The following is a 56867-nucleotide window of genomic DNA, read 5'->3' as shown; positions in this document are numbered from 1 at the left end:
ATCCATGTGGTCCTGAGCGACCGCTCGCGCGGGCTGGTGGACGCGGCCGATCTCGCGCGGATGAAGCCTTCGGCATATCTGGTCAACACCGCGCGCGGCCCGATCGTCGACGAGGCGGCGCTGCTGGAAGCCTTGCGCGCGCGCAAGATCGCAGGCGCCGGCATCGACGTGTTCTCGGTCGAGCCGCTGCCGACGGATCATCCGTTCCGCAAGCTCGACAATCTCGTGCTGACGCCGCATCTCGGCTACGCCACCGAGGATGGCTTGCGCACCCATTACGGCCAGATGGTCGACACCATCGACGCCTGGTTCAAGGGCGAGCCGCCGCGACGGCTGGCGTAACGCAAACGAAAAGGGCGCGCCACAGGCACGCCCTCTTTGCAATCTGAATTCGGTTCGGGCGCCTAGCGCACCGTGACGGGGGCCGGCAGCGGCGGCACCACGGTCGGCTGCGTGCCGGGCACCGGGCCGTTCGACGCTTGGGCCGCCACCGGCGCAGGGGCCGCACCGGGCGCGGGCTGCGCCGAAGCCGTCGCCGTTCCCGGCGGCGGGCCGCCCGGCATCACCACCACGCGAGTGCCGACCTTTACGCGGTCGAACAGGTCCGAGACGTCCTCGTTCAGCATGCCGATACAGCCTGACGAGACGAACTTGCCGATCGTCGAGGGCTGGTTGGTGCCGTGGATGCGGTAGACGGTGGAGCCGAGATACATCGCGCGCGCGCCGAGCGGATTGCCAGGACCGCCGGCCATGAAGCGCGGCAGATAGGGCTGGCGCTCGATCATTTCCGTGGGCGGATGCCAATCCGGCCACTCCGCCTTGCGGGTGATCTTCTGCACGCCGGTCCAGGTGAAACCGTCGCGGCCGACGCGCACGCCGTAGCGGATCGCGCGACCGCCTCCGAGCACGTAATAGAGATAGGTGTTGGGCGTATCGACCACGAGCGTGCCGGCGGGCTCCTTGGTCTGGAACGCGACTTCCTGGCGGCGCAGGTTCGGCGGCAACTGCACGGGCGCAGCGTCCGGCTGCTCCTCGGGCGGAAGCGCCGCGATCGACATCGGCTTGCCGTCGGCGCCGACGGCGGGCTGTTGCTGCTGCTGAGGCACCGCGCCGGTCGCGGTCGGACCGCCGATCGCCTCGGGCGGACGCAGGCCGTCGTTGACGCCCTGCTGCTGCTGCGGACGGTCGGCATAGATCACAGCCGGCGGGCCAGCGGGACGACCATAGCGCGGGTCGTCCGGCGACATCACCGGACCCTGCGGCGCATTGGAATAGACCGGCGCGCCCGCGGGGCGGCCATAACGGGGATCGTCGGGCGACACCACCGGGCCCTGCGGCGCGTTGGAGTACACCGGCGCGCCGGCCGGACGGCCGTAGCGCGGATCGTCGGGCGACATGATGGGGCCGCCTGGGCCGGGCGGCGGCAGCCCGGCGGAATTGCGCGGCTGCTGTTGCGGCGGCATCGCGTCGTCATCGTCGTCAAGCGCGTCGAAATTCGGCACGCGATCGCCGGGACGATATTCGGACGGATAGCCCTGCTGCTGAGGATACGGCGTCGCATAGCCGGGCGCCTGCTGCACCGGGTAGCTTTGCTGAGCCTGCACGAGCGAGGTTCCCGCCGCAGCGGCTGTCGCGGCAGCGCAAATCGTCAGAAAATGCTTGATCATCATCGCTCTTGTATAGACCCCAGGCACGACCGGACCGTTAACGGCAAATGACCGAAGATCACGGCGCATTCAAGACAATTCAGGCCCATTTGTGCCCGATTTGCCGATTTGTGATCCGCCGATCACCGTTGCTCCGGAGCATCACGGCGCAGAAATCGCATTCTGCCTGATATCACCCGTCACCAACACCCCGATTTTTGCGAAACGCGAGCGAGAGCCTTGCGGTATCCTCGAATCGGCCTGATTCGCCGCCGCTTTGAGCTCTTTTCTGCGCGGTGAACGCGGCAACCAGTACCGTCACCGCGTTCAGATGGCTCAAGGGCCTTCGGCAGGCACCTGCCAAGGCGGAAATTCGCGCCACAAGATGCTTCCCGGCGTTCGCTTCCTGTTTGCGGCGATCCTGATCTCAACCTCGCTTTTGGTGTTCGCCCTCGGCGCCGCCGCGCTGTTGCGGGCGACCCATGAGCAGTTCGTCAGCAATCCCTCGTGGCGCTCCGGCCCGCAGGAGCAGGTCTTTGCACAGGCCTCCGAACCGGTCCGGCCGGTGCTGGCGGCGCTGCGCGTGGAGCCGATGGCCTCGGGGGCCGAGCCCTCGGTGCGGGACCAGATCCCGACCATCGCCTTGCCCGTGACTGACGCCGCGCCCGAACAGACCGCGGCACTTGCGCCGGAGGCGGCCCTCCCCGCGGTCGAGGCGCGAGCGAGCGAGCCCGCGCCGCCGGAGGCCACCACATCCAGTCCGACTGACGAGCCGACCACGCCGGAGACGACCGGGCAGGTCTCCGAATCCAAAGGCTCCGAACGCAAAGACTCCGAACCCAACGGCTCCGAAGCGAAGGCTGAAGAAAGCAAGGTCACCGCCGAGACCGCCCCCGCTGCCTCGTCCGCCGCGACGAGCGAGCCCGCTCAGCTCGAGGCGCCCGCGAGCACCCTGTCCGAGGCCGACATGGCCGTCGCCAGGATGGCCGCGCTGAACGCCCCCTCCGTCACGGCCGAGCAGGAGCCCGCGGCGAATATCAAGGTGGACAGCGGCGCGACGGAGAAGAAGGCCACCAAGCGGCGCGCGCATCGCGCCAAGAAGCGCCGGATCGTGCTCCGACCGCCTCCGCCAGCGCAGGTTCAGCAGACCTTCGATCCCTTCGGACGGCAGCCGATGGCCACCGCATCCACCATGCGCACGCGCTGAGGCGTCCGATCAGGCGGGTCCCGTCGCGATCGGCGGACCGCTCGCCTGCCCCCATTCCGACCACGAGCCGTCATAGAGCGCGGAGTCTGTGACGCCTAACCGATAGAGCGCGAGCGTCAGCACGCCGGCCGAGACGCCGGAGCCGCAACTCGTGACGATCGGCGCATCGAGTTTGACGCCGGCACCGGTGAAGGCGGCGCGCAGCTCGTCGAGCGGCTTCATCGTGCCGGTCGCGGCATCGAACAGCAGATTGTAGGGCACGTTGCGGGCGCCGGGAATGTGACCCGAACGGATGCCCGGCCGCGGCTCGGGCGCACGGCCCTCGAAGCGCTCGGCGGCGCGCGCGTCGATCACCTGCTCGGCTCTGGTGCCGACATTCGCAATCATCTGCTCGATGCTGCGCACGCGCTTCGCATCATAGCTCGCCTTGAAGGCCGCAGGTTTTGGCTTGACCTCGCCGCTCTCGACCGCGCGTCCCTCGGCGCGCCACTTCTTTAAGCCGCCATTGAGAATCCGCACATTGCCGTGGCCGTAGGACAAAAACATCCACCAGGCGCGCGGGGCAGCGACCCAGCCGCCGGCGTCATAGAGCACGACGGTGTCGGCATTGGAGATGCCGAGATTGCCGACGTCGCGCCCGAACTGCTCGGCGCTGGGGAACATATGCGGCAGCGGATTGGAGTGATCCGAGACGGCATCGACGTCGAAGAACACCGCGCCCGGCAGGTGCGCGGCGAGATAGTCGTCCTTCGGCAAGGGCAAGACGCCCGGCAGCTTGAAGCTGGCGTCGACGACTTTCACGTTGGCGTCGTTGATGTGCGCGGCGAGCCATTCGGTGGAGACGAGGGGATCGGTGGGGGTCTCAGTCATGGAAGCAGTCTCCGGCAATTGTCACGGTCGTCATGGCCGGGCTTGTCCCGGCCATCCACGCGCCTCCGCCGATGCGGCTCGACGTGGATGCCCGGGTCAAGCCCGGGCACGACGGAGTGTGTGGTGCATTCGTCGCCCACCTCACCCCTTCTTCGGCTCCCACTTCTCGGTCGCGCCGCCGGCATCGCGCCAGGCGGCGTAGCCGCCAGCGATGTGGGCCACGGGCTTCAGACCCATGTCCTGCGCGGTCTTTGCCGCAAGCGCGGAGCGCAAGCCGCCGGCGCAGTGGAAGACGAACTTCTTGTCTTCCTGGAAGATCGGCTTTGCGTAGGGGCTCTGCGGATCGATCCAGAATTCGAGCATGCCGCGCGTGCAGGCAAACGCGCCGGGGATGCGGCCGTCGCGCTCGATCTCTCTGGGATCGCGGATATCGACGATGACGACGTCGCCGTTCTTGGCGATCTCGATCGCCTGTGCAGCGGACAGGGTTTCGATCTCGGCATTGGCTTCGTCGATCAGCGCCTTGATGCCGCGGGTGATGTTTTGGGGCATGTTGTTTCTCCCTTCTCGTTGTCATTCCGGGGCGATGCGCAGCATCGAGCCCGGAATCCATTTATCTACAAACACTGCGGCCCGATGGATTCCGGGTTCGCGCTTCGCGCGCCCCGGAATGACGGGAAGCTAGTGCGTCAATTCCTTCATCGCGCCTTCCAGCCCCTCGATGGTGATCGGGAACATGCGGTTGGCGAAGATGCGGCGGATGATCGTGGTCGATTCCGAATAATCCCAGTGCTTCTGCTGCACCGGATTGAGCCACACCGCATGCGGATAGGTGCGAATGATGCGATCGAGCCAGACCGAGCCCGGCTCCTCGTTGACGTGCTCGACCGAGCCACCCGGCACCATGATCTCGTAGGGCGACATCGAGGCGTCGCCGACGAACACGACCTTGTAGTCGTGCGGATATTTGTGCAGCACGTCCCAGGTCGGCGTGCGATCGGTGAAGCGCCGCTTGTTCTGCTTCCACACGCCTTCGTAGAGGCAGTTGTGGAAGTAGAAATACTCCATGTGCTTGAACTCGCTCTTCGCCGCCGAGAACAATTCCTCGACCTGCTCGATATGCGAATCCATCGAGCCGCCGATGTCGAAGAACACCAGAAGCTTGACCGCGTTGCGCCGCTCGGGGCGCATGACCACGTCGAGATAGCCGTGGTTGGCGGTCTGGCGGATCGTATTGTCGAGATCGAGCTCGTCGGGCGCACCGGTGCGCGCGAACTTGCGCAGGCGGCGCAGCGCGACCTTGATGTTGCGGATGCCGAGCTCGACATTGCCGTCGAGATCCTTGAACTCGCGCTTGTCCCAGACTTTTACGGCGCGGTTGTTGCGGTTCTTCTCCTGGCCGATGCGCACGCCTTCCGGGTTATAGCCGTGGGCGCCGAACGGCGAGGTGCCCGCCGTGCCGATCCACTTCGAGCCGCCCTGGTGCCGGCCCTTCTGCTCCTCGAGGCGCTTCTTCAAGGTCTCCATAAGCTTGTCCCAGCCCATGGCCTCGATCTGCTTCTTTTCTTCCTCGGTGAGGTATTTTTCGGCCAGTTTCTTCAGCCACTCCTCGGGGATCTCGGCCTTCTCCATCGCGTCGAGCAGGCTTTCCAGCCCCTTGAACACCGAGCCGAAGACACGGTCGAACTTGTCGAGGTTGCGCTCGTCCTTCACGAGCGAGGCGCGCGACAGATAGTAGAAGTTCTCGACCGTGTAGTCCGCGAGGTCGGCGTCGAGCGCCTCCATCAGCGTGAGGTATTCGCGCAGCGTCACGGGGACCTGCGCATCGCGCAATGAGGTGAAGAATTGCAGGAACATGGGTGACAGATTGCCTTTCGGCCGGCGAACGTCAAGGCCCGGAGGCGTTCGCCGAGCCCTAGACCGGGAGGGTTTTTCCTCTAGAATTGCGCCCGCCTGTACCGTTTTTGGAGGGGGTTTCAATGGGAATCATCGCAGCACTCGTCATCGGCGCGATCGCTGGCTGGCTTGCCGGACAAATTGTCCGCGGCGCGGGATTTGGCCTGATCGGCAACATCGTGATCGGCATCATCGGCGCGCTGGTCGCGAGCTGGCTGCTGCCCCAACTGGGCATCAGCCTCGGCAGCGGCACATTCCGCGACATCATCAACGGGACCATCGGCGCGGTGATTGTGCTGGTCGTACTTTCGCTGATAAAACGGGCCTAACAGCCTGGACCTGACCTGTGACGGCCGCAGCTTGAGCGGCCGTTTCCATGTTTCGGCTGAGGCGCTCGCGCCTCGCCCAAGGAAAAAACAAGTAAAAAACAAGCAATGAACAACAAGGACGTTCGATGAAGTTTACCGGTACCAAGGATTACGTTGCGACCGACGACCTCAAGGTCGCCGTCAATGCCTCGATCGTGCTGGAGCGCCCGCTCCTCATCAAGGGCGAGCCCGGCACCGGCAAGACGGTGCTGGCCGAGGAAGTCGCCAAGGCGCTGAACGCCCCGCTCCTGACCTGGCACATCAAGTCCACCACCAAGGCGCAACAGGGCCTCTACGAGTACGACGCGGTATCGCGCCTGCGCGACAGCCAGCTCGGCGACGCGCGCGTGTCCGACATCAAGAACTACATCAAGCGCGGCAAGCTGTGGGACGCCTTCACCTCGGATCAACGTCCGGTGCTGCTGATCGACGAGATCGACAAGGCCGACATCGAGTTTCCGAACGACCTGCTGCTCGAGCTCGATCGCATGGAATTCCATGTCTACGAGACCGGCGAGACGATCAAGGCCAGGCAGCGCCCGATCATGATGATCACCTCCAACAACGAGAAGGAGCTGCCGGACGCCTTCCTGCGCCGCTGCTTCTTCCACTACATCAAATTTCCCGACGCCGACACCATGGGCCGGATCGTCGACGTCCACTTTCCCGGCATCAAGAAGCGCCTGGTGGAAGAGGCGCTGCGCATCTTCTTCGAGGTGCGCGAGGTGCCCGGCCTGAAGAAAAAACCGTCAACCTCCGAACTGCTCGACTGGCTAAAACTCCTGCTCAACGAGGAGATGACACCGGAGCAGCTCCGCGAGCGCGACCCGCGCAAACTGATCCCGCCGCTGCACGGCGCGCTGCTCAAGAACGAGCAGGACGTGCACCTGTTCGAGCGGCTGGCGTTCTTGAGCCGGCGCGAGGTTTAAGCCACGGTGTCGTCCTGGCGAAAGCCAGGACGACCTTCGGGGATTGGCACACCTTCTCACCCTCCGTCATTGCGAGCGTAGCGAAGCAATCCAGGCCATGCTTGCCATGAACCGGCGCGCTGGATCGCACGACAAATTCGATAGGTCTCTCACTTCCAGAGGTCCATGATGCGCTTTGTCGTTTTGCTCCTGGCTTTGCTCACGAGCGCAGCTGCAGCCGCAGAGCCCGTCGACTGCAACGCCATCGAGACCACGATGGCGCCAGTGGAATTGACCTATCACGACGGCGACAACTCGTCTGTCGCTCAAGTCTACAGGGACCAATCGGGGAATTCCGTCGTCTGGATCAAGACCCTGAACGGCAAGTTGGTCGCCAAGGGGGATTTTACTGCCGGCGTCCTGGCATCGGCCGAGACCACATCGGCCTTCGCCGGCAAGCTCAAATCCTCAAAGGTCAAGTACAACGTCGAAGGCATGCCAAGGCTGTTCGATCGTCGATCGGATCTCAAGTACAACATCACGCATTCAAGCGTCTATGGGGACGGCAGCACCGGCGTGTCTACCACATTCTATAACTATAAGTTCAAATCGGCAGGTAAAGAGGCCGTGGGTCCATGCATTCTGGACGTCGTTCGCGGTGAAAGCGACGCCGCGAGCGAAAAGACCGGCAAGACGTCCCACTCATATACCGTGTACTTCCCGCAACTCATGGCGCAGATAACCGGCAAGACGGCAGAGCCGGTTATCGACGACATCAAGACCAAATTCGATCCGATGACGCCGATCCCGTAAAATCGTAGGGTGGGTTAGCGCCGCGGCTCCGCGAAGCGCAGTCCGCTTGGCGTAACCCACCTCTTCTGTCTCAGCCTTGAGAGAAGTGGTGGGTTACGCCGGCGCGAACCCACCCTCCGAAGAGGCGCTTACGCCACCGCGCTTTCCGGAACGTTCGCGGCTTCCATCGGCTTCTTTCCCCGGATCAAATCCGACGCGCGGTCCGCGATCATCATCGCTGACGCGTTGAGGTTCGCCGAGATCATGCGCGGCATGACGGAGGCGTCGACGACGCGCAAGCCTTCCATCCCATGGACACGGAGCTGGTCGTCGACGACCGCCCATGTGCTCTCCGCCGGGCCCATGCGGCAGGTGCAGCCGGGGTGGAAGGTGGTGGTGCCGCGCTCGGTGACGGCCTTCAGGAATTCGTCGTCGGTGTTAACGTCGGGGCCGGGGAAATCTTCGTAGGCATAGTACGGGCTGAGCGGGGCCGACTTGAGCAGCCGCCGCGCGAGCTTCATGCCGCCGACGACGACGCGGCGGTCGAGTTCGGCGTCGAGATAGTTGGTCTGGATGATCGGGGCTGCGAACGGATCCTTGGAGCGGATGCGCACATAGCCGCGGCTTTCGGGGCGCTGCTGCCAGGAGGCAACCGTCATGCCGGGCTCGTCCTCGAGCTGGCCCTGCACGCCCTCCTTGTAGCTCGCCGGTGTGAAGGTGAGCTGCAGGTCGGAGCGATCGGGGCTCTCGCCGGAGTACCAGAAGCAATAGACCATGGTCGGCGACAACGACAGCAGGCCGCGCCGCTGCGTGGCCCATTTCAGCGCCTCGATCCAGAGCGAGAAGCCGCGCCTGAGCTCGTTGATGGTCTTGATGTTCTTCACCCGCCCCACAGTGCGCGGGGCATAATGGTCCTGAAGGCCCTCGCCGACCGGCAGCGCGTGGCGCACAGCGATACCGTGGGACTGGAGCAGGTCCGGCGAGCCGACGCCGGAGAGCTGAAGGAGTTGCGGCGAGTTGTAGGTGCCGCCCGCCAGGATGACTTCCTTGTTGGCCCGCACCTCGACCGGCGTGCCGTTGCGGCCGCCCTTCATGTAGCGCACGCCGACCGCGCGCTTGCCCTCGAAGATGATCTCGGTCGCGTGCGCATGCGTCTGCACATGCACGTTCGGCCGCTTCATGGCCGGCCGCAGGAACGCGGTCGCGCCGGAAACGCGCAGGCCGTTCTCGATGGTGCGCTGGCAGTAGGAGACGCCCTCCTGCTTCGCGCCGTTGTAATCGGGGTTGCGGGGAATGCCGAGCGAGACCGCGCCTTCCATGAAAGCTTCGCAGAGCGGATCGCGCCAATCCATGGTGGTGACGGTGAGGTTGCCGTCGCGGCCGCGATAGGTGTCCTCGCCCTCGCCGACCCGCCTCTCCAGCCGTTTGAAGTAGGGCAGCACGTCGGCATAGCTCCAGCCGCGATTGCCCATCTGCGCCCAGGTGTCGAAGTCGAGATTCTGGCCGCGATTGTAGATGTGGCCGTTGATCGAGGACGATCCACCGAGCGTCTTGCCGCGTGGCGCATAGATGCTGCGTCCGCCGGTCCAGGGCCCGACCTCCTGCTGGTAGGCCCAGTTGATGCTCTTCATGTGGAAGGTCTTGATGAACCCCGCCGGCAGATGGATGTAGGGGTGCCAGTCGCTAGGACCGGCTTCCAGCACGCAGACGCTCGTATTCGGGTCCTCGCTCAGCCGGTAGGTCAGCACGCAGCCGGCCGAGCCGGCGCCGACGATCACGTAGTCAAATCTATCCATCTTGCCTCAAGCCCCCTCAACGCGGCTTGTCGTTGAGCTGATAGGTCAAATGCGCCTTCACCGTCGGCCATTCGGCCGCGGTGATGCTGTAGACGACGGTATCACGCAGCGAGCCGTTCGGCGCGACCTGGTGGCTGCGCAAGATTCCGTCCTGCTTCGCCCCTAACCGTTCGATCGCGCGGCGGCTCTGGTGGTTGAAGAAATGCGTGCGGAATTCGACCGCGATGCAATTCAGCGTCTCGAAGGCGTGCGTGAGCAAGAGCAGCTTGCACTGCGTGTTGAGCGGCGAGCGCTGCACGCGTTTCGCATACCAGGTCGAGCCGATCTCGACCCGGCGGTTGCCGGCGTCGATATTCATGTAGGTGGTCATGCCCGCGATCTTGCCGTCGGCGTCGAACACGGTGAAGGGCAGCATGGAGCCTGCGGCCTGCAGGCCGAGACGGCGGTCGATCTCCTTCGGCATGTTTTCGGCGGTCGGGATGGCGGTGTACCAGAGCTTGTGAAGCTCGCCGTCCCTCACGGCCTCCATCAGCCCGTTCAGATGCTGATGCGACAGCGGCTCCAGACGCGCATGTTGTCCCCGCAGGGTGACGGGATCGGGCCAGGGCATTCGACATTCTCTCCTTTGGTCATTCCGGGACGGTGCGACAGCACCAGACCCGGAATCTCGAGATCCCGCAATTCGCAATTGCGAATTGGGGTGCGATGCTTCGCATCGACCCGGGATAACAATCGCGTTTTACGCGATTGTCACTTGTTCAAAAAGTTCAACGGCAATCCGCCGCGCGGCCAGTCCATGGCGATCAGCTCACCCTTGCCCGACAGCGTGATGTAGGCGGTCTTCAGCTCGGGGCCGCCGAAGGCGATATTGGTGGTGACGCGGTCGCCGGTCGGCACCTGCTCCACCAGGGTGCCGTCAGGCGCGATCACCGAGATGCAGCCGGTGACGAGGGTGGCGACGCAGACATTGCCGCCTGCCTCGACCGCGAGCGAGTCGAACATCTGGTAGCCGCCGAGGCCCGCGACCGGTTTGCCCCGCTCACCGCGATAGATCACCTCGCGCGGCTTCAACGTGCCGGGCGCGGAGAGCTCGTAGGCCCACAGGCGCGCGGTCGGCGTCTCGCCGACATAGACGATGGACTCGTCCGGCGACAGGCCGATGCCGTTCGCCGGCAGCACGCCGTGCACGACTTCGACGATCTCCTGCATGCCGGGCTTGAGATAGTAGATGCCGCCCACGTCCATCTCGCGGGCACGGCGCTTGCCGAGGTCGGAGAACCAGAGGCCGCCGTGCTTGTCGAACACCAGGTCGTTCGGGCCACGCAGCGCATGCTCGCCGCATTTGGTGACGATGGTCTCGATCTTGCCCGATTGCAGATCGACGCGCTGGATCGAGCCGCCGAGGTAATCGTCGGGCTGCGGCCCCGGCATGATCATCTTGCCGGTCGGGATCCAGGAAAATCCACCATTGTTGCAGACATACATCTTGCCGTCGGGGCCGAGCGCCGCGCCGTTCGGGCCACCTGGCACCTTGGCCACAATTTCCTTGCGGCCGTCGGGATGGACGCGCGTGAGGCGCTGGCCGCGGATTTCCACCAGCACGACCGAGCCGTCCGGCATCACCACGGGGCCTTCGGGAAACTCGAGGTCGGTGGCGAGAACGCGGACGTTGGACATTTGGACCTCCCGGCTGCTTGTTATGCCTTGCACGGGAAGTCCGGCGCCGGCCCCGCACGCAAGATTTGCGTTTGGTTATGGCAAAGTAGGCCCCGCTTGCCAAGCAAACGGGCGCAATGCTGTGTTGCGCGCTATTCCTTCACCGGCACCCAGATTTCGAAACCGCCATTGCCGGTCCGGGGATCAAACTTTTCGTCGTAGCGCTCGAAGTTGGGCGCGTCCGCCGCCTTCAGACCGGAGGCCGGCAGCCAGTGATTCCAGATCGTGCTGACGGTGCGGCGGATCGAGGCGACGTGGTCGCAGTGGGTGAACACCGCATAGCGCTGCTCGGGGATGCGGACGCGGGCGAAGCGGCGCGGCAGGTCGGAATAGTCGGCGACCTCGACGCCGGCGATGTAGTCGAAATTGCCGGCATCGTCGCCGTTACAGCAGACACCGTAGGCGACACCGCCGATGCGCGCGGGAATGTCGGCGACCTCCTGGTGGAAGCGCTGCCACAGACCCGGAATAGCCGCGCCGTTGTCGCAGGAGATGCGCTCGCCGAGGCCTGCAACGAGAAGAGCCTTCGCCGTTTCGAAACGCGGTGCCGCAAGATCGTCAGTCGTGGTGGAGTCCATGAGGATCGGCTCCTGAAGCTTGAGTTTGCTGGCGCACGTTGCCGCCCTCACCGCTTCGGGCGTCATGCCGAAATGGTCGCGGAACGCGCGGGTGAATGCTTCGTGGGAGCCGTAGTCCGCATCCAGCGCCAACTTGAGGATGTCTGGCGCGCCGGCTGCGAGCGCGCGCGCCGACTCAGTCAGCCGCCGCGCGCGCACGTAGCGCATGACAGGAAGTCCGATCGCCGCGGCGAAAGCACGCACCATGTGAAAGCGCGAGACGCCGGCAATCTCGGCGATCTCGTCGAGCGTCATCGGCTCGGCGAGATGGCTTTCGATATACCAGAGCGCTTTCTGGGCCGGATTCATGATTCCTTGGTCTCAGGTCTTGAGCTCTCATGTCGAAGCGCGGCAATGATGGACCATCGTCCGAGGCCGCACTTGATCGGCGTTGCTGTTCAGTCTCGTGCCCCGAGAACGCGTAGGGTGGGCAAAGCGATGCGTGCCCACCACTTCGTTGCGATGCCCAAAGGTGGTGGGCACGGCGCTTCGTGCCTTTGCCCACCCTACTTGTCCTACTTCGTCTGTTCCTTCGGCGGCGGCGGCGCATCCTGCTTCTTCTTCACATCCTCCGCCGTCTTCGCTTGCGACGCCTGGAGATCGGCGGCCACCTTCTGCAATCCGGCCACGGCCACCTTCAACGCCTCGATCTGGCGATTTGCCGCATCGAGCTTCTGCTGATGGTCGATGCTGAGCTTGGTGATCGTCTTCTGGAGGAAGTCGACATTGCTCTGCAGGCAGCTTGTGCGCCGCTCCCAGGTCTTCTCGACGATGCAGATCTCGATGCCGGGAACGTCCTGCGCGAGCAGCGGCGCGGTTGAAAAAGTTCCAGTGAGAAAAGTCGCGAAACAAATGGCGGCAATGGTCCGGCCCGGCATGCAGGTTCCCTCGACAACCAATCACGGCAAATTGCGCTGATGCCGCGTATCGCACCGACGATACCATACTGACACCGCATTCTCGCGGTGTGCTCGGCGTGTTCCCTGGGACGGGAACGATGACCATGATCTGAGACTTGACGCGGAGAATTGGGCACTCGCCGCGATTTTTTAGGGGAGACTTTTGGAATGGCAACGCGCGAGAGACGTCTGGCGGAATTCAATGGCGAAGGAGAACCACCGCCCGGCCTGCCAGTCGAGGTGCTTTGCGAAGATCACAGCGGGACATATCAATTGCCGTTTGCCTGCCGATATGTCGCAGGCCGCTGGCAAAACAGCGAAGCGGGCATTGCGGTCGAGGCGACCGTGATCGGCTGGCGGTTGCCGCGCGTGAAGCAGGGCGTAGCCTGACAGGGCCCATGACCTGTCTCAAAATGCGACGGCGACAAACGCGCTCTTAAGATTCGGAACGCGGCTCGAACGAATCGCGTCCGAATCAGCGGTGAGGCTCCGTACTCACCTGTTCACGGCTAGATATCGGCATTGCGCGGATTGCGCGTACCATATCAAGGAACAGGGCGAGCGGACGCAGCCTGCGGCCGACGACAAAAGTTAATTCTTCCGGGGGGATATCCGCCCTCACCTCGCCGGCGGCATGTCGACGTGGGAGCAATTTTGGACGTCAGCGTGCTGGTTCATGACGGTTCTCCGCTCCCTAAGCTTCCAGCGATCCGCGAGCGTCGGCGTCCAAACTTTCGGCAGCGTCCGTCATCGCATTCGCAGCCAATTGTGCAATGCGAGAACCGCGCCATAGCGCTGCAACGCAGCGAACACGCGCGAGATGGGCGGCGAAGCCGCTGACATGACGATGGAATCCCGCGATGGCGCGATGCATCATCGCCGCGGCGCAGACGGAGGCGATCACAGCTCCGGCGTTGCGACTGGCCGCGAGTTGGGCAAAGGCTGCTCGCGGGCCTCGCCGCCGAAACGGGCAGGCCCTTGCGAGCACTGCCTAATATTCGACCTCGAGCTCCTCGATCTCGGCAGGCTCCGCCTTGGCCGCCTCGATCCATTCGCGCATCTCGGCCATGCCCATGATGGTGTCGGCATAGGCCTTCAGCCGCGGCTCGAGCTTGACGTCATAAGTCACGAAGCGCGTGACGACGGGCGCATACATCGCATCCGCCATGGTGCGCTGGGCGCCGAACAGGAAGGGACCGCCGGATTTTTCCAGGCAGTCGCGCCAGATGGCCCAGACCCGGTCGATGTCGGCCTGGGCGCGCGACCAGATCTTGAAACCGGGGAAGTGACCCCTGAGGTTGACCGGCAGCGAGGCGCGCAGCGTGGTGAAGCCGGAATGGATTTCGCCGCAGATCGAGCGACAATGCGCGCGCTGGATGCGATCGGTCGGCAGAAGGCCGGCCTCCGGCATCACCTCGTTGAGATATTCGGCGATCGCCAGCGTATCCCAGACCGTCGCGCCGTCGTGCCGTAAGCATGGCACCAGGATCGACGACGACAGCAGGAGGATTTCCGCGCGCGCGGACGCGTCGTCCGGCGCGGTCACGACCTCGTCGAATTCGAGCCCGGAAAACTTCGTCAGCAGCCAGCCACGCAGCGACCAGGACGAGTAGTTCTTGCTGCTGATGGTCAGTGTCGCTTTCGCCATATGGCCTTTCCCTCGCGCCTGAATTCCTGACGCCGCCGTCCCGTTATGCGCGGTGCCCAAAGTTCGTGCTTCCCCGTATTCCACAGCAAGCGACATGCCAGTTTTCAGGGCGAATTGACTCGAGTCTGGCGTCGATATTGCATGATGGTCTGGGGTCAGGGTGGGCGTTTCAGTAATGATGTCGATGTACTATCAGGCCTTTCAGAACCACATGGATCTGACGGAGCCATGGCGGGCGGGGGCTTCGTCTGCCCTCAGATACCTCAATCTGGTGCCCCAGGGGACGTCGCATGCTCTCGTCGGGCGGCTGTCGGCTGCGCTAGAGCTGATCTCGCGCTCCACCATCACCTATGACCGCCCGGCCTACGGCATCGACAGCGTCAGGGTCGGTAACCGCGAAGTCGCGGTCAAGGAAGAGATCACCTACGCGACGCCGTTCGGCTCGCTGCTGCATTTCAAAAAGGACGACGCGGCCGAGCAGCCGCGCATGCTGCTGGTCGCGCCGATGTCCGGCCATTTCGCGACGCTCTTGCGCGGCACGGTGAAGACGCTGCTCCAGGACCACGACGTCTACATCACCGACTGGCACAATCCGCGCGACATTCCGCGCAGCGAAGGCCGCTTCGGGCTCGACGACTACACCGACCACCTCATCGACTTCCTCGGGCAGCTCGGACCGCGCCCGCACATGGTCGCGATCTGCCAGCCGTCAGTCTCGGCGCTCGCCGCCGCCGCGATCATGTGCGAGGACAACCATCCCTCGCGCCCCGCCACGCTGACGCTGATGGCGGGACCGATCGACACGCGGGTGCAGCCGACAAAAGTGAACGACTTCGCCAAGAGCAAGCCGATCGAATGGTTCGAGCGCAATCTGATCAACTACGTGCCGGTGCAGTGCCGCGGCGCGTTCCGGAAGGTGTATCCGGGCTTCGTGCAGCTCACCGCCTTCGTGTCGATGAACCTCGAGCGGCACATCAAGCAGCACCTCGATCTCGCCAACCACATCGCCAAGGGCGAGAAGGAGAAGGCCGCGACCATCAAGAATTTCTACGACGAATATTTTGCGGTGATGGACCTGCCCGCAGAATTCTACATCGAGACCGTGCGCGACGTGTTCCAGGAGCATCTCTTGCCACAGGGCAAGCTGATGCATCGCGGACGTCCGGTGAACACCCGCGCCGTCAGCCGCATGGGACTGATGACGGTCGAGGGCGAGAAGGACGACATCTGCTCGATCGGCCAGACGCTCGCAGCGCAAGACCTCTGCACCGGCGTGCGTGCCTATCGCAGGGTGCACCACATGCAGGCCGGCGTCGGCCATTACGGCGTGTTCTCGGGCAAGCGCTGGAGTAACGAGATCTATCCGCTGCTGCGCGATTTCGTGCACGTCAATTCCTGAACGGCTTCTCGGGCCCTGCGCCCGCGTGCACGGCGGGGGCTTCTCGCCATGCCCGGGAGAGAACAAATGCGAAACTGCCTTGTATTTGTAATGCCAGAGGAAGTGCGATAGACACGGCGCTCCCTGCCGCACGGGCTAATCCCCGTCAGACCTAGCGAAAGAGAGAGCATGGCGCGCAACATTCTGATCCTTGGGGCCTCCTACGGCTCCTTGCTGGGGACCAAGCTTTTGATGGCGGGTCACAACGTGACCCTGGTCTGCCGTGCCAAGACCGCCGAGCTCATCAACCGCGACGGCACCGAGGTACGCATCAAGCTGCGCGACGAGGCGGTGCACCGGGCGATTTTTTCGCGCGGCCTGCCCGGCAAGCTGGATGCGACCACGCCCGGCGAGGTCGACATCTCCCGCTACGACATGGTGGCGCTCGCCATGCAGGAGCCGCAATACACCAACCACACGGTCCGTGTGCTGATGGTGAAGATCGCGGCCGCCGGCCTGCCGTGCCTGTCCATCATGAACATGCCGCCCCTGCCCTATCTCAAGCGCATCGCAGCGCTGAAGGAGATGGACCTGGAGGAGGCTTACACCAACGCGCAGGTGTGGGAGCGCTTCAAGCCGGGCCTGGTGACGCTGTGCTCGCCCGATCCGCAGGCCTTCCGTCCCCCGGAGGAAGCTGCGAACGTGCTCCACGTCGGCCTGCCCACCAACTTCAAGGCCGCGATCTTCGAGGACGAGACGCACAACAAGGTGCTGCGCGAGCTGGAAGCGGACATCGACGCGGTGACGCTGGACGGCCAGGACGTCCCGGTGAAGCTGAAGGTGTTCGACTCGCTGTTCGTGCCGCTGGCAAAGTGGTCGATGCTGCTCACCGGCAACTATCGCTGCATCACGCCGCACGAGCCGCAGTCGATCCGCGACGCCGTGCATGGCGACCTCAAGCGCTCGCAGGCAATCTACGACCACGTCGACGCGCTTGCCCGGCGTCTCGGTGCCGATCCGCAGGATCAGGTGCCCTTCGCGAAATATGCCAAGGCGGCGGAAAGCCTGCTCAAGCCCTCGTCAGCCGCACGCGCGGTCGCTGCCGGCGCGCCCTTCATCGAGCGCGTCGACCTCCTGGTGAAACTGATCTCGCATCAGCTCGGCGTGCCCTCGGCCGAAATCGACCGCACGGTCGAGACCGTGGACCAGAAGCTGAACGAGAAGATCGTGCAGGGCGGCTCCGGCGCGCAGTAGCGCGCCGCAGATTTTGGACACTCATTGGGCGGATAGATTGCCGCGCGGATCGGTCGAGCGGTTCGCGGCGACGTAGTCGATCTCGCCCCGCGTCGTCCCGATATCCATCAGTTCGGCGTCGCTCAGGCCATGCAGCGTGGCTTGCAGTGCCTGACGTTTGCGCCATTCCCCAAGCGCACTCCAGCATGTCCTGAACAGCCCGGTGATACCGAATGTCTGGACCCGGCCGCCTCGCAGCCCCGTCGTGTCATAGGTCACGCTCATCGTCGTATCTCCTTGGGCTCCATGGCCCAGGATCACGATGCCCGGGAGCGAGCGGGTCTGCTTGATGTCCGGCTTACATTTTCCTCACCGGCGGCTTACTTTTAGGGGTGCAAGCGGTATTCGACCGCCTCCGACGAATCGGAGGCCAGCCAGAGGGTTGGCAGGTTGCGATATCAATTTGAGGAGTACGCGCTCGATACCGACCTGCGCGAGCTGCGCCGCGGGCCGGACGTCGTCTCCATTGCACCGCAAGTCTTCGACCTCCTCGACTATTTGATCAGCAACAGGGACCGTGTCGTCAGCAAGGACGACCTCATCAATGCCATCTGGAGCGGGCGCAGCGTGTCCGACGCAGCACTCACGACGCGCCTGAATGCGGCCCGGACCGCGATCGGCGATGCCGGAGACGTGCAACGCCTGATCAAGACCTTGCCCCGCAGGGGTTTTCGCTTCGTCGGCGCTGTGCGCGAAGCCGACCACCCTGCCGGCACGGCGACCATCCTCGACGAACGCCCAGGTTTGGCAAACCCCGCACTGGCGCTCCCGGACAAGCCGTCGATTGCGGTCTTGCCCTTCCAGAACATGAGCGGCGATCCGGAGCAGGAATACTTCGCCGATGGGATGGTCGAAGAGATCACGATCGCGCTCTCGCGGTTCAAATGGCTGTTCGTGATCGCCCGCAATTCGAGTTTCACCTTCAAGGGCCAGGCCGTCGACATCAAGGAGGTCGGGCGCAAGCTTGGCGTGCACTATGTGCTCGAAGGCTCCGTGCGCAAGGCGTCGGGCAAGGTCCGCATCGCCGGGCAGTTGATCGATGCGACGACGAACACACACATCTGGGCAGACACGTTCGAGCGCGACCTGACGGATATCTTCGCGCTCCAGGACGAGGTCGCGATTGCCGTCGTCTCAGCCATTCAGCCAAGACTGCTGCAGGAAGAAATCAGCATGGCAGCGCGGCGGCCGCCGGACGACCTGCGAGCCTACGATCTTTTTCTGCGCGCCATGCCGCACCTCTACCGTGCGACCCGCGAAGGATTGGCTGAGGGCATACGGCTCATACATCGCGCTCTCGAACTGGATCCCCGGCTCGGCTTCGTCGCCAGCATTGGAAGCCTGTGCCATTCGCTCAACATCACTCTGGGCTATTCGAGCGATCCGCATCTCGACCGCAAGGAAGCCATTCGGTTCATTCGCCTTGCGCTGAGCATCGACGACGGCGATCCCGGAATACTGGCCAACGTCGCCGTCGCCTCTGCGTTCATGATCGGCGATCCCCAGGGCGAAATGGAAATGGCCGACCGATCGGTCGCCCTCAACCCGAACTCATTCGACGGATGGCTCAACAGGGGCTGGGTGTACCGAATTGCGGGCCAGCCGGAAGAGGCGCTCCGGAGCTTTGCCCGTGCCAACCGCCTGAGCCCGGTTGACCCGCTGCTGCATCGGTCCTCCATCGGGATGGCGATGGCGTATATCGAGCTCGAACGTTTTGACGACGCCATCGAAGCGGCCAAAAGATCGCTTCGTCAGAACCCCACCCATTCGGCCGGGCACCGCTGTCTCCTATGCGCGCTTGCCCATCTCGGACGTGACAAGGAGGCCCGCGACGTGGCCGCACAGATGCTGGAGCTCGATCCTGCCTTTACAATATCCGGATATATCGCGCGCGGCGGCCAGGCAAACGCGAAGCTGTTGATCGAAGGGTTCAGGAAAGCGGGTTTGCCGGAATGAGCCGCAAGGCATCTCGCACTGCTTAGCTCATGCGCCGCCGCAGCGTCGCCGACGGCGTCTCGCCAAATTTTTCGCGGTAGGCGCCGGCCATGCGGCTCAGATGCGTGAAGCCGAGATCGAAGGCGATGTCGGTGATCGACGCATCGGGTGTCGCCTGCGACAGCCGCGCATGGAGATTGGCGAGACGGATGTCGAGCAGCATCTCAGAAATCGACAGGCCAAAGTGCCGGCGGAAGCCGAGCTGAAGCGCGCGGATGCCGACGCCGGCGGAGGTTGCGAGTTGCACGAGATCGAGCGGCTCGCCGGCTCCCGCTTCGAGACAATCCCGCGCCCTGCGCAAGGTGCGCGGCAGCCGCTCGGCCCGCCCTGAGAAGGTGCGGATGGCATCGGACAGGCCGTGCCGCTGCCCATTGAGGAGATGATCGAGCAGCGTCTCGCGCAAGTCGGCCACCGCGGTTGCCGGCAGCTTGCTGCGGGGCCCGAGGCGTTCGGCGAGCGCCAACAATTCCCAAAGCTTTGCCGACAGGCTGCGCGCGACCGGCGCGTCGAGATCGACGACCGGCTCGAATTCGACGGTGCCGGCCGGCTTGCCCGCGAGCGCGGCGGCGCGCTGCTCCGCCAGACGGCGATCGAGCAGCAGGATGAGCTGGGCACAGTCGCCCCAGACCATCCGGGTCGGCACTGTCGGAGACAACAGCGACGCCGTCGATCCAGGCGCGGTGATGAGCTCGCGCGTGCCAGCACGAACGCGAGCGCCGCCCCGTAAGGGAATTTGCAGCAAAAAGAAGCCATCGAGGCAGCCGGGATCGATCGTCACCGACCCGCCATAGGCGACGTAGTTGATCGAAAATCCCTCAAAAGCCGCGCAATTGTGCCGTGCGTAGAAGCCGGGAGCCCTTGCCTGGGTTGGCTGCAAATCGTGGGGGCAGAAGATGCGGCCGATCTGTTCGGCGGCTTCATCGACGTCACCGGTGGCGACACGGGCAAACTCCGCAAGCCTGACGGCTTCGGAGCTTTTCGCGCTCATCTCCAGCTCGGTTGGGGACATCATGGACCACACGTCGCGCGCTCCAAATTACTTTAAGCCTATAATAGTTCCACGGCGGCGAAAAGAGCCGCGGCGCAAAAACGTCGTCGTGTTGCAGAGCACCACGCATGGATTCGTTTTGCGGATAGACAGTGCCTGGCGCCTGACCGATCCTCCCTCCTCGCTGGATCCAAGATGGAGATGAGCCATGGCTGCACTCGAAAAAGGCATCACTGCAAACGGTACAGGCTACGGCGGCAAGAGCTGGAATATTTTGGGCCAGCTCTACTTCCCCAAAGCCATCTGCGACTCCACCTTCGCGTTCGAAACCAACAGCGAGCCCGGCCAGTTCGTGCCGGTTCACGTCCACCCGACCCAGGACGAATTCATCCTGGTGCAGGAGGGCGTCCTCGACCTCAAGCTCGACGGCGTGTGGGTGAAGGCCAAGGCCGGCGATCTCGTGCGCATGCCGCGCGGCATTCCCCACGGCTATTTCAACAAGTCCGACAAGCCGGCCCGCGCGATGTTCTGGGTCTCGCCGATGCAGAAGCTGGAGGCGCTGTTCAACATGCTGCACAACCTCACCGACCCTGCGGAGGTCGTGCGCATCTCGGCACAGCACGAGGTGGACTTTTTGCCGCCCGAGGCGAACGACTAGGCCACAAGCCTCCGAGTCCAATCGCGCGCAAGTCCGGCGGCCGCATCTCGCGGCCGATCGGGATTTGCTGCGCCCAAGAAACCCCAATTTGCGAGCAAACCCATGGTCAGCCCAAAGCATGTCTGCGTGATCGGCGCCGGCGTCTCCGGTCTCGCCGCCGCCAAAGCCTTCTCGCTCCGCGGCCACAAGGTCACCATCGTCGAACGCAGCGCCGATCTCGGCGGCGTCTGGGAGCCGGCGCGCTCCTATCCCGAGGTGCAGACCCAGAGCCCGAAGGATCTCTATCGCTACACCGACCGCGCCATGCCGGACGCCTATCCGGAATGGCCGACCGGTCCGCAGGTCCACGTTTACCTCGCCGACTACGCCAAGAGCCACGGCCTCGACCGCATGCTGCGGCTCAACACGGGCGTCGCCGGCATGGAGCGGCGCGCCGACGGCAAGCCGGGCTGGACGCTCGCTCTCTCAGACAAGAGCGGCGCCACCACGAAGGAGGATTTCGACTTCGTCGCCATCTGCACCGGACAGTTCAACGAGCCGCGGGAATTGCGCTGCCCGGGCGAAGCGACGTTCACGGCCGCCGGCGGGCGGATCTTGCATTCCTCGAAATACGGCGATCCGTCGCTTGCAAAAGGCCGCCGCGTCGTCGTGCTCGGCGGATCGAAATCGGCAACCGACATTGCGGTCAATGCGGTCAAGTCGGGCGCGCGCGAGGTCACGATCGTGTTTCGCGAGCCGGTCTGGCGCATTCCCTACTTCATCGGCGGGCTCGTGAACTTCAAGCGCATCCTCTACATCCGCGCGCAGGAGCAGATGTTCCCGGGCTGGGGCGCGAGTGCCCTGGCGCGTCTCGCGCACCGCGTCACAGCGCCTTTGGTCTGGGCGAACTGGCGCGGGCTTGAGAGCCTGTTGAAGGCGCAGCTCAAGCTGAAGAAATGCAACATGGTGCCGAAGGAGCGGATCGAGGACGGCGTCAACTGTTCGGTGCCGATCGCAACGCCTGGCTTCTACCCGATGGTCGCCGACGGCCGCATCAAGGCGGTGCTCGGCACCTTCGACCACTATGAAGGCAACACCATCGTGATGAGCGGCGGCGAGCGCGTGCAAGCCGACGTCGCCGTGCTCGCAATCGGCTACGAGCTCGGCGTGCCCTTCCTGCCCGAGGCCTGTCAGTCAAAGCTCGTCGACGCCGACGGGCAGTATCGGCTGTACCGCCTGATCGCCAATCCTGACTTGCCCGACATGGGCTTTGTCGGCTTCAACTCGTCGTTCTGCACCGTGCTCTGCGCCGACCTCGCCGCGAACTGGCTGGTGCGCTATGCCGACGGACAGTTGGCGCGGCAGCCGACGGCGCAAGCGATGCGCGACAACATCGAGATGATGCTGCACTTCAAGCGCGTCGAACGGCCGGCGGCGGGCGTTTATGGCGGCCTGTGCGTCGCGCCCTATCACTATCGCCATTTCGACGAGCTGATGGCCGACATCGGCGCCAAGGAAACCTCGCGCAACCCGCTCGCGGAGCGTTTCCTGCCGCCGGACGCAGACGCGTACGCGCGATATCTGGCTTCGGCGCCGGACTACCGGGCGGCGGCGTGAGGGCCGAGATTTTCTCCGCCTACCATTGCGATACGCCCCATCGCCTGCCGAACACCGGCGGCCGCGACTGGATGGCCTTCCAGTCGAAGAAGTGATGATTGTCGGCCCAGGCATGGACCTCGGCCTTGCAGACGCTGCATCTGAAACTGCCGGAGTGCTTTTCGGAGTGCTCCTCCTTCGTCGCGCTGTAGTTCATCCCGCAGCGCGGGCAGGTGAACTCTTCGATCGTCCATAAGCTGTTGGCCATGCGGCAAATTTCTGCAGTTGATGTCTGCACTTGAGGGAACACCAAGCCAGCCTAATGATCGCCGCTTTCATGCCGGTAAATCGGCTTGCCGAGATTCGGTTAACAGCCGTTAGCTCTGTCTGGCGCCGAAACCCCGATGCGCGGCGTCCCTGACCGTGCTGTCGACCTGACGTCGCGGTCCCCCGTCAATATGTCCCTGTTTGCGGGGATGCAAGACGGGCGGGCTTTGTTACACTCCCGGCTATTCTTGAGCGGAGCCCCAAGACGTGACGAGCCCTTGCAACGTACTCATGCTCTATCCGCTGTTTGCTGCCGACTCGTTCTGGAGTTTTGGCGAATCCTGCAAATTGATAGGCGTTCGCCGCCCCGCAGCGCCTCTCGGACTGATCACCGTGGCCGCGATGTTGCCCGGTAGCTGGACCGTGCGCCTGATCGACTGCAACACGGCGGAGCTTAGTGACGACGATCTCGCCTGGGCCGATATCGTCTTCACCGGCGGCATGTTGCCGCAACAGGCCGACACGCTGCGACTGATAGAGCTCTGCCTGGCGCGCGGCACGCCTGTTGTTGTCGGCGGCCCCGACCCGACGTCGAGTCCGCACATCTACGACCGCGCCGATTTTCAGGTGCTCGGCGAAGCCGAAAGCGTCATCGACGACTTCGTTGCAGCCTGGGAGAGCGGCGCGCGGTCCGGCGTCTTCACCGCGCCAAAGTTCCAGGCCGACGTCACCAAGACGCCGGTGCCGCGCTTCGACCTCTTGAGGGCCGAAGACTATCTCTATCTCGGCGTCCAGTATTCCCGCGGCTGCCCCTTCACCTGCGAGTTCTGCGACATCATCGAGCTCTACGGGCGCGTACCGCGGACCAAGACGACACCGCAAATGCTCACCGAACTCGATGCGATCTACGCGATGGGATATCGCGGCCATCTCGACTTCGTCGACGACAATTTCATCGGCAACAAGAAGTCGCTGCGGCTGTTCCTGCCCGTGCTCGCGGACTGGCAGCGCGCCCACGACTATCCATTCGAGTTCTCGACCGAAGCGTCCGTCAACCTGGCCGACGATCCGGAACTCCTGGACATGATGGCTGCGGCCAACTTCTTCGGCGTGTTCGTCGGCATTGAAAGCCCGGACCCGGCCACCCTGGTCGCGATGCGCAAGAAGCAGAACACGAGGCGCAACATCGCGGAGAGCATTCACAAGATCTACGGCGCCGGGATGCTGGTGACCGCAGGCTTCATCGTCGGCTTCGACACCGAAAAGGTCGCGATGGCGGACGCCATGATCGACTTCATCGAGGATGCGGCGATTCCGGTCTGCATGGTCGGCCTGCTCTACGCCCTGCCCAACACGCAGCTCACGCGCCGTCTGGCGCGCGAGGGCCGGCTGCACGAGAATCACGACGTGGCCTCGACCACCAGCGGCGACCAGTGCACCGGCGGAATCAATTTCGACCCGGCGCGCCCGTTGCGCGACATCCTCCTCGACTACAGGCAAGTTCTGGCGCGGATCTACGACCCGGCGGTCTACGCCGGCCGCATCGACCGGCTGATGACGATGCTCGATCGTTCCCGGCAACGCCAGGAGCTCCCCGAGGGCGACATCCGCGCAAAAGTCCGCGCGCTCGAGACCGTGCACCGCGTCACGTCAGCGATTCCCGAAGCGCATGCTCCGTTCTGGAAAACCTTCCTCACCTGCGCCAAGCGTGACTCGTCGTCGGCCCGCATCGCGGTTGCCATGATCGCGGCCTATGCGCATCTCGGCCCGTTCGCACGCCGCGTCGTGGAGGCGATCGATGCACGCCTGGCGGCGTTGGACGAGCCAGTGCCCGGTTCGACGGCCGCGGGCCATCACGTGGCGCACGCACCGCACTAGGCAGCGGCGCCGTCACTCCGTCCGGATCGGCGCGTCCTTGAGCCCGTTCGCATCATAGGCCCTGCGCAAGGTCCCGTTGGTGACCGCCTCGGTCATGAATTTCGTGACGAAGCTGAGCGCCCGGGGATGGCCGAGCGGCACGGCAACCGCGGTCACCGTCTTCTTGAAGGTCTCATCCAGCACGCGCGTGCCGGGGATCTTTTGCGCCATCTTGATGAGCTGGTCGCGCGACAGCGCGAAGGCGTCGATCTCGCCGCTCTTCAGCAGGGCAAAAATCTCGTCATAGGTCTGATAGCCCGTCACCTTCGCATTCTTCAGATGTGCGATCGCTCCGCGCATGGTGGTGGTGGCGTTGACGGCGGCGACCTTGGTGCCGGGTTGATCGAGCATTGCGAAATTCGTCACCGTCGAGCCCGGCTTGACGATGTAGGTGGCGTCAGCGACCTCGTAGATCGGGCCGAACGCCATCTTGCTCTCGCGCTCGGCGTCCTTCGGCAGGAAGGTGACGTCCCAGGTACCTTTGCCGGCGGCATCGGTGATCTGTCCGGAATTCTGCTGCACGACATAGTCGACGGGCACGCCGAGCTGCGCCGCCATAGCCCTGCCGAGGTCGACCGGCACGCCGGCATAGCCGGCCTCGGTCTTGGTCGACCAGAACGCGCCGCCGGCGGGGCTGATGGCGATGGCGACCCGCAGCTTGCCGGTCGGCGCAATCTCGTCCTTCAGGCCGTCGGCGCTTGCAGTCATCGCGATCCCCATGGCGAGAACGAGGCCGGCGCAGACCGACCGAATTGAAGCGGGCATGGCTACTCCCTCCCCTACGGCGCGTCTTGAGCCGTTTGTTGGCAGCCTTGACACAATTCTGGTCGATCGTGCGCGGACTGAAAAGCGGATTTGTCACAACGATTGACGAATCTGTCACCAGCCACACCGTTCTTTGCAGTGCAAGGCGGGACGCCGCCATGGCTATGGTGTTCCACGGCCTGCGGTTTGTTGCTATCAAATCCGTTGGAGACCTGCCGCAGGCATACAACACACGGGGGCCACCGCGATGAAGCGCGCGAATTTCGCAAATCGTGCACGAGGCGACGGACTTTCAGGACAAACCGGCAAAGCCTTGCTCGCGGTCGCGGCCGTCATCGCGCTCACCGCCTGCGATCAGAAGAACACCTATGTGGCGCCGCCGCCGCCGAAGGTGGATGTCGCAACGCCGGTGCAGCGCACGATCACGCGTTATCTCGAGGCCACCGGCAACACCGCGCCGATCAAGAGCGTCGATCTCGTCGCGCGCGTGCAGGGTTTCCTCCAATCGATCGACTATCAGGACGGCACCTTCGTGAAGCAGGGCACCACGCTGTTCACGATCGAGCCCGACACCTACAAGCTCAAGCTCGAACAGGCGCAGGCTGCGGAAGTCGGCGCACAGGCCTCGCTCAAGCAGGCTGAGGCCGATTTCAAGCGCCAGTCCGACCTGGTGCAGCGTCAGGTGGTCTCGCAGTCGACGCTCGAGACCTCCACGTCCACACGCGACAACGCCCAAGCCAATCTGCAGCAGGCCCAGGTCAACACCAAGCTCGCCCAGGTCAACTACGGCTACACCAAGGTGACGGCGCCGTTCGACGGCATCGTCAGCACCCATCTGGTCTCGATCGGCGAGCTCGTCGGCGTATCCTCCCCGACCCAGCTCGCGACCATCGTCGCGATGGATCCGATCTATGTGAACTTCAACGTCAACGAACAGGACGTGCTGCGCATCCGCGCCGAAGCGCAGCGGCGCGGCATGACGCCGGCCGACCTCAAATCGTTGCCGGTCGAAGTGGGCTTGCAGACCGAAACCGGCTATCCGCACGAGGGCCGGCTCGATTACGCGGCGCCGACCGTCAACCAGGCGACCGGCACGCTACCGGTGCGCGGCGTGATCCCGAACGACAAGCGCGTGCTGCTGCCCGGCTATTTCGTCCGCGTCCGCGTGCCCGTCGACCAGCAGAAGGATGCGTTGCTTGTCCCCGACACCGCGCTCGGCAGCGACCAGGGCGGCCGCTACGTGCTGGTGGTCAATTCCGAGAACACGGTCGAGCAGCGCAAGGTGCAGATCGGCCCGCTGGACAACGGCCTGCGGGTGATCGAGAGCGGGCTGAAGGCGGACGATCGCATCGTGATCGCCGGCCTGTTGCGGGTGATTCCCGGCCAGAAGGTCGATCCGCAGGCGCAGAAGATCGAGGCGCCGCAGGCGTTGGCCAAGTAGGAGCCGGCCATGATCTCAAAATTCTTCATCGAGCGGCCGGTCCTTTCCAACGTCATCGCGTTCCTGATGATCCTGATCGGCGGGGTCGCGCTGTTCAACCTGGCGATCGCGCAATATCCGGACGTGGTGCCGCCGACCGTGCAGGTCACCACCCGCTATCCCGGCGCGAGCGCGAAGACGGTCATCGACACCGTGGCGCTGCCGATCGAGCAGCAGGTCAACGGCGTCGAGGACATGCTCTACATGCAGTCCTACAGCGGCTCCGACGGCACCTACACGCTGACCGTGACATTCAAGATCGGCGTCGATCTCAACTTCGCGCAGGTGCTGGTGCAGAACCGCGTCTCCAGCGCGCTGGCACAATTGCCGCAGGCCGTGCAGAACCAGGGCGTCACGGTCCAGAAGAAATCGACCTCGATCCTGCTGTTCGTGACGCTGACCTCGCCTGATGCGAAGTACGACAGCCTCTATTTGAGCAACTACGCCACCATCAACATCCGTGACGAGCTTTCGCGCCTGCCCGGCGTCGGCAACGTCACCGTGTTCGGCGCCGGCCAGTATTCGATGCGAATCTGGCTCGATCCCAACAAATTGCAGGTGCGCGGATTGATGCCGTCGGACGTCATCACGGCGATCCAGCAGCAGAGCCAGCAGGTCGCGGCCGGCCAGGTCGGCGCGCCGCCGACGCCGCCGGGACAGGCGTTCCAGTACACGCTCAACGTCTCCGGCCGGCTCGACGACACGACGCAGTTCGAGAACATCATCGTCAAGACCGGCACCGCCGGCGACGTCACGCGGGTGCGCGACGTCGGCTGGGTCGAGCTCGGCGCACAGACCTACAGCCAGATCTTCTCGCTCAACAAGCAGCCGGCCACCGGCATCGGCGTGTTCCAGTCGCCCGGCGCCAACGCGCTCCAGGTCGAGCAGGCCGTCGAGAAGAAGATGGCGGAGCTCGCAAAGGCCTTCCCGCAGGGAATCAAATACGACACGCCGTTCGATACCACCAAATTCGTGCAGGCTTCGGTGCACGAGGTCTACATGACCCTGATCGAAGCCGGCCTGCTCGTGCTGGTCGTGATCCTCGTCTTCCTGCAGGACTGGCGCGCGATGCTGGTGCCGGCGACGACCGTGCCCGTGACGATTATCGGCGCCTTCGCCGCGATGGCGGCGCTCGGCTTCACCATCAACATGTCGACACTGTTTGCCATCGTGCTAGCGATCGGCATCGTCGTCGACGACGCGATCGTCGTGGTCGAAGGCGCCGCGCACAATATCGAGCAGGGCATGACGGGCCACGACGCCGCGATCCGGGCGATGGACCAGCTGTTTGCGCCGATCGTCGGCATCACGCTGGTCTTGATCTCGGTGTTTTTGCCGGCCTCATTCCTCGCCGGGCTTACGGGCCGCATCTACTCGCAATTCGCGCTCGTGATCGCGGCGACCGCGCTGTTGTCAGCCATCAATGCGGCGACGCTCAAGCCGACGCAATGCGCCCTCTGGCTGCGGCCGGCGGTGCCACCGGAAAAGCACAACTTCTTCTATCGCGGCTTCAACGCCGTCTATGACCGCGTCGAGCGCGGCTACACGCGGCTGATCAGCTTCCTGGTCAGGCACGCCACCGTGTCGGTCGCCGTCGCGCTGGTCCTGATCGGCGTCGGCGGCTACGGCCTGTCGCGGGTGCCGACCGGCTTTTTGCCGATCGAGGACCAGGGTTATCTGATCGCCGCGATCCAATTGCCTGATGGCGCCGCGCTGGAACGGACCCAGAAGGTGCTGGACAAGGCCGCCGAGATCGTCAGCAGCACTCCGGGCGTGGCCCAGGTCATCACCATCGCCGGCATCTCCGCGCTCGACAACAGCGCGAGCCTCGCCAATGCCGGCGTCGCCTACATCATCCTGAAGGACTGGGACGCCCGCAAAGGCCCCGGCGAGGATTTGCGCTCGCTGGTGTTCGGCCTAAACGACAAGCTTGCGACCATCATGGAGGCGCGCACACTGGTGCTGCCGCCGCCGCCGATCCAGGGCATCGGCAACGCCGCCGGCTTCTCTCTGCAGGTCGAGTTGCGCGACGGCAACAGCGATTTCGCAAAGCTGCAGGCGATCACCGGCGCGATGGTTGCGAACGCCCAGAGCCAGAGCGCGCTGCAGCGCGTATCCTCCTCGTTCCGCTCGTCGGTGCCGCAGTTCAACGTCGAGATCGACCGCATCAAGACGCAGACGCTGGGCGTAACGACCGATGAGGTGTTCTCGGCCCTCTCCACCTATCTCGGCTCGTCCTACGTCAACCAGTTCAACAAGTTCGGTCGCGTGTTCCAGGTTTATACGCAGGCGGACTCCTCGTTCCGCGTCACCGAGCGCGACATAGCCAATATGATGGTGCGCAACCAGAGCGGCAACATGATCCCGATCGGCACCGTCGCAAAAATCACGCCGATCACGGGCCCGTCGCTGATCAGCCTCTACAATCTCTACCCGTCGGCGACCATCGTCGGTCTACCGGCACAAGGTTACAGCTCCGGCCAGTCGCTGGAGCTGATGGAGCAGATCGGCGACAAGACGCTGCCGCCCGGCACCGGCTATGAATGGACCGCGATGTCCTACCAGGAGAAGGCGGTCTCGAACCAGATCTACTGGGTGTTCGGGCTTGCGATGCTCTTGGTCTACCTCGTACTCGCCGGCCAGTACGAGAGCTGGTACGCGCCGATCTCGGTGATCCTCGCGGTGCCGTTGTCGCTGATCGGACCGATGCTGGTGCTCAACGGCCTGAAGATCGACAACAACCTCTACTGCCAGATCGGCCTCATCCTTCTGATCGCGCTGTCGGCCAAGAACGCCATCCTGATCGTCGAGGTCGGCCTCGAGTTGCACGTCCGCGACGGCAAGCCAATCCTAGAATCGGCCATCGAGGCGGCACGCGCCCGCTTCCGGCCGATCCTGATGACGTCGTTCGCCTTCATCCTCGGCGTGGTGCCGCTGGTGCTCGCGACCGGCGCCGGCGCCAGCGCCCGCAAGTCGATCGGCATCACGGTGTTCTCGGGCATGCTGGCCTCGACCTGCCTCGCGGTGCTGTTCGTGCCCGCCTTCTTCGTGGTGGTGCAACGTTTTGAGAACTGGCGCGCGTCAAAGAAGACGGCGAAGTCGGCATCGACGGCGCAGCCGGCCGCGGAGGCGAAATCCTGAACTGCGTCGAGGCTTTCGTCCCCGTCCAACAAAGCATCGAAACAACCCCATGCACAGTAGCCGGCGCCCCCGGCCGACGCACTTCGTATTTTACGAAAACGACTTGACACGTCGGGCAAATCAGGGGCATAGTGCCATCATCGCAGCACGTGGGCGGGCGACGGTACCGGACGACCGAGCTGGTCCTGATCCTTCCGTGCCCTGGCGCGTGAACCCATAAATTTGCTGACGTCTGCTTGGGTGCGCATTCGGACTCAAGTCGGATATCGCGCCGTCCGGAGAGCCAATCCGGAAGTCGATGCTTCATTCTATAACCTCATCGGCGCGCGAGAGCATCGATTGCGGCACGGTTAGGCCGAGTGCCTTCGCCGTCCTGAGGTTGACTACGAACTGGAACTTCGTCGGCTGCTGCACGGGCAGGTTGGCGGCCTTGGCACCTTTCAGAATCTCATCGACATACGTCGCGGCCTTCCGGTACGCATCGGCCTCATCGGACCCATAACTCAGCAGGCCGCCCTGGTCTGCGAAATCGCGAACGAAGGACACCGCCGGCAGTCGGTAGTGGACCGCGAGTTCGGCCACCCGCCGGATCGGCAAACTGGGCTGGATGATCAGTGCGTCGGGAGGCTCCTTATCCAATGCCGAAAAGGAAGCGTCGAGCTCGGTGCTGCTGGGGATCATGACGGGATCGATCATAAGCCCGGCGGCTGCCCCGTTACTCTCGATCTCCCGCAAGAACGGCTTTGAGAAAGGATCGGTCACATTGGCCAGCGCCGCGATGCGACGCACCCCCGGCATCAGTTGCCGGATGACATCGACCAATTTGCCTGCCAGTTCCGCACCGATAGCCGCCATCCCGGTAACATTGCCGCCAGGTTTGGCAAGGGTCGCGACGAGCCCCGTCTCGACCGGATTGCCGACGAGCGCCATCACGATCGGGATCTCATGCGTTGCCTGCCTGGCGGCGAGAGCGGCCGGTGTGAACCACACTACAATCAGGTCTACCTGGAGCCGCACCAGCTCTTCAGCCAAAGCAGGAAGTCGGCCTGCCTGCCCCATGTCCGATCTGAATTGGTATTGAACGTTTCTTCCCTCGATGTAGCCCAGTTCGCGCATATCCTGCTGAAAGAGCCGCCAAAAGCGCTCCGAGGCGGGAGATCCGACGACGAGCACGCCAATGGTCGGCACCTTCAGCCGCTGCGCCATGCTGGCCGAGGGCTGGATGGCGGCAGCGCCAGCGAGCAGTGCGAGGAACTCACGCCGTCTCATGCAGCCCTTCCACGTTTCGGACCACATCAATGGGACTGAATGATACCACATCCCTGCACAGCGCGGTGTGGGAACGGGGTCAGATCATGTAGTCGCAATCAGTCATTCGACGCCGGATACGTCCGAGTTTGGTCAGAAATGCCGCTTGAAGTCGAGCTTCTTCATTCGATTGCAGGCGAAGACAATGTGCATATCAAGCGACGCGATGGGCCGGAGTCCTCAATGACTTCCAGACCGACCCTGAGAGGTGCGCCGCTTGAGGACAAATGGCGCCAATGAGCACTGAATGAATCGCGAGAGCTTTGGCAGAGAGCCGCGGTCCGCAAAGCACATTGGCTGCTCCTCTGCGTGATGAAAACGGGTGTGTGAAGAGAGATGAGGAGTAGGTCCGCATTCTTGTCGGTCTGAAAGGAAACTCCACCAGTTCACTTCACCCACGTCCAGAGCGTCAGCAGCCCTTACTTTGTCACGCGAGAGAATGGGCCTGCGATTGCAACAGAAGTTTCAGCTTGCCTCCACGAACATCCATGCGCAGGATAATCGCGCAGTCTCGCCGCCCCGTCAGTGGATTTGGCGCGATCGCCAGAAGCGTTCGGGTTGTGTGTCACGATGACCGATCTGCGGCACTGGCTGGAAGAGATTGGACTGGCGCAATATGCCGACTTGTTTGCTACGAATGACATTGATTGGGAGATACTGCCTGACCTGACCGAGCGCGACCTGGAAAAACTCGGCGTTTCCCTCGGACATCGTAAGAAGCTCGTCAAGGCAATACAGGCTCGTTGCGGCTCGTCGCACGCCGCCGGCCCGTCTGTTGATCCCCGGTCGCCGCCGACATCAGCCCAGAGTGCCGAGAGGCGCCACCTTACTGTGCTGTTCTGTGATCTCGTGGGCTCGACGTCGTTGTCTGCACAGCTCGATCCCGAAGAGTTGCGCAAGATCCTCTTTGATTTCCAGCACTGTTGCGATGACGCCATTCGTCGCTATGACGGGCACATAGCACGTCTCATGGGCGATGGAGTTCTCGCCTATTTCGGCTTTCCATCAGCCCACGAGGATGATGCCGAACGTGCGGTCAAGGCCGCGCTGGAGATGGTCGAATCAGTCCCAGCGCTGGCCATGCCGATCGCCGGAAAGCTTGAAGTCCGGATCGGCATTGCAAGTGGCCTCGTGGTCGTCGGTGATCTGATTGGAGAGGGGCCTTCGCGCGAGTTCGCGATTGTCGGCGATGCACCGAACCTGGCGTCTCGCCTGCAAGCCTTGGCCGAGCCCAGCCAGATCCTGGTCGCTCCACGCACTCGGCTCCTGCTCGGCGGGCTGTTTGAATTTGCCGATCTCGGCAATCACGATCTGAAGGGATTCAAGCAACCGGTTCGGGTGTCGAGGGTCGTTGCGCCAGGTTCGCTGTCGAGTCGATTTGAGGCGCGCACGTCCTTGCATTTGACGCCACTGATCGGTCGGCAGGCCGAAGTGCGCCTGTTGCACAAGCACTACAGCAAAGCGAAACACGGCAAGGGCCAGATAGTCCTGATCTCCGGCGAACCTGGAATTGGCAAGTCTCGACTTATCCAGGCCCTGCGACACCGGCTGGCCGGAGAGAGATACGGTTTCCTGCAATTTCAGTGTTCATCGTATCACACGAGCAGCGCACTGCATCCCGTCATTCACTACCTGGAGCAGGCCGCGGACATAGTCCGCGATACCTCACCTGCGATCAGGTTGAACAAACTGGAGGACCTGGTCCGCCGGACGACGGAACAAACCAAATCAATCGTTCCGCCCTTGGCTTCGTTGCTATCGATCCCGACTGGGGATCGCTACCCCCAACGAGAACTCACGCCCGAGCAGCTGAAGGTCCAAACCTTCAGCGCCCTCCTCACGCTGCTGCAGGCAAGTGCCGAGCAACAACCGATGATCCTTGTATTCGAGGACGTACATTGGGCAGATCCAACGTCCCTGGAACTGCTCGAGCGAATCCGCGACAGCGTGAAGAATTGGCGGATGTTGGCCATCCTGTTGCATCGTCCGGATCTTACTCTGCCCTGGGCCGAACAGCCGCACGTGACCTCGATGACGGTCAACCGGCTGGACCGGGTGCAGGTCTCGTCGATGCTCCAATCCCTGACCAAGGACAAGGACCTGCCGCGGACGGCAATCGATCAAATTCTGGCCAAGACGGACGGCGTTCCACTCTTTGTCGAGGAGATCACAAAAGCGGTCCTTGAAAGCGCAGGTGGCGGACCACACGAAGAACGTTCCGACACGCACGCTCCGCTGCTGGTGCCGGACACGCTGCATGATTCGCTGATGGCTCGCCTGGACCTGCTGGCCCCAGCGAAAACTGTCGCCCAGATCGCGGCCGTCATCGGCCGTGACTTCTCTTTCGAACTGTTGAAGGCGACGGCCCCCTTCTCGGAAAGCGATGTTCAGGCAGCAATCGATCGCTTGCTGGCATCTGGTCTGGTGTTCCGGAGCGGCCACCCAAGCGATCAGAGCTTCTCCTTCAAGCACGCCCTCCTTCGAGACGAGGCCTATGCGAGCATACTTAATGATCAACGCCGAAAGCTGCACGGACGAATCGCCGAAATCCTGTGCAGAGACTTCCCGCAGATTGCTCATGCAGCTCCCGAGATCGTCGCCCAACACTATGCGGAAGCCGGCGGGGCCAAACTCTCGATCGACTATTGGATAAAGGCTGCTCGGCAAGCCAGTTCACGATCTGCTTTCGTCGAAGCCAGTACTCACCTTCAAATGGCCCTCAAGCGGCTGCGCGATCTTCCCCCAAGCACAGAACGCGACAGTCTCGAGTTGCAGTTGCAGCAATCGTTGGGGAACGCCTTTGCTGCGTCAAAAGGGTTCGCCGTCCCGGAGACCGTTGAAGCTTACAAACGGGCGCTTGACCTGTGCAGCACCGCCAAAAACTCCGATCAGAGATTTGCGGCACTCAACGGGATAATTGCCTTCCATGTCACGCGAGGCGATTTCGAGCAGTCTCGGACATTGGCCGAAGAGCTATTGACGCAAGCCCAGGAGCAGGACAATCCGATGCCCAAGCTGATCGGTCATCGTGCTCTGGGCCAGACGTTGTTTCTGATTGGCGAATTGCCTTCTGCGCGTGACCACCTGATCAACTCGCTCAGATTGTACGATGAGACCCATCACGCACCGCTCACCCCGATCGTCTCGCAAACCTATTTGACGCTTGCGTCTACGCTGCTCGGAGACATCGATCGCGGGTTGGCGTTTGGCCAGGACGCGGTACGCGTCGCCGAACAGCAGCGGCATCCGCACAGCCTCTGCAATTCGCTTGCGTTTCTGGCTGGAGCACACGTGCTGTGCGGCGACTCAGAGGCAGCCTATCCGGTTGCCGAACGAACCGTTCGGCTGGCCTCCGAATACGCGTTTCCGCTTTGGCTGGCCGGTGGCCGGATGCTTCGCGGTTGGGCCAGTTGCGATCGCGGGAATGCCGAAGAGGGTCTTCCGGAGCTTCGCAAGAGTGTAAAGGCGCTGGAAGCGACGGGTGCGCTGATCTGGGTGCAGTTCGCTCGCTATCTTCTGGCCCAGGCTTTCGCGAAAACAGGTCAACTTGCCGATGCCATGAAGCTCGTTGACCAAACCCTGCTGACGGTCGCCGGAACAAGCGGACGCTGGTACGAGGCCGAGCTTCATCGGTTAAAGGGCGACTTGCTGCTCAAGGGAGGAAGCGCTCCGGCGGCCGCAGAACTCTGTTACGGAAGAGCGATAGCTGTTGCCGCGCGGCAGGGAGCGCACCTGTGGCAACTGCGCGCCTCGAATGCCCTTGCCGGGCTGTGGTGTACGCAGGGCAAGATATCGGAAGTGTGCGCTTTGTTGGTTCCGCTCAGCACGAACTCCGGCGGCAAGATCGTCACCCCCGATCTGCGGCGCACGAAGGCTCTCCTCGCCGAAAACGCGTCAGTATCCGCCAAGCAAGCGAGTCCTGAACCCCGAACAATTCGCAACGTCCGGGAATAGCCGACGAGGACAACGCCTTTCATGCAGGTGTCTCTATGCGTCACTGAACGGAGCCACTAAACCTCAGTAAGTTCCTGCATGAGTGCCTTGGCGGAACGAAGGTCTGTTGTTTCGAAGCCTTCCGTAAACCAGCCGTAGACGGAACCAAGAAGGCCTCGCGCGTCGGCCGTCCGGCCCTGGTCACGCCAAAGCCGAGCCAGACTCATGGCCGCACGTAATTCAAAGGATTTCGCGCTTTGGCTTTGTGCCAGCTTGAGCGCGGCCTGCAAGTAACTCTCGATCTCCTCAGCTGGAGCCCCACGAACGCGGTGCAGTTCGCCATCAATGCATGCAAGTTCCGCCTCCCACATATGTTCTTCGTTGCGCGCAGCAATGGCCTTCGCTTCGGCCAGGGTGGCCAGCCCGTTTTCGTCGTCGCCCAACTGGTGGTACATCGACGCGAGCATCGACAAGTACCGGACCTGGTACCAACTGGCTCCGAGCTTGTCCCGCTCGTTCAGACTGAGGCGCATGAGCGCTAGGCCGCCCTCCACGTTGCCTTCTCGTGCCATTGCCCAACCCCGCAAGATCAGGCCGCTCAAGCGCCAATAGTTCAGGCTGTGCTGATCGGCAAGATCGATGATGGCCTCGGCATGCGCATGCACGGCCGCCATGTCACCCATCAGCTCCGCAGGCCCCGCTCCGCCATAGACCTGCACGTGCGCGGTAAGGTTCGTCTGATTTAACTCCGCAGCGTATTCAAACGCCGCGCGGCTGGTCCTCAGGGCCTGTTCGGGGTAACCTAGGATCCAAAGCACAATTGCCAAGTAGGGTAACGCCGAGGCCTTCGGGTCATGTACATAATGAACTGGCGGCGGCCGGTGCGTGTCCGGCTGATAACGACTCAAGATCGTTTCGAGCTCCGAGCGGGCCGTAAGAAAGTCGCCGGCATGCATGGCGGTGAGGCCCGCCAACCGATGTGTAGCTAGTTCAAGTGCCGCGTCGCCGGTGTGCTCGGCGGCGCGCTGCGCCTCGGCAACAAGACTCTGCATGGCACCAAAGTCGCCGCGCACGAAGTGGAAAATGAACTTCCCGCTAAGAGTAGCGAACAAGGCACCCGTGTCATCGAGTTCATAACAGAGCGCGTGAGCCCTGCTGAAGGCTGTGCCCAGTTGCGGAGCCGTGTATCCGTGAATGGCAATCAGCGGACCTCCGATCGCCGTTTGCAGCGCGAGTTCCTGTCGATCGCGTTCCGGTCCTTGTGGATTGGACTTGAGTGCCTCCAATCCCTTTGTAAGGTGAGTGATTGCTTCGAGATTGGCGGAACGTCCCGCTGCAATCCGGCCGGCACGCAGCCAATAGCCGACTGCCTTTCCCGCCAGCCCGCCCTGCGTGAGGTGCGAAGCTATCGTCTCCGGCTCCGCCTCCGCACGGGCAGGATACTGTTCTTCGAGAGCTGCAGCGATGCGGGCATGTATCTGCTGCCGCTTGTTCTTTAAGAGGCTCTCATGCGCGATCTCTTGGACCAGTGCGTGTTTGAAGCTGTAGCCAATATCCGGAGGTGCTCCACGACGGAATATGAGCTCGGCTGTTAATAGCTCATTGAGAGCACGCTTGAGCGCGTGTTCGTCGAGCGCTGTAACTGATCGCAGAAGGTCGTGTCCGAATTCGCGCCCAATGCAAGCAGCGATCTGGGCGACTTCCTTGACCGGCGCCAACCGATCGAGGCGGGCCATCAATGAGTCCTGCAGCGTGGTCGGGATCGCCAGCGGCGGCAACGGGCCTATCAACTCATAGCGGTTGCCCTGGTCTTTGAGCAGTCCGGATTCAACGACGGCCTTGGTGAGTTCCTCGACAAATAGCGGCACGCCATCAGTTTTAGCCAAAATCTGCTCAAGCACCTCTTGTGGAAGTATTTTGCCGCCCGTGATCCGGTCTACTACAGCCGCCCCTTGCCTCCGGCCTAGTCGGCTTAATGAGAGCGCTGTCACGTGTCCATGACCTGTCCAGCGCGGAACGAACTCCGGCCGGAAGGTGACAATCATCAGAATCGGGAGTTGCTGCACCTCCTCAACTGCGCGGTCGAGGAGTTCAAGCGTGGAGGGGTCTGCCCAATGGACATCCTCGTACACGGCAAGCACCGGCTGCCTTGCCGCCAAGCCTTGTATCTGCTCCAGGAGGGCCTGGAACGTTCGTTCCTTCTTCTGGTGTGGACTAAGCGCAAGCGGCAGGTATCGCCCACCTCCTGGAATTGCCAAGAGGTCAGCAAGAACCGGCGCGCTTTCGTGCACGTCGTTTGTAGCAAGAGCGAGCATAGCCTCGAGCTTGTCGAGCTGTTTTTCGGGAACGTCCTCCCGTCGTATTCCCGCTGCCCGTTCAAGCAGGCCAATAATAGGATACAACGCGGTATTGGTGTGGAACGGCGAACAGAAATGGCTCAGCGGCGTGTGCGGCGCACCTGCGAGGTGATCGCGCAGGGCCCGCACGAGCCGTGACTTGCCAATCCCAGCTTCGCCACCTAGCAGCACTATCTGTCCCTCTCGCTCTTTTGCCTGCTCCCATCGGTCCAAGAGCAATGCAAATTCTTGGTCCCGCCCGACCAACGCGGTCGTTGCCATGCCGTGCTGGGCGTCGAATCGACTCTCGGCGGCGCCCTCACCAGTGACGAGCCAGGCCTGTACCGGTCCAGGAAAACCCTTAAGAGGCACCGTGCCGAGATCGCGGTACATGAAAGCTTCGCCGAGTAGCCGGCGCGTTGACTCGGCAATCACGACGTCGCTGGGCTCGGCCAGACCCTGCAGGCGTGCGGCCAGGTTCGGCGTCTCACCGATCACCGCGCGCTCGCGAGCCTCTCCCTCGCCCATCAGTTCGCCGACCACGACCAGACCAGTTGCAATGCCGACGCGAGCGGCAAGCGCTACGCCGCCCGGCTCGGTAAGGGACGCGACCGCCTTGGTCGCTCGAAGTCCGGCGCGGACGGCACGCTCCGCCTCATCCTCATGCGCCCGCGGCCAACCGAAGTACGCGAGAACGCCGTCGCCCAGGAACTTGGCTATGTGGCCTTCGAACCGGGCGATCTCGCCCGCTACGGTGTTGTGGTAGGCCTGCATGAGGTCACGCAGTTCCTCTGGGTCGCGCCCTGAGGCGAGCGCGGTCGAACCGACCAAGTCGACGAACATGACGGTAAGCTGCCGACGGTCCGCCTCTGACGGCAGTGCCGGCCTTATCTGTCCAGCTGGCTCGTGAGCATCAATGGAGGCCGGAACGATCGATGATGAGCGCGCTTGAATCGCCATCAGCACGGTCTTCCGCGGGCCGAGCGGCAAGCCAAGTTCGCGCAGATCGGCTTCAGTCAGCTCTTGCACGACATCAGGCGTGACTTCGGCTTCCTGGAACGCCTGAGTGTAGCGCTCCAGCCCGAGACCGCGAAGCCATTCCGCTATATCCACGCGAAGTCTCCTCGCGCGGCGCCAGGCGATTGGACGGCGAACTCAGTTGAATGTATGTAACCTCAGCTTCAGTGAACCGTCCGCTTGACGCTCGAACACGTGAGTAGCAATTCCGCCGACGCTTTGGCGGCTCCCGTCCGGTCCGTCGGCCGTCCATTTTGCCGTACCGTAGACGACCTTCTCGTCTCCACCCGCGTCCATGATCGTTAGTTTGTGGTCAGTGAATCCGCCTGAGAACAGCCCAGCGAAGAACTTTTCGATTTCATCCAGACCCGATATGACCTCGTGCGTTGGTGGTAGCACTTTAGCGTTCGAAACATAGGCTGCGGCGACCGCCTTAGAGTCAGCTTTGTTGAACGCCGAATCCCAAGCGGCATAAGCCCCAGTAATTTCGGCTCTGACGTCGAAGCTCGTCGAGGGGGCCAAGTTCGTCATGATTCCCTCCCTCAGGTTAGCCTTGTGACCGCCGCATCTTATCAGTGCTGGGCAGTGCACGAAATCGGAACGTGTAGAAACCGCGTGCTATTCTAGACCCAGGATCTAACGAAGGCACACCTCCATACTTCCGCTCGGGGTCAAAACCAGCAGCGGAAGCGACCGGGGCCCAACGTCTTGCGTACCGCGATAGCCGACGTGACGACCGCTCACGGTTTGACGTAGCTCCACCCCTGTTCCTGCAGTTCCATGACGCGGACGACACCGGATTTAACGACCGTCGCCTGTGCAATCAGGTTGATGTCCTTGTTCTCCGCCTTCCGCATATTTTCCTGGGTGTTGCCACAGGCTTTGAAGGAGATTTCCGGATTGCTCAGTGCGAGCACCTCGATGCGCGCCTTTACCGGCGACGTGTCCTCGCGCAGCATGTGAAGGCCAGGGCCAAAGGTGATGACCTCGATCGACACTGCCTCACCGAGGTCGCGGTAGTGTTGCGCGACGTTGGTCGCATTGTTGAGCGTGAGGTTCATCATCGCCGGTTCGTTGGAATTGACCTGCAATATCAGCTGATGCGGCTTCCTGGCGATTTCGGGTTTTGTCGCCAGAACCAGGCTCGTCTTGCCCGCGAGGACTTGCTTGCTCGTCTGGTTCTGCTCCGGCTTTCTCGCCTGCTTCTGTCGAACCAGCTGCTTTTGACTGCTCGCTTGGCTCTTCTCACTCGCCTGCGGGATCACCTGGTTGCCCTGCTCTGCCCGCGCGGTTGGTCCGACCAGGAGCAGCATCGCCAAGCCGCTAATGATTCCTATCGCCGACTTCAGATTGATCATCTTGTGTCTCCGTTTCATGACCGTCACCTTCCTGGTCTGGCGACGGTATGTGGCCATTTACACGCAGCCGCCATTTTTTCGCGCACGTTCTTGAAGCCGCTGAGCAGGAAATGTCCCTCCTGCGCCGCGCCAGTGCGAGGGGAAAGACGCACAACGATGCTGCCGTCGTCGGGCAACGATTGCAGCAACTGCACCATGTCGCCGCGGAAGGCGACGCCGGAGCCGAACGACGGCGAGGCTGCCGCAAGTTGCACTGGCGGATCCGCATTGAGCCGATAGGAGATGGCGTATTCGTTGGCGCTGCGCGACACCGCCGGCCCTGCAACCATGACTTCGGTGCGGCCCTTGCGGCAGTGGATCGCGAGTTGCATCGCGGCACCATCCGAGCCGCCAACTGAAGACGTGGTGGCGGTGGCGATCGGCGAATAGTCGACGGGTGAGGTGGTCTCGCTGACCAGCCAGCCTTCGTCCGACGCCCGCCGATCAGGCGCTGGAATCTTACGCGACAAATTCTGCAGACACTCCAACCGGGCTGGTTCCTCCATCGCCGAACAAGCCCGAAGTGTTTCCATGGGATCGCCCGTGCCCTGCGCCTGAGCTATACCGCAGGCAACGTTGAAGGCGACGGCGAGCGGAGGAGCGGCAGTCTTCATGGCGGCGCCTGTGCGCTGCGCGCCTTGCGATCCAGCCATTCCTGCGCGGCCTGGAAGCGGGTGAGGCCGGGGACGCTTGCGGCGAGATTGATCGACTGCCATTTCGCATCAAAGCCTGGTGCCTGCAGGCGGTCAATTCGCGAGAACAGGTACTCGACAAAGCGCGCCACGCGTTGATAGCGATTCGAGCGTGTCGGCCAGTTGAACGCAACGAGCGCTGTCGGCACCGCGATGGTCGAGACCCGCTCACCCTGCTTGATCAGATTGGGATACTCTTTCGCGTCCAGGCTCGCGGGCAGGTAATAGTCCTCGAACCTTCTATCGTATTGGACCGGGAGAAACTTGAATCCCGCCTCCCAGCGACCGCGCACGAAGGCGTCGACGGGTTTCGATGTGATGAACACGACGGCCGACATCTCGCCTTTGCGCATCTGCTCCAGGGCAACCTGATGCGGAATGAACGTCTTGTCGACGTCGATGCCAAGACGGCTGAAGATCAGCGGCCCAGAATAGGCGGCTGCGGTGCCCTGGGTATTGAAGTTCACTTTCTTGCCGGCAAGATCCTGCAGGCCCGTGATCTCCGGGCGCACGAATATGTGCAGCTCCGACGGGAAAAGATTGAGCAGGTAAGTGATGCGGCTTTGGATCTGCGGTACCTGAACCTTGTACTCGTCGAGCGCGTCGGAATTGATGATGGCGGTATCGACACCGCGCAAATAGAGCAGCGCATTCAGATTGTCGGTGGCGCCGCGGGTGACGATCGGCAGGAGATGCAGGTCTGCTCCATCGTCGACGACGCGAGCCATTTCCGCGGCGAGGCGGATCGGCGCGCCCTCGAGCAGGCCGCCGGCGAGTCCAACGGTCCAGGCGTTCATCCGGTCTTTTTCGTTCCCTTGCGGGAGGGGCCGTCGGACCAGTTGTGCATCGGCCTTGGCGTTTTTCTCGGTTTGTGCTTGCAGGCAATCCGGCTGAAGCATCATGGTGACCGCTGCCAACGCGGCGAGCAGGAGCGACGAGGCTGACCTTGGCAACTTGTTCATGTCGTTCCTTTCCGGATCATCCAACGCAACCTTTCGTCCCGCCGGAATGCAATAAGTCCATTCTCAGCGAAGCAACGCATCCAGCCGCTCCTTCGCTCCGCGAATACCGCCCCTGTATGCCTTTGCGTAGAGCTCTCGCGCCTTGGCCGCCTCGCCGCGCGTTCCATAGGTGCCCCAGGCGGATAAAACCGCGGGATCATATGTCTCCGCGAGCATGAAACTGGCCTGCGCAATGTCCTTCTCGGCCGCGAGCTCAAGCACAATCCGTGCTGCACCAATATTCCCCTGATCGAGCAACGCCCTGGCGCGCGGGATCAATCGGGCCTCCGCCTCATTTTGGTTCGAGACGATTGGCGGCTCCGCTACGGTCGCTTCCACGTTCCGCTTCGCCGGCGAGCTCGGGCCTTCATTTGTCTGCTCCACGGTGGCGCGCTCGTCAGCGGGGCGCGACGCCGATGCAAGCTCTCTCGCAGCGGCCTCGGTCCTGTTCCGCTCCTGTTGCAGCGACTGCCGCAACGCGGCGATTTCTCGGTCCGCGGCCTGTCTCTGCTGCGAGGCAGCGTCGCCCACCTCGCGCAATTGCACGTTCCGGGTTTCGATCTCGCCGCGCATTTCGCCAAGTTCGCTCGCCAGCGCCGTGGCGCGCGCCTGCGCCTCTTCGAGAGCACGGCGCTGTTGTTCGGCGTTGGTCGTTGCCGCCTGCGCTGCCTTGACCTCCGCAACGAGGGCGACGCTCTTTTGCCGCTCCTGTTCCAGAGACTGCCGCAGCTCCGCGATCTCTCGTCCCGCCGCCTCGCTTTGCTCCGCCGCGGCATCGTCCGTCATGAGCGAGCCGCGGGGTATTCCAGCCAGTTCGCTCGCGAGTGCCGCGGCGCGTGACTGCGCCTCGTTGCGTTGTTGCTCGGCGCTTGCCGTCGCTGTCCGCGCGACCTTCGCCTCCTTCGCGAGCAGGGCGCTCTTGTCCCGCTCCTGCTGCAGAGACTGTTGCAGTTCTGCGATCTCCCGCGCCGCCGCGTCTCTCTGCTGCGCGGCCACATCGTCCGCGTTGCGCGATTGTGCTTGACGCGTGTCGATCTCGCGGCGCGCTCCGGCAAGTTCGTTCACCAGCGCGGTGCTACGGGCTTGCTCCTCCTGAAGAGACTGCCGCAGCTCCTGCGCAGCAGATTCCGCCGCGTGCATGCGCTGAACCGTGTCGTCCTGGGCCCTGCTCGGCAGTGCTGCCGTGGTCTCCGGCCCCGCGCGGGCGTCGTCGAATTTGCTCGTCAGTGAGGTGGACTTCGAACGTTCCTGCGGGAGAGACTCTTGCAGCTCCCTGGTTGCCGCCAGCCTGAACTGGTTCGCTTCGTTGTCCGGCTTGCTCGTCAGTACGCCAAGCTCGCCGCGGGGCCCGGCCGGCTCGCTGGCGAGTGCGTCACTGCGCGGAGCGTCTTCGTCGAGTTGCTGCCGAGGTAGCACGATGGTTGCCGACAGCACCTGCATCATTTCCGGTCGCTGATCGAGGCCCAGGGCGCTCCCGCCGCCGAGACGCGTCATTTCCGGAATCGTTTGAGTGTTAAATGGGTCGAACACACCGAGCAGGGCCGCCCCAACGAGGACGACAGGGATCAAGATCATGGTCGCCGAGAGCGGACCGTCCGATTGTTCGTCCTCTGGATCGGCATCCGTGGCTACGGGATACCAATACGTCGGTGCAGTATTGATTGGAGAGCCATCCTTCCAAACCCATTTGCCCGCGTCGGGCGACCAGTGGGCAACCTCAACAGCCCCGGTCGCACCTTCTATCCAGATGTCTTCTCCGTTCCTCGGTGCAGTATCAATTGGCCGGCGCATGTATCACGCCTTTTTCGATAGCGAGTACAATGGAGCGATTGCTCCGCCAGCTCGCATAATTTCGGCACTCAATCAGAACACGCTCAGATCGAAATGATGTCGCAACAGCTCGGCGGGCGAGCGCCCCGAATTAAATATATAAATTAAATCAATAAATCATATAATTTGAGCCAAATGGGAAGTCAAATTAAATCATCCAAAACCGCCCTGATGGGACCGCGCCCTAGGACTCCTTGTCGGGCTGCCGGTGCATCTCGCCGCTGGAGACCAGCAGCACCGACACGCCGGACTGCCGGATGATGGCGTCGGCCACGCTGCCAAAGCTCAAGTGCTCGGCCTGGATGCGGTCGACGCCCATGACGACGAGATCGACGCCGGTAGCCTTGATTTCCCGGAGGATCGCGGTTTCCGGCGCGGTGTTGCTGCGCAAGGTCGTGGTGATGTCGACGTCGTAGCGTGCCGCGAGCGCGGCGGCATCCTTCAGGACGCCCTCCTTCTGGATCAGCGCTCGCGAGGCGGCACGCCGCACGCCCTTGTCCCGTGTCGTCGCAACATAGATTACGCGCAGCGATCCCGACGCGGCCTGCGCCAGCGCAACCGCCACCTCGGCGCCCCGCCGCGACACGCCGCTGCCGGACACCGGAACCAGGATGTTGAACGATCCGGGCATCGGGCCCTTCAGATGATTGCCCTTGCCGGCGACGATCGCGAGCGGTCCTTCAAACCCGGCGGCGATATCTTCGACGTTCCGGTCGAAGCGGTCGCTGGTGGAGATAACCTTGTCGACACCGACGAGCAGGAGGTCAAAACCCTTTTTGGCTTCCTCGCGGATGGCTTCGCCCAGCCTGGCCTGGCGGGCCCGCGTGGTGACATCGACATGGCCGATCGCTTCCTCGGTGCTTTCCCCGGCCGCCACGGCGGCTTTCTTCACCACCGCCTCGTGGCTCTCGTCTCCGGCGCGATTCTGCTCCTGCTCCTTGGCCGGGCGCCCGATGTGCAGCACGGTGACCGGCAGCCCGCGCGCCCCGCCGAGAAGCCCCGTGATATGCGCGGCGAAGGTCGCGTTGGCGCTTTCGTCGACCGCCAGCAGCATGCGTTCGAGATTGGCGACAAAGCCCCGCTTCTCGAACTCCTCGCGCTCCAGCCGGTCCTCCTCGTCCTTGCTCAGGGGAAGCCGCGTCAGCGCCGCGCGCAGCATCGGCGGCATCGCCATCGTCGTCACGATCGCCATGGTAACGATCATCGTGAAGAGGTTTTGGCTGAGCACGCCCATCGACAGGCCGATGGTCGCGATGATGACCTCGGTCGATCCGCGCGCGTTCATGCCGCTTGCCAGCGCCAGCGATTCCCGCGTGCTGAGACCGCCCATCGTGCCGCCGACGAAGGCACCGCCGAATTTGCCGACGCTGGCGATTACGACGAGCAGCGCCGTCAGCAGCAGCAGGTTGGGATCGCCGAGCACCGACAGATCCGCGCTCAATCCGGCGAGGCCGAAGAAGACCGGCATGAAGAAGCTCGAGATCAGGCCACGCAGGCGCTCGTCGATCTGACGCGTCAGGATCGGAGATTCGCCGACCAGAATGCCGGCCACGAAGGCGCCGAGCACGCTGTGCACGCCGATCAGATGTGTGATCAGCGCCATGGTGCCCATCAGGAGCAGGATCACGGTGATCACCGGTGCGGCGCTGACCAGATTGTCGTTGGCCCAGCGGATGAGCTGAAACACCAGCCAGCGCCCGACCGTGAAACTGACGGCGAGGAAGGCCAGCGTTCCCAGCACGGCCTTCGCAATCGCACCGAATTCCAGCGTGCCCTGGGACGCGAGGCTGAAGATGATCGCGATGATGATCCAGCCGATGGTGTCGTCGATGACGGCGGTCGCCACGATGATCTGGCCGACATTGCGGCGCATGAAATTCATCTCGCGTACGACCACGGCGACGATCTTCACCGACGAGATCGACAGCGCGGTGCCCATGAACAGCGACGATACCAGCCGCTGCTGCGGATCGGGCAGAAGCGCTTCGGGAAGGAATTCGCCGAGCGCAAAACCGCAGGCGAAGGGCACGACAATGCCCGCGATCGAAATCGCGACCGCGGCCTTGCCGACCTTGCGCACCAGCCTGAGGTCAGTCTCCATGCCCGTCAGCAAGAGAAGCAGCAGGATGCCGAACTGGGCGATGCCGTCGATCATCGCCTTCTGCTCGGGCGTCCTGGGGAAGATCGCGGCTTGCGCCTCCGGCCAGATCCAGCCGAACAGCGACGGCCCGAGAATGATCCCGGCCAGCAGTTCGCCCATGACCGAGGGCTGGCCGAACCGCTGCATGATCTCGCCGAGCCCGCGCCCAACCGCGATCAGCAGCACGATCTGCCCGATCAGCAGGAACTCGGAGGGTCCGGTAGACCTGTGGCCCTCCGCGGCCGCTGCCATGGTCGCGGCCAGAAGCACCGGGCTCGCAAGGACGACCGGCCGGAGCAGGCTCAACTGCATGTGAGAGGCTCTTCTCTTCGCGCTATCGCGACAGGAATAGAACCCATTTGGGTCGAACGGAGTTCCGCTTTGCGGCGCCTTCACCTATTGGTTTCGAGACCATTTCGATGGTATTTGGCTCGAGAATCAAAATGCGAGTGAGGAATGACATGCCACTGCTCAGCGACAAGGACGCCGCAGCCCTGGGAGTCCATACGCGCCACGAGCAGATGGAGAATGGTGAATACCGCTTTCGGCTCACGGCCGCTGACGGTACCGCCTATAGTCGCACCGTCGGCGGCGAACGAGGCGGTTGGCAGAATAGCCACTTTCACGAGACAGTCAGAGAGACCTATATCGTCCAATCTGGCTGGATGGCCTTTGCTCAACGAATAGAGCAGAAGGTCACGCTTCAAGTCTATCGACCGAGCCAATTGCTGACGACCGAGCCGCGGGTCAGCCACAATGTCTATCTTCCCGCCGGCGCCGTGATTCACACCGTGAAATATGGTGGTGCGAACCAGTCAGATTGGCATGCTGACGCAGAGCTGGACAGGATTACCAAGGCCGTCACTGAAGATCAGATGGTGCACGCCGCGGGCGAGATCATCCATCTGAGTCTCGTGGGCCTCGAGTAACGCTCCTCCGCCGCCGATCAACCCGGCTGCGCAGCCGGACTGCGGATCTCGCGCGGCAAAATCATCGCCGCCGCAATGGCGAGCAGGCAGAGCGCCGCAAAGGCATGCAGCATGGTGACGAAGCCGCCCTGCTCGTAGAGCCATGCGACCAGGCCTACGGACGCGCCGGCGGCGGTGAAGCCGACGAAATAGCGCACCGCATAGGCGCGCGAGCGCCACTCTTCGGTGGTGTATTTGCCGACCATGGCATCATTGACCGTCACCTGCCCGAACGCGCCCATGACGATGCCGATCGAGACCAGGATCAGGGGCAGGTTCTGCAGGCTCGCCGCCAGGTACAGGAACGGCGCCAGCATGAAGGACAGCGGCAGCGCCACCGTCTTCAGCGAGTAATGATCGAGCAGCCGGCCGATCGTGTACTGCGTCATCGCGCCGAACACATAGACACAGGCGGCGATCACGCCCAGCAGCGCCGGGCTGCTGGTGAGATCGGCGAGCCGCTCCGCAAACAGTTTTGGCAGCGCCACGGTCACCGCGTTGAAGGTCGTGGAGATCGCGATCACCACGATCAGCAACGCAAGGATCACGCGCCACATGTCCTGCTTTGCGACGCGCGCCTGCGCCGCCGCCTGCTTCGTCCCCTTGCGGTCTTCGTGCACCACGGTGAGTGCGAAGACGACACCGATGAGCATCGTAACCACGCCCGGGATGATGAAGGCGTATCGCCAGCCGAGATATTGCCCGATCACGCCGGTGACCAGCGCTGAGGACGCAACGCCGAGATTGCCCCAGACGCCGTTCAGCCCCATCTCGCGGCCGAGCTTTTCGGCATAGGAGACGATCATCGCGGTGCCGACCGGATGGTAGATCGAGGCGAAAATGCCGATCGCGAGCAGGGCTGCGCCGAGCTGGGCCGGCGTCCGCACCAGGCCGACCGAGACCATGGAAGCGCCGATGCCGAGGAAGAAGATCAGCATCATGTGGCGGCGACTCCAGCGGTCCCCGAGCCAGCCGGTGAGCAGCGATCCCGCGCCGAACGCCACGAAGCCGGGCGTCGCGTAGGGCAAGAGCTCCGAATAGGCCATGCCGAGTGCCGGCCCCATGATGATGACGGCGGCGGCAAAGATCAGCATCGAATAGTGGTCGATGAAGTGCCCCGCGTTGACGAAGCTGATGACCCGGCCGGGGCTGTTCATACGGCGTTTCCTCACGGGCCTGAATCTTTGCCCTGAAATGAGTTATATGTCGGAGCCATGACGGGATGCCGCCAATGACTATCGTCGAAACGCCAATCAAGGCAGTTCTGGGAAACCGCCGCTCGACCGCCGGCGTCCATCTGGTCGCGCGCGACTATGCCAAGGGCACAAGGCTCGATCCGCACATGCATCGCGAGGCGCAGCTCGTCTACGCGGCCAGGGGCACGATGCAAGTGACGACGCCCAAGGGCCGCTGGCTGGTGCCGCCGGACCGCGCGGTCTGGGTGCCGTCGCGGCTCGAGCATGCCATCGACGTGCTCGCCGACATCGAGATGCGCACGCTCTATTTCGACCTGCCCTGGCTGAAGCGCGAGCAGCGCGATGAGGGCCTGACCAAGGAATTCGTGGTGCGGGTATCGCCGCTCCTGCACCAGGCGATCCTAGCGCTGTTCGATTCCCGCAACACGCCGGAGCGCACCGAGCTCCTGGTGCGGCTCGTGATGCTGGAATTGCACCAGGCCGGGGATTCCGCGACCTTCGTTCCGCTGCCGCGCGAGCCGCGTTGCCGGCGCGCGGCCATGATCGTGCTCGACGATCCCACCGCCATCCACGAGATCGAGACGCTGGCGCGCGCGGTGGGAACCTCCGTCCGCACGCTGTCGCGGCTGTTCTCCGCGGAAACGCAGTTGACGTTCAAGAGCTGGTGCCAGCGCGCCCGCGTGGCCGCCGCGATCGAACGGCTGTCGACGGATGCCAATGTCTCGGTGAAGCAGCTTGCAGCCCAGCTCGGCTATGCCAGCGTTCCCGCGTTTTCGGCCGCGTTCCGCCAGGTCACCGGACGGACGCCGACGGAATTTGCAAGGAAGGTGTAGTCACACATTCCGCTGTCATTGCCCGCCTTGTGCGCAATTGCGCACTGGGGCGGGCAATCCAGTATTCCAGAGGCAGCGCGGCTTGAATCGATAGGCCGCGGCGTACTGGGTGCCCCGCCTGCGCGGGGCATGACAGCGTGCCATTGGATGCATGGCACAGCTAAAGATGCAAAAGTCTTACGCTTGATTGTGATCGGCTTCCGCCCAAATCCTGTGTAATCTTCCGCACCACGCAGATCCGGATACGAAAGACCGCAAGAAAGACCAAATGGCCAACGCCTTCTTCTCCGACCTCCTGACCACGATTTCCGAGCGCGGCCGCACGTTGCTCCGCCGCGCCGGTGCCTCGGACACCAGACAGGATGCGGGAGGCATGATCGCGCTGTGCGATGCCCTGCTCTCGGGCGCGGGCGAAGCCTCCGGCACGGCCATGGCCCGCGAGGTGCTCGATCTCTACCAGGACCTCGATACTGCGGAACGCCGCGCCTTCTTCGAGGCCTTGGTGCGTGATTTCGGCCCCAACCGCGAAAAACTGGCGCAGGCGGTCGAGAAATGGCGGTCGCGGCCGAGCGACGAGGACGCGAGCAGCCTGCATTTTGCGTCGGAGCCGCGCCGGCAGGAATTGATCCGCCGGCTCAACCGCGCGCCCGGCGGCACCGGCGATCTCGTCAACATGCGCGCCGACCTGCTCGGCATGATGAACGGGCACACCGATCTCGCCGCGCTCGATCGCGACGTCGTGCATCTGCTTTCTTCGTGGTTCAACAGGGGGTTCCTCGTGCTGCGCAGGATCGACTGGTCGACACCGGCCAACATCCTCGAAAAGATCATCCGCTACGAAGCCGTGCACGAGATCAGCGACTGGGATGATCTGCGACGCCGCATCGATCCGGTCGACCGCCGCTGCTACGCCTTCTTCCATCCCGCGATGGTGGACGAGCCCCTGATCTTCGTCGAGGTCGCGCTGACCGAGACGATCCCCGGCGCAATCGCGCCGCTGCTCGCCGTCGACCGCCCGTTGGTGGCAAGCGAACGCGCGCGCACCGCCGTGTTCTATTCGATCTCCAACACCCAGCGCGGCCTTGGCGGCATTTCCTTCGGCAGCTTCCTGATCAAGCAGGTGGTCGAGGAGCTGCGCCGTGAGCTGCCAAAACTCGATACCTTCGTGACGCTGTCGCCGGTGCCGGGCTTCATGCAATGGCTGCAGCAGGACAAGGACCTTCCGCTCTCGGACGAGGATCGCGAGGTGCTGAAGCATCTCGACGAGCCAAAATGGTTCGAGAACGCGGAGACGACCACGCAGTTGCGCAGCGTGCTGGAACCGCTCGCCGCGCACTACTTCCTGAAGGCGCGCACGCCGAAGGGCCGGCTGATCGACTCCGTCGCCCGCTTCCATCTCGGCAACGGCGCGCGGCTCGAGCGCATCAACTGGTTAGGCGACCTCTCGCCAAAGGGGTTGCGCGAATCCGCCGGCATCATGGTCAACTACCTCTACCGCCTCGACGATATCGAGAAGAACCACGAGGCCTACTACAATCAGGGCGAAATCGCCGCCTCGAGCGCGGTGAAGAAGCTTTTGAAGGGCGAGGGACGGCGGCTGCTGGATATGCGGCTGTCGTAGCCGGGCGAGAAGTTCGCCGAGGCGTAACGGGAATTCATATCGCCCACGATCGGCACCGCACCTGCCCTCGCCATGCCCAGATGCGGCATGACGAGGGACCAGGCTCTTACGCGGACTCGGGCCGCAGCCGCAACAGCGCTGCGGGAAGATGCGCGGAGAGCCAGGCCGCGATGGCGCGCTCCTTGCGGTGGTAGAACAGACCGGCGGCGATCACGGCGATGCCGATCAGGGACAACGCGAAGGGAAACAGCAGCGAGTCCTTGAACACGACGTCCGCGAGATGTCCGAGATAGAGACACACGCCGAACGCACCGAACACCGCATAGGCACGACGCATCAGGATCACCGCGAGCGCGAGCAGGCCGGCATTGAACAGGCAGTAGACAGCCCGGCCCAGTTCGGTCGCGCTATCGGAGGCCGTGATTGCGCCCCAGAAAGTCATGAGGCCGAACAGGTGCAGCCAGAAGGCAAAGTCGGCATTGCGGCTGCGACAGTCCACGGTCCAGGCCACAACAAGGACGGCAAGACCGAACCAGATCGACACCTTGCGCTGCAGCGCGAAATCGGCGTGACCGGTGCCGGCAATCCATAGCGCGAGATCCATCGACATGAACCAGAGCGCGAACGCGATCAGCGCGACGATGAAGCGAAAGCGGTAGAAGCGCTGCGCGATGACACCGGCCGCGATCGTCGCGATTTCCATGAAGACCCAACTGCCTTTGATCCAGACATAGAGGTCGTGCATCGTGCCGGGCTTGCCGAACTTGCCCCACACGCCGAACATGTCCTGGATGCCGAACACCGCGAGCGGCGCCATCGAGACCGCGACGGCGACCAGCAATCCGCCGGGAACGCGCAAATTCCTGTGGTGCCAGAGGTGATGCCCTGCCGCCGTAAATCCGATTCCATAGGCGATCGCGCAGGCCGTGAGCGCCCCGCCCCCCATCTGCGAGAACGCCACGGTCGAAAACAGGCCCATGGCGCCGATCACGATCAATGCACCGGCGCACCAGAGCAGATGCGCGGCATCGAATCTTGCCGTCGGCCCTGCGCCGCTTTCCGGTGCTCGGACGCTGCTCGACAGAAAGGCGAGCAAGCGCTCCAGATCAGTCGCGCTGATCACGCCGGCATTTGCCGCACCCTGTAGATCCCTGGCTGAATATTGCATGTGACTATCGTTTCCGTGCTGTCGGGCGTGGCGGCTCGCCGCCGCTCCCGCTGGAGGACAAAGCTCATTCCACCGGGTTAGTGTAGCGAAACTTGAGCAACGCTCAATAAAATCTTGAGCAACGCTCACAAGAGGTCGTGAACACGCCCGGCAAGGGGCGGAAGGGTCTGGCTGGCCGAGCCCGCTACGCCGCTAAGGCCTTCATTTCCTTATAGAGATCCGATTTCCCTTCGAACCCGATGCCGGGCAGATCCGGCATGGTGATGTGGCCGCTCTCGACGCGCACGCCGTCGGGGAAGCCGCCATAGGGCTGGAACAGGTCGGGATAGCTCTCATTGCCCCCCAAGCCGAGGCCGGCGGCGATGTTGAGCGACATCTGGTGCCCGCCATGGGGGATGCAGCGGCTCGGCGACCAGCCATGGGTCTTCAGCACTTGCAACGTGCGCTGATATTCGCAGAGGCCGTAGGACAGCGCGCAATCGAATTGCAGCCAGTCGCGATCAGGCCGCATGCCGCCATGGCGGATCAGGTTGCGCGCGTCCTGGTGGCTGAACAGATTTTCGCCGGTCGCCATCGGCCCCGGATAGAACTCGGCAAGCGCCGCCTGCAGCGCATAGTCGAGGGGATCGCCGGCCTCCTCGTACCAGAACAGCGGATAGTCCCGCAGCATCTTGGCATAGGCGATCGCGGTCTCGAGATCGAAGCGGCCGTTGGCGTCGACCGCGAGTTGGGCGTCCCTGCCGATCTCCTTCAGCACCGCCTCGATGCGCTCGCGATCTTCGGTGATCGGCGCGCCGCCGATCTTCATCTTCACGACATTGTAGCCGCGATCGAGATAGCCGCGCATCTCGCCGCGCAGCATCGCGAGATCCTTGCCGGGATAGTAGTAGCCGCCGGCGGCATAGACGAAGACGCGCGGGTTGGCTGTCAGGCCATGGCGTTCGGCGAGCAGGCGAAACAGCGGCTTGCCCGCGATCTTCGCCACCGCGTCCCACACCGCCATGTCGATGGTGCCGACCGCGACCGAGCGCTCGCCGTGGCCGCCCGGTTTTTCGTTGGTCATCATCGCGGCCCAGACCTTGTCCGGATCGAGATTGTCGCCGGCCGTATCGAGCAGCGACTTCGGCTCGGCCTCGAGGATGCGCGAGGCAAACCGCTCGCGGATCAGGCCGCCCTGCCCGTAACGGCCGTTGGAGTTGAAGCCGTAGCCGACGACGCGTTTCCCCTCGCGCATCACGTCGGTGACGACGGCAACCAGGCTCGTCGTCATCTTGGTGAAGTCGATATAGGCGTTGCGGATCGGCGAGGAGATCGGTTTCGTGATCTCGCGGACATCGACGATGCGGACGGACATGGCTTTCTCTCTTCCCGGCCTGCTCTCACCTCTCGTCATGGCCGGGCTTGTCCCGGCCATCCACGCCTTTGCCACAGAGCAAGTTCGAAGACGTGGATGCCCGGGACAAGCCCGGGCATGACGCCGGAATGTGAAGTGCGCGCTCGCGCTCCAACTATTTCTTATCCCTGAAATACGGCTCGACCGGCCCATGCACCTTGATCGTCAGCAGGTTGCCGTGGCGGTCCTTGGCGTTGCCAGCGGTGACGCGCACCCAGCCCTCGCTGATGCAATACTCCTCGACATTGGTCTTCTCGATGCCCTTGAAACGGATACCGACGTCGCGCGCCAGGATATCAGCGTTGTAGTACGGGCTGCTCGGGTCGACCGACAGGCGGTCCGGAAATTCGTCGCTCATGATTGTCTCGCTCACAACAGTGTTTCGATTTGGTTGCGCAGCCCTTCAGGACGCGCCGTCGGCGCATAGCGCGCGATCACCTTGCCTGTGCGGTCCACCAGGAATTTTGTGAAATTCCATTTGATGGAGGCACCTAACAGGCCGGATTGCTGGCGCTTCAGATACTCATACAGTGGATGGGCATTGCTGCCATTGACGTCGATCTTCTCGAACAGCGGAAAGGTGACGTCGTACTGCGTCGAGCAGAACTCCTGGATCTCGCGCGCCTTGCCCGGCTCCTGCGCGCCGAACTGGTTGCAGGGAAAGCCGAGCACGGAAAAACCACGCGGCGACAAATCGCGATAGAGATCCTCGAGCCCGCGATATTGCGGCGTGAAACCGCATTTGCTCGCGGTGTTGACGATGAGCAGCACCTGACCCTCGAAGCGGCGCATGGGCACCTCCTCGCCGAGCAGCGAGTTGGCCTTGAAGTCGTAGATCGCTGACATCACTACACCACGGGATCGATCGGCGACGGCGGCACGCCGCCCGCCTCGATCGCCTCGCCCGCGAGCAGGCAGAGGTCTTCACGGTAACGTCCGGACACGACGTGCACGCCGACCGGAGCCTTGCCGACCAGGCCGGTCGAGACCGCCAGGCCCGGCAGGCCCATGAAAGGAATGGCGATCTGCGGCAATTGCGCTTCCCAGACCCGCTTGAACGAGGCCTCGTCCTTGCGGTCGAGATGATCGGGGAACGGCAGCTCGCCGGAGACCGGCGTCAGCAGCACCGCGTATTTCTCGAAGAACAACAGCCATTCGCGCGTGAGCGTCGCGCGGCGGATCAGCGCCTTGGCATAGTTCGCCTGATCGAACGGCGTGACCTTGGCGCGGTTGCCGCGCAGGCACGCCAGCGCCCCGGGGTCGCCCTCGCGCTCGGCGGCCTCGAGCTGCGCCTCATAGGCATCGCCGAGCCAGAGTTTTGTCTGCCACTCGACCGGCTCGCGCATCGGCGGGGTGTTCTCGATCACCTCCACAGTCCACCCTGCCCGCTCCAGACGCTTGCCGGCGTCGCTGACCGCGGCCTTCACCTCCGGCGCGGCCGCAAGGCCGTCCGGGTTGAGGCAGAGCGCGGCGCGCTTCGGCACCGCAGGGCCTTCCAAAGGCGCCGGGACCCACCAGGGATCGCGCGGATCGCGCGCGGCCATCGCGGCGAGCGAGATCCTGATGTCGTTGATGGTGCGCGCCAGCGGCCCGGAGACGGCGCTGATCTGCGGCCCGATCGGACGCTCCGGCAGCGCTGCGTTGAAGGCGGGGATGCGGCCGACGGTCGGGCGCAGGCCGTGCACACCGCAGGCATAGGCGGGATAGCGGATCGAGCCGGCGATGTCGGTGCCGTGGGCGATGTGGCCGATGCCGGCCGCGACCGCGGAGCCGGCGCCGCCGGACGAGCCGCCTGGGGTCAGCGAGGCGTCGCGCGGATTCTTGGTGTCGCCATGGATGAGGTTGGTGGTGAACCAGCGATAGGAGAAGGCCGGGCAATTGGTCCGCCCGAGAATCACGGCGCCGGCCTTGCGCAGATTCGCGACCACGGGATTGTCGACCTTGGCGATCACGTCGCGCTGGAGCTTCAGGCCGTTGGTGGTGGCAAAGCCCTCCTGGTCGACATTGACCTTCACCGTCACGGGGACGCCCGCCAGGAGACCCGGGTCTTCGCCCCGTGCGACCGCGGCGTCGACGCTTGCGGCCTGCCTGAGCACATCCTCCGGACGATGGTCGATCACGGCATTGAGCCGGGGATTGACGGCATCGAGCCGGGCGAGCCCGGCTTCGGCGGCCTCCTTGGCCGACACTTTCTTGGACCGGATGAGGGCGGCCAGGTCGGCGGCCGACAGGCGCCAGAGATCTTGCATGACTAACTCCGTGTGACCGGGGTCTTTTAACCCCGGTTACCGGTCAAAGCCATGCGGATTCCGCAGAGGCTAAGGAAGCGAAATCAGTGCCTGGTGGCGGACTTATCGGGCATGTCCAGCAGCGCCTCGGTGAAGGGAAACTCCAGCACGATTTCGCCATCGGTGTCGGTGACCTCGATGACGGCCTCGAGCAGCGCCGGCTGCGTCCCTTCCGATTTCAGCACTTCCAAAATCATCTGGCGCGCCACTTCCCAGGCGCGATCGGGGTTGCGCAGATCCTCGCCGTCAGGATCCACGATCAATTCATCGCCGATGCGGGTGTTGAAGAAGTATCTGGGCATGCCTCATCCAATGGTGTCGCCTGTAGCTGATTGAAAGCGCCCCTGCACTCACAACTGCTTTATCCGGGTCAGGGATCACGACCCATCGTCGTTTTTTTCGTGCGCCCGGCAATCCCCTGCAAGTTTGCATCGCAGCAATTCCGCAAACTACTACCTAGGTCCCGGAAGATTTCACTGGCGAACTTTTCCGCTCGCACTAATTTAACTCCGGGGCGGATACGTCCGGTTTCGCGAAAAGGAGAGCCACAATGGCCTGGAAAGCACCGAAGATCGTCGAAGTGCCGTGCGGCATGGAAATCAACATGTATGTGAGCGCCACCCGCAAGTAAGGGTGACGATTTTGCGTTGAGCGCAGGTGGATCCTTCGGGCGCGATGCGTTCCCCGAATACGGGGAGTTGCGTCGGTCTGAGATCCACCGCGACACGTGTTTCCAGGAGACGGATTCATGCTTCGCGTCGTCGTCCTGGGCGCCGCCGCCGGCGGCGGGGTCCCGCAGTGGAACTGCGGCTGCGCCGGATGCCGGGCAGCGCGCGCTGATCTCGGGGAGCTTCAGAGAACGCAAGCCTCGGTCGCCTTCAGTGCCGACGGTGCGCACTGGTTCCTGATCAACGCCTCCCCCGACCTTCGACAGCAATTGAACGCGACGCCGCAGTTGCATCCGAAACCGGGCGCGCTCCGCCACACGCCGATCGCGGGCGTGATCCTGACCAACAGCGAGGTCGATGCGGTGGCCGGCCTGCTCTCGATGCGCGAGGGCTCGCCGTTCACGATCTATGCGCATGACAAGGTGCTGGCGATCCTGAGGGAGAACAGCATCTTCAACGTGCTGAACGAGAAGACCGTCGCAAGGCAGCCGATCGGCATCGGTGAAGCCTTCGAGCCCACCCTGCTCGACGGATCGCCGTCCGGCATCGAGGTCAAGGCGTTTGCCGTTGCCGGCAAATCAGCCTGGTATCTCGAAGGCAAGGTTCATCCCGGCGGCAGCGGCGGCGACGGCGATACGCTCGGCCTGAAGATCACGCACAAGGCTGATGGCAAGACCTTCTACTTCCTCGCCGCCTGCGCCGAGGTGACCGACGAACTTCGGCAAGAAATTTCGGGCTCGTCACTCGTGTTCTTCGACGGTACGGTGTGGCGCGACGACGAGATGATTTTGGCCGGGCTCGGCCAGAAGACCGGCAAGAGCATGGGACATGTCGCGATGTCCGGCGATGACGGCGCCATCGCGCGGCTCGCCGGCCTCGATATCGACAGGAAGATATTTCTGCATATCAACAACTCGAACCCGGCGCTGCTGCCCGCCTCAAGCGAGCGCAAGGCGGCCGAACATGCGGGCTGGCAGATACCCGCCGACGGAACGGAGATCGTGCTGTGAATGCGACGACACTGACGGGGATGACCGCACTTTCGATCGGCAAGGACATCCGTCTCAACTCGGCCGAGGAGCTCGAGGCGACGCTGCGCCATATCGGCGCGACGCGCTATCACAGCCTGCATCCTTTCCATAAGCTGTTGCACGGCGGCAAGCTGAACAAGGGCCAGGTACAGGCCTGGGCGCTCAACCGCTACTATTACCAGAGCACGATCCCGATCAAGGACGCGGTCGTGATCTCGCGCTTCCGC

At 63.3% G+C, this 56867-nt stretch carries 50 protein-coding genes (2 of these 50 cut by a window edge); 21 read left to right on the top strand and 29 right to left on the bottom strand.

The window, feature by feature from the left end; all coding sequences use genetic code 11:
* A protein-coding gene (locus JQ632_RS13070; RefSeq protein WP_212402731.1) for a D-2-hydroxyacid dehydrogenase family protein crosses the window boundary here: on the top strand, positions 1-342 show its end. It extends 618 nt beyond the left edge of the window; the window shows 342 of its 960 coding nt (coding positions 619-960); the start codon falls outside the window, past its left edge; it ends in the stop codon at positions 340-342.
* A gap of 62 nt (positions 343-404) precedes the next feature.
* On the opposite strand, the gene JQ632_RS13065 is transcribed toward JQ632_RS13070, so the two are convergent.
* Positions 405-1667, bottom strand: a complete 1263-nt coding sequence (locus tag JQ632_RS13065; RefSeq protein WP_212402730.1) for a L,D-transpeptidase — start codon at positions 1665-1667, stop codon at positions 405-407.
* Between the two features lie 364 nt (positions 1668-2031).
* On the opposite strand from JQ632_RS13065, the gene JQ632_RS13060 reads away from it, so the two are divergent.
* Entirely contained in the window at positions 2032-2853 is an 822-nt protein-coding gene (locus tag JQ632_RS13060) for a hypothetical protein (protein ID WP_212402729.1), read from the top strand.
* A 9-nt stretch (positions 2854-2862) separates the two neighbouring features.
* Here the strand turns inward: JQ632_RS13060 and sseA are convergent, their stop codons facing one another.
* The 3 genes from sseA to JQ632_RS13045 all read right to left on the bottom strand — a co-directional run bounded on the left by sseA (position 2863) and on the right by JQ632_RS13045 (position 5580).
* Complete coding sequence (sseA, locus tag JQ632_RS13055; protein ID WP_212402728.1) at positions 2863-3723, bottom strand: 3-mercaptopyruvate sulfurtransferase; 861 nt, start codon at positions 3721-3723, stop codon at positions 2863-2865.
* Positions 3724-3864: 141 nt separating this feature from the next.
* Complete coding sequence (locus tag JQ632_RS13050; protein WP_212402727.1) at positions 3865-4275, bottom strand: rhodanese-like domain-containing protein; 411 nt, start codon at positions 4273-4275, stop codon at positions 3865-3867.
* 129 nt (positions 4276-4404) lie between these two features.
* Positions 4405-5580: a VWA domain-containing protein gene (locus tag JQ632_RS13045; protein WP_212402726.1), complete on the bottom strand. Its 1176-nt coding sequence runs from the start codon at positions 5578-5580 to the stop codon at positions 4405-4407.
* Positions 5581-5702: 122 nt separating this feature from the next.
* Here JQ632_RS13045 and JQ632_RS13040 point away from each other — a divergent pair, with 122 nt between their 5' ends.
* The 3 genes from JQ632_RS13040 (at position 5703) to JQ632_RS13030 (ending at position 7708) form a co-directional block, all read left to right on the top strand.
* Entirely contained in the window at positions 5703-5948 is a 246-nt protein-coding gene (locus JQ632_RS13040; RefSeq protein WP_212402725.1) for a GlsB/YeaQ/YmgE family stress response membrane protein, read from the top strand.
* A 125-nt stretch (positions 5949-6073) separates the two neighbouring features.
* Positions 6074-6916 (top strand): MoxR family ATPase, encoded by an 843-nt coding sequence (locus JQ632_RS13035; RefSeq protein WP_212402724.1) that lies wholly within the window; start codon positions 6074-6076, stop codon positions 6914-6916.
* A 165-nt stretch (positions 6917-7081) separates the two neighbouring features.
* Complete coding sequence (locus JQ632_RS13030) at positions 7082-7708, top strand: hypothetical protein (protein ID WP_212402723.1); 627 nt, start codon at positions 7082-7084, stop codon at positions 7706-7708.
* Positions 7709-7836: 128 nt separating this feature from the next.
* Here the strand turns inward: JQ632_RS13030 and JQ632_RS13025 are convergent, their stop codons facing one another.
* The 5 genes from JQ632_RS13025 to JQ632_RS13005 all read right to left on the bottom strand — a co-directional run bounded on the left by JQ632_RS13025 (position 7837) and on the right by JQ632_RS13005 (position 12694).
* Entirely contained in the window at positions 7837-9483 is a 1647-nt protein-coding gene (locus JQ632_RS13025) for a GMC family oxidoreductase (protein ID WP_212402722.1), read from the bottom strand.
* 16 nt (positions 9484-9499) lie between these two features.
* Entirely contained in the window at positions 9500-10093 is a 594-nt protein-coding gene (locus JQ632_RS13020; RefSeq protein ID WP_212402721.1) for a GNAT family N-acetyltransferase, read from the bottom strand.
* 140 nt (positions 10094-10233) lie between these two features.
* Positions 10234-11160, bottom strand: a complete 927-nt coding sequence (locus JQ632_RS13015) for an SMP-30/gluconolactonase/LRE family protein (RefSeq protein ID WP_212402720.1) — start codon at positions 11158-11160, stop codon at positions 10234-10236.
* Positions 11161-11291: 131 nt separating this feature from the next.
* The gene (locus JQ632_RS13010; protein WP_212402719.1) at positions 11292-12125 is read right to left on the bottom strand and encodes an AraC family transcriptional regulator; all 834 of its coding nucleotides are present in this window, start codon (positions 12123-12125) and stop codon (positions 11292-11294) included.
* A gap of 206 nt (positions 12126-12331) precedes the next feature.
* Positions 12332-12694, bottom strand: a complete 363-nt coding sequence (locus JQ632_RS13005; RefSeq protein WP_212402718.1) for a hypothetical protein — start codon at positions 12692-12694, stop codon at positions 12332-12334.
* A 189-nt stretch (positions 12695-12883) separates the two neighbouring features.
* Between JQ632_RS13005 and JQ632_RS13000 the strand changes: the two genes are divergently transcribed.
* The gene (locus JQ632_RS13000) at positions 12884-13105 is read left to right on the top strand and encodes a hypothetical protein (protein ID WP_140981906.1); all 222 of its coding nucleotides are present in this window, start codon (positions 12884-12886) and stop codon (positions 13103-13105) included.
* A 601-nt stretch (positions 13106-13706) separates the two neighbouring features.
* On the opposite strand, the gene JQ632_RS12995 is transcribed toward JQ632_RS13000, so the two are convergent.
* Positions 13707-14363, bottom strand: a complete 657-nt coding sequence (locus JQ632_RS12995; protein WP_212402717.1) for a glutathione S-transferase family protein — start codon at positions 14361-14363, stop codon at positions 13707-13709.
* A 175-nt stretch (positions 14364-14538) separates the two neighbouring features.
* Between JQ632_RS12995 and JQ632_RS12990 the strand changes: the two genes are divergently transcribed.
* Positions 14539-15762, top strand: coding sequence for a polyhydroxyalkanoate depolymerase (locus tag JQ632_RS12990; RefSeq protein ID WP_212402716.1), 1224 nt, complete (start codon positions 14539-14541; stop codon positions 15760-15762).
* A gap of 168 nt (positions 15763-15930) precedes the next feature.
* On the top strand, positions 15931-16995 hold the full coding sequence (locus tag JQ632_RS12985) for a ketopantoate reductase family protein (protein ID WP_212402715.1): 1065 nt from the start codon (positions 15931-15933) through the stop codon (positions 16993-16995).
* A 21-nt stretch (positions 16996-17016) separates the two neighbouring features.
* Here the strand turns inward: JQ632_RS12985 and JQ632_RS12980 are convergent, their stop codons facing one another.
* On the bottom strand, positions 17017-17259 hold the full coding sequence (locus tag JQ632_RS12980; protein ID WP_212402714.1) for a DUF1127 domain-containing protein: 243 nt from the start codon (positions 17257-17259) through the stop codon (positions 17017-17019).
* Positions 17260-17424: 165 nt separating this feature from the next.
* On the opposite strand from JQ632_RS12980, the gene JQ632_RS12975 reads away from it, so the two are divergent.
* Positions 17425-18990 carry a winged helix-turn-helix domain-containing tetratricopeptide repeat protein gene (locus tag JQ632_RS12975; protein ID WP_212402713.1) on the top strand — a complete coding sequence of 522 codons (1566 nt, stop codon included), beginning with the start codon at positions 17425-17427 and terminating at the stop codon, positions 18988-18990.
* A 22-nt stretch (positions 18991-19012) separates the two neighbouring features.
* On the opposite strand, the gene JQ632_RS12970 is transcribed toward JQ632_RS12975, so the two are convergent.
* Complete coding sequence (locus JQ632_RS12970) at positions 19013-20041, bottom strand: AraC family transcriptional regulator (protein WP_409363482.1); 1029 nt, start codon at positions 20039-20041, stop codon at positions 19013-19015.
* 184 nt (positions 20042-20225) lie between these two features.
* Between JQ632_RS12970 and JQ632_RS12965 the strand changes: the two genes are divergently transcribed.
* Both JQ632_RS12965 and JQ632_RS12960 read left to right on the top strand, forming a co-directional pair.
* Positions 20226-20675 carry a cupin domain-containing protein gene (locus JQ632_RS12965; RefSeq protein WP_212402712.1) on the top strand — a complete coding sequence of 150 codons (450 nt, stop codon included), beginning with the start codon at positions 20226-20228 and terminating at the stop codon, positions 20673-20675.
* 102 nt (positions 20676-20777) lie between these two features.
* Positions 20778-22271, top strand: a complete 1494-nt coding sequence (locus JQ632_RS12960) for an NAD(P)/FAD-dependent oxidoreductase (protein WP_212402711.1) — start codon at positions 20778-20780, stop codon at positions 22269-22271.
* A 19-nt stretch (positions 22272-22290) separates the two neighbouring features.
* Here the strand turns inward: JQ632_RS12960 and JQ632_RS12955 are convergent, their stop codons facing one another.
* Entirely contained in the window at positions 22291-22518 is a 228-nt protein-coding gene (locus tag JQ632_RS12955; protein ID WP_212402710.1) for a hypothetical protein, read from the bottom strand.
* Positions 22519-22808: 290 nt separating this feature from the next.
* Here JQ632_RS12955 and JQ632_RS12950 point away from each other — a divergent pair, with 290 nt between their 5' ends.
* Positions 22809-24395 carry a B12-binding domain-containing radical SAM protein gene (locus JQ632_RS12950; RefSeq protein WP_212402759.1) on the top strand — a complete coding sequence of 529 codons (1587 nt, stop codon included), beginning with the start codon at positions 22809-22811 and terminating at the stop codon, positions 24393-24395.
* 12 nt (positions 24396-24407) lie between these two features.
* On the opposite strand, the gene JQ632_RS12945 is transcribed toward JQ632_RS12950, so the two are convergent.
* A complete protein-coding gene (locus JQ632_RS12945) occupies positions 24408-25199 on the bottom strand; it encodes a transporter substrate-binding domain-containing protein (protein WP_212402709.1) in 792 nt (263 codons plus the stop codon).
* A gap of 247 nt (positions 25200-25446) precedes the next feature.
* Here JQ632_RS12945 and JQ632_RS12940 point away from each other — a divergent pair, with 247 nt between their 5' ends.
* A complete protein-coding gene (locus JQ632_RS12940; protein ID WP_212402708.1) occupies positions 25447-26640 on the top strand; it encodes an efflux RND transporter periplasmic adaptor subunit in 1194 nt (397 codons plus the stop codon).
* A 9-nt stretch (positions 26641-26649) separates the two neighbouring features.
* Positions 26650-29820, top strand: coding sequence for an efflux RND transporter permease subunit (locus tag JQ632_RS12935; RefSeq protein ID WP_212402707.1), 3171 nt, complete (start codon positions 26650-26652; stop codon positions 29818-29820).
* A gap of 303 nt (positions 29821-30123) precedes the next feature.
* On the opposite strand, the gene JQ632_RS12930 is transcribed toward JQ632_RS12935, so the two are convergent.
* Positions 30124-31089, bottom strand: coding sequence for an ABC transporter substrate-binding protein (locus JQ632_RS12930; protein ID WP_212402706.1), 966 nt, complete (start codon positions 31087-31089; stop codon positions 30124-30126).
* A 609-nt stretch (positions 31090-31698) separates the two neighbouring features.
* Between JQ632_RS12930 and JQ632_RS12925 the strand changes: the two genes are divergently transcribed.
* Positions 31699-35082: an AAA family ATPase gene (locus tag JQ632_RS12925; protein ID WP_212402705.1), complete on the top strand. Its 3384-nt coding sequence runs from the start codon at positions 31699-31701 to the stop codon at positions 35080-35082.
* A gap of 56 nt (positions 35083-35138) precedes the next feature.
* Here JQ632_RS12925 and JQ632_RS12920 read toward each other — a convergent pair whose 3' ends face one another.
* The 7 genes from JQ632_RS12920 to JQ632_RS12890 all read right to left on the bottom strand — a co-directional run bounded on the left by JQ632_RS12920 (position 35139) and on the right by JQ632_RS12890 (position 45786).
* Entirely contained in the window at positions 35139-38510 is a 3372-nt protein-coding gene (locus JQ632_RS12920) for an AAA family ATPase (protein ID WP_212402704.1), read from the bottom strand.
* Between the two features lie 42 nt (positions 38511-38552).
* Positions 38553-38945 carry a nuclear transport factor 2 family protein gene (locus JQ632_RS12915; RefSeq protein WP_212402703.1) on the bottom strand — a complete coding sequence of 131 codons (393 nt, stop codon included), beginning with the start codon at positions 38943-38945 and terminating at the stop codon, positions 38553-38555.
* 209 nt (positions 38946-39154) lie between these two features.
* Positions 39155-39772 (bottom strand): hypothetical protein, encoded by a 618-nt coding sequence (locus tag JQ632_RS12910; RefSeq protein ID WP_249151846.1) that lies wholly within the window; start codon positions 39770-39772, stop codon positions 39155-39157.
* A gap of 23 nt (positions 39773-39795) precedes the next feature.
* Positions 39796-40425 carry a hypothetical protein gene (locus JQ632_RS12905; protein WP_249151845.1) on the bottom strand — a complete coding sequence of 210 codons (630 nt, stop codon included), beginning with the start codon at positions 40423-40425 and terminating at the stop codon, positions 39796-39798.
* Entirely contained in the window at positions 40422-41405 is a 984-nt protein-coding gene (locus JQ632_RS12900) for a TAXI family TRAP transporter solute-binding subunit (RefSeq protein ID WP_409363483.1), read from the bottom strand. The genes JQ632_RS12905 and JQ632_RS12900 overlap by 4 nt, the downstream gene beginning before the upstream one ends.
* Positions 41406-41528: 123 nt before the next feature.
* Positions 41529-43295, bottom strand: coding sequence for a hypothetical protein (locus JQ632_RS12895; protein ID WP_212402701.1), 1767 nt, complete (start codon positions 43293-43295; stop codon positions 41529-41531).
* 223 nt (positions 43296-43518) lie between these two features.
* Complete coding sequence (locus JQ632_RS12890) at positions 43519-45786, bottom strand: cation:proton antiporter (protein WP_212402700.1); 2268 nt, start codon at positions 45784-45786, stop codon at positions 43519-43521.
* A 149-nt stretch (positions 45787-45935) separates the two neighbouring features.
* Here JQ632_RS12890 and JQ632_RS12885 point away from each other — a divergent pair, with 149 nt between their 5' ends.
* Positions 45936-46403: a hypothetical protein gene (locus JQ632_RS12885; protein ID WP_212402699.1), complete on the top strand. Its 468-nt coding sequence runs from the start codon at positions 45936-45938 to the stop codon at positions 46401-46403.
* 17 nt (positions 46404-46420) lie between these two features.
* On the opposite strand, the gene JQ632_RS12880 is transcribed toward JQ632_RS12885, so the two are convergent.
* Complete coding sequence (locus JQ632_RS12880) at positions 46421-47599, bottom strand: MFS transporter (protein WP_212402698.1); 1179 nt, start codon at positions 47597-47599, stop codon at positions 46421-46423.
* A gap of 74 nt (positions 47600-47673) precedes the next feature.
* Between JQ632_RS12880 and JQ632_RS12875 the strand changes: the two genes are divergently transcribed.
* Both JQ632_RS12875 and JQ632_RS12870 read left to right on the top strand, forming a co-directional pair.
* The gene (locus tag JQ632_RS12875; RefSeq protein WP_212402697.1) at positions 47674-48471 is read left to right on the top strand and encodes a helix-turn-helix transcriptional regulator; all 798 of its coding nucleotides are present in this window, start codon (positions 47674-47676) and stop codon (positions 48469-48471) included.
* A gap of 268 nt (positions 48472-48739) precedes the next feature.
* Positions 48740-50092 carry a malonyl-CoA decarboxylase gene (locus JQ632_RS12870; RefSeq protein WP_212402696.1) on the top strand — a complete coding sequence of 451 codons (1353 nt, stop codon included), beginning with the start codon at positions 48740-48742 and terminating at the stop codon, positions 50090-50092.
* A 106-nt stretch (positions 50093-50198) separates the two neighbouring features.
* On the opposite strand, the gene JQ632_RS12865 is transcribed toward JQ632_RS12870, so the two are convergent.
* The 6 genes from JQ632_RS12865 to JQ632_RS12840 all read right to left on the bottom strand — a co-directional run bounded on the left by JQ632_RS12865 (position 50199) and on the right by JQ632_RS12840 (position 55243).
* The gene (locus tag JQ632_RS12865) at positions 50199-51260 is read right to left on the bottom strand and encodes a hypothetical protein (RefSeq protein WP_212402695.1); all 1062 of its coding nucleotides are present in this window, start codon (positions 51258-51260) and stop codon (positions 50199-50201) included.
* Between the two features lie 184 nt (positions 51261-51444).
* The gene (gene tarD / locus JQ632_RS12860; protein ID WP_212402694.1) at positions 51445-52614 is read right to left on the bottom strand and encodes a D(-)-tartrate dehydratase; all 1170 of its coding nucleotides are present in this window, start codon (positions 52612-52614) and stop codon (positions 51445-51447) included.
* A 154-nt stretch (positions 52615-52768) separates the two neighbouring features.
* The gene (locus JQ632_RS12855) at positions 52769-53026 is read right to left on the bottom strand and encodes a DUF3297 family protein (RefSeq protein WP_409363481.1); all 258 of its coding nucleotides are present in this window, start codon (positions 53024-53026) and stop codon (positions 52769-52771) included.
* Positions 53023-53499 carry a glutathione peroxidase gene (locus tag JQ632_RS12850; protein WP_212402692.1) on the bottom strand — a complete coding sequence of 159 codons (477 nt, stop codon included), beginning with the start codon at positions 53497-53499 and terminating at the stop codon, positions 53023-53025. Before JQ632_RS12850 ends, JQ632_RS12855 begins: the two co-directional genes overlap by 4 nt.
* 2 nt (positions 53500-53501) lie before the next feature.
* Positions 53502-54902: an amidase family protein gene (locus tag JQ632_RS12845; protein ID WP_212402691.1), complete on the bottom strand. Its 1401-nt coding sequence runs from the start codon at positions 54900-54902 to the stop codon at positions 53502-53504.
* Positions 54903-54985: 83 nt separating this feature from the next.
* Positions 54986-55243, bottom strand: a complete 258-nt coding sequence (locus tag JQ632_RS12840) for a DUF6894 family protein (protein WP_212402690.1) — start codon at positions 55241-55243, stop codon at positions 54986-54988.
* A 248-nt stretch (positions 55244-55491) separates the two neighbouring features.
* Between JQ632_RS12840 and pqqA the strand changes: the two genes are divergently transcribed.
* From pqqA to pqqC, 3 genes are all read left to right on the top strand, one after another.
* A complete protein-coding gene (gene pqqA / locus JQ632_RS12835; protein WP_007595659.1) occupies positions 55492-55572 on the top strand; it encodes a pyrroloquinoline quinone precursor peptide PqqA in 81 nt (26 codons plus the stop codon).
* 117 nt (positions 55573-55689) lie between these two features.
* Complete coding sequence (gene pqqB, locus JQ632_RS12830; protein ID WP_212402689.1) at positions 55690-56619, top strand: pyrroloquinoline quinone biosynthesis protein PqqB; 930 nt, start codon at positions 55690-55692, stop codon at positions 56617-56619.
* 20 nt (positions 56620-56639) lie between these two features.
* Positions 56640-56867, top strand: partial view of a pyrroloquinoline-quinone synthase PqqC gene (gene pqqC, locus JQ632_RS12825; protein ID WP_249151878.1) — the 5' portion only. It continues 528 nt past the right edge of the window; the window shows 228 of its 756 coding nt (coding positions 1-228); the start codon lies at positions 56640-56642; the stop codon falls past the right edge of the window.

The sequence above is a fragment of the Bradyrhizobium liaoningense genome (assembly GCF_018130955.1).
Classification (GTDB): domain Bacteria; phylum Pseudomonadota; class Alphaproteobacteria; order Rhizobiales; family Xanthobacteraceae; genus Bradyrhizobium; species Bradyrhizobium liaoningense_C.
This window is presented reverse-complemented; position numbering and strand designations above follow the sequence as displayed.

Excerpts from the sequence above, each read along its gene's own strand:
- JQ632_RS12950 (WP_212402759.1), top strand. The coding sequence starts at position 22,809 with ATGCTCTATCCGCTGTTTGCTGCCGACTCGTTCTGGAGTTTTGGCGAA.
- pqqA (WP_007595659.1), top strand. The coding sequence starts at position 55,492 with ATGGCCTGGAAAGCACCGAAGATCGTCGAAGTGCCGTGCGGCATGGAA.
- JQ632_RS12890 (WP_212402700.1), bottom strand. The coding sequence starts at position 45,786 with ATGCAGTTGAGCCTGCTCCGGCCGGTCGTCCTTGCGAGCCCGGTGCTT.
- JQ632_RS12955 (WP_212402710.1), bottom strand. The coding sequence starts at position 22,518 with ATGGCCAACAGCTTATGGACGATCGAAGAGTTCACCTGCCCGCGCTGC.
- JQ632_RS12930 (WP_212402706.1), bottom strand. The coding sequence starts at position 31,089 with ATGAGACGGCGTGAGTTCCTCGCACTGCTCGCTGGCGCTGCCGCCATC.
- JQ632_RS12935 (WP_212402707.1), top strand. The coding sequence starts at position 26,650 with ATGATCTCAAAATTCTTCATCGAGCGGCCGGTCCTTTCCAACGTCATC.
- JQ632_RS12880 (WP_212402698.1), bottom strand. The coding sequence starts at position 47,599 with ATGAACAGCCCCGGCCGGGTCATCAGCTTCGTCAACGCGGGGCACTTC.
- JQ632_RS12885 (WP_212402699.1), top strand. The coding sequence starts at position 45,936 with ATGCCACTGCTCAGCGACAAGGACGCCGCAGCCCTGGGAGTCCATACG.
- pqqB (WP_212402689.1), top strand. The coding sequence starts at position 55,690 with ATGCTTCGCGTCGTCGTCCTGGGCGCCGCCGCCGGCGGCGGGGTCCCG.
- JQ632_RS12840 (WP_212402690.1), bottom strand. The coding sequence starts at position 55,243 with ATGCCCAGATACTTCTTCAACACCCGCATCGGCGATGAATTGATCGTG.
- JQ632_RS12985 (WP_212402715.1), top strand. The coding sequence starts at position 15,931 with ATGGCGCGCAACATTCTGATCCTTGGGGCCTCCTACGGCTCCTTGCTG.
- JQ632_RS13015 (WP_212402720.1), bottom strand. The coding sequence starts at position 11,160 with ATGTCCAACGTCCGCGTTCTCGCCACCGACCTCGAGTTTCCCGAAGGC.
- sseA (WP_212402728.1), bottom strand. The coding sequence starts at position 3,723 with ATGACTGAGACCCCCACCGATCCCCTCGTCTCCACCGAATGGCTCGCC.
- JQ632_RS12965 (WP_212402712.1), top strand. The coding sequence starts at position 20,226 with ATGGCTGCACTCGAAAAAGGCATCACTGCAAACGGTACAGGCTACGGC.
- JQ632_RS13050 (WP_212402727.1), bottom strand. The coding sequence starts at position 4,275 with ATGCCCCAAAACATCACCCGCGGCATCAAGGCGCTGATCGACGAAGCC.
- JQ632_RS12895 (WP_212402701.1), bottom strand. The coding sequence starts at position 43,295 with ATGCGCCGGCCAATTGATACTGCACCGAGGAACGGAGAAGACATCTGG.
- JQ632_RS12940 (WP_212402708.1), top strand. The coding sequence starts at position 25,447 with ATGAAGCGCGCGAATTTCGCAAATCGTGCACGAGGCGACGGACTTTCA.
- JQ632_RS13020 (WP_212402721.1), bottom strand. The coding sequence starts at position 10,093 with ATGCCCTGGCCCGATCCCGTCACCCTGCGGGGACAACATGCGCGTCTG.
- JQ632_RS13035 (WP_212402724.1), top strand. The coding sequence starts at position 6,074 with ATGAAGTTTACCGGTACCAAGGATTACGTTGCGACCGACGACCTCAAG.
- JQ632_RS13040 (WP_212402725.1), top strand. The coding sequence starts at position 5,703 with ATGGGAATCATCGCAGCACTCGTCATCGGCGCGATCGCTGGCTGGCTT.
- JQ632_RS13010 (WP_212402719.1), bottom strand. The coding sequence starts at position 12,125 with ATGAATCCGGCCCAGAAAGCGCTCTGGTATATCGAAAGCCATCTCGCC.
- JQ632_RS12990 (WP_212402716.1), top strand. The coding sequence starts at position 14,539 with ATGATGTCGATGTACTATCAGGCCTTTCAGAACCACATGGATCTGACG.
- JQ632_RS12995 (WP_212402717.1), bottom strand. The coding sequence starts at position 14,363 with ATGGCGAAAGCGACACTGACCATCAGCAGCAAGAACTACTCGTCCTGG.
- JQ632_RS13025 (WP_212402722.1), bottom strand. The coding sequence starts at position 9,483 with ATGGATAGATTTGACTACGTGATCGTCGGCGCCGGCTCGGCCGGCTGC.
- JQ632_RS13045 (WP_212402726.1), bottom strand. The coding sequence starts at position 5,580 with ATGTTCCTGCAATTCTTCACCTCATTGCGCGATGCGCAGGTCCCCGTG.
- JQ632_RS12910 (WP_249151846.1), bottom strand. The coding sequence starts at position 39,772 with ATGATCAATCTGAAGTCGGCGATAGGAATCATTAGCGGCTTGGCGATG.
- JQ632_RS13030 (WP_212402723.1), top strand. The coding sequence starts at position 7,082 with ATGATGCGCTTTGTCGTTTTGCTCCTGGCTTTGCTCACGAGCGCAGCT.
- JQ632_RS12850 (WP_212402692.1), bottom strand. The coding sequence starts at position 53,499 with ATGTCAGCGATCTACGACTTCAAGGCCAACTCGCTGCTCGGCGAGGAG.
- tarD (WP_212402694.1), bottom strand. The coding sequence starts at position 52,614 with ATGTCCGTCCGCATCGTCGATGTCCGCGAGATCACGAAACCGATCTCC.
- JQ632_RS13000 (WP_140981906.1), top strand. The coding sequence starts at position 12,884 with ATGGCAACGCGCGAGAGACGTCTGGCGGAATTCAATGGCGAAGGAGAA.
- JQ632_RS12900 (WP_409363483.1), bottom strand. The coding sequence starts at position 41,405 with ATGATGCTTCAGCCGGATTGCCTGCAAGCACAAACCGAGAAAAACGCC.
- JQ632_RS12845 (WP_212402691.1), bottom strand. The coding sequence starts at position 54,902 with ATGCAAGATCTCTGGCGCCTGTCGGCCGCCGACCTGGCCGCCCTCATC.
- JQ632_RS12960 (WP_212402711.1), top strand. The coding sequence starts at position 20,778 with ATGGTCAGCCCAAAGCATGTCTGCGTGATCGGCGCCGGCGTCTCCGGT.
- JQ632_RS12970 (WP_409363482.1), bottom strand. The coding sequence starts at position 20,041 with ATGATGTCCCCAACCGAGCTGGAGATGAGCGCGAAAAGCTCCGAAGCC.
- JQ632_RS12925 (WP_212402705.1), top strand. The coding sequence starts at position 31,699 with ATGACCGATCTGCGGCACTGGCTGGAAGAGATTGGACTGGCGCAATAT.
- JQ632_RS13005 (WP_212402718.1), bottom strand. The coding sequence starts at position 12,694 with ATGCCGGGCCGGACCATTGCCGCCATTTGTTTCGCGACTTTTCTCACT.
- JQ632_RS13060 (WP_212402729.1), top strand. The coding sequence starts at position 2,032 with ATGCTTCCCGGCGTTCGCTTCCTGTTTGCGGCGATCCTGATCTCAACC.
- JQ632_RS12945 (WP_212402709.1), bottom strand. The coding sequence starts at position 25,199 with ATGCCCGCTTCAATTCGGTCGGTCTGCGCCGGCCTCGTTCTCGCCATG.
- JQ632_RS12875 (WP_212402697.1), top strand. The coding sequence starts at position 47,674 with ATGACTATCGTCGAAACGCCAATCAAGGCAGTTCTGGGAAACCGCCGC.
- JQ632_RS13065 (WP_212402730.1), bottom strand. The coding sequence starts at position 1,667 with ATGATCAAGCATTTTCTGACGATTTGCGCTGCCGCGACAGCCGCTGCG.
- JQ632_RS12980 (WP_212402714.1), bottom strand. The coding sequence starts at position 17,259 with ATGAGCGTGACCTATGACACGACGGGGCTGCGAGGCGGCCGGGTCCAG.
- JQ632_RS12905 (WP_249151845.1), bottom strand. The coding sequence starts at position 40,425 with ATGAAGACTGCCGCTCCTCCGCTCGCCGTCGCCTTCAACGTTGCCTGC.
- JQ632_RS12865 (WP_212402695.1), bottom strand. The coding sequence starts at position 51,260 with ATGCAATATTCAGCCAGGGATCTACAGGGTGCGGCAAATGCCGGCGTG.
- JQ632_RS12915 (WP_212402703.1), bottom strand. The coding sequence starts at position 38,945 with ATGACGAACTTGGCCCCCTCGACGAGCTTCGACGTCAGAGCCGAAATT.
- JQ632_RS12870 (WP_212402696.1), top strand. The coding sequence starts at position 48,740 with ATGGCCAACGCCTTCTTCTCCGACCTCCTGACCACGATTTCCGAGCGC.